At 69.6% G+C, this 51,060-nt stretch carries 66 protein-coding genes, 1 tRNA gene and 1 pseudogene (1 of these 68 only partly in view); 32 read left to right on the top strand and 36 right to left on the bottom strand.

Annotated features, from left to right (window positions below; genetic code table 11):
• The 6 genes in view from ACLD7X_RS07105 to ACLD7X_RS07080 are tightly spaced (at most 36 nt apart) and all read right to left on the bottom strand, a layout consistent with a single transcriptional unit that may run on beyond the window.
• Window positions 1–438 carry the 5' portion of a lectin-like protein gene (locus ACLD7X_RS07105; protein ID WP_411422834.1) on the bottom strand. Its footprint begins 21 nt before the window's first position, so the window shows 438 of its 459 coding nt (coding positions 1–438); the start codon lies at window positions 436–438; its stop codon lies beyond the left edge, outside the window.
• Window positions 439–474: 36 nt separating this feature from the next.
• Entirely contained in the window at window positions 475–915 is a 441-nt protein-coding gene (locus ACLD7X_RS07100; protein WP_411422833.1) for a Fur family transcriptional regulator, read from the bottom strand.
• 24 nt (window positions 916–939) lie between these two features.
• Entirely contained in the window at window positions 940–2,298 is a 1,359-nt protein-coding gene (locus ACLD7X_RS07095; protein ID WP_411422832.1) for a hypothetical protein, read from the bottom strand.
• Complete coding sequence (locus tag ACLD7X_RS07090) at window positions 2,295–2,966, bottom strand: TIGR03943 family putative permease subunit (RefSeq protein WP_412006859.1); 672 nt, start codon at window positions 2,964–2,966, stop codon at window positions 2,295–2,297. The genes ACLD7X_RS07095 and ACLD7X_RS07090 overlap by 4 nt, the downstream gene beginning before the upstream one ends.
• An 8-nt stretch (window positions 2,967–2,974) precedes the next feature.
• A complete protein-coding gene (locus ACLD7X_RS07085) occupies window positions 2,975–3,937 on the bottom strand; it encodes a permease (RefSeq protein WP_411422830.1) in 963 nt (320 codons plus the stop codon).
• Window positions 3,934–4,404, bottom strand: coding sequence for a 6-carboxytetrahydropterin synthase (locus ACLD7X_RS07080; protein WP_411422829.1), 471 nt, complete (start codon window positions 4,402–4,404; stop codon window positions 3,934–3,936). The genes ACLD7X_RS07085 and ACLD7X_RS07080 overlap by 4 nt, the downstream gene beginning before the upstream one ends.
• 33 nt (window positions 4,405–4,437) lie before the next feature.
• Between ACLD7X_RS07080 and hisIE the strand changes: the two genes are divergently transcribed.
• From hisIE to ACLD7X_RS07060, 4 genes are all read left to right on the top strand, one after another.
• Window positions 4,438–5,115, top strand: a complete 678-nt coding sequence (gene hisIE / locus ACLD7X_RS07075; RefSeq protein WP_411422828.1) for a bifunctional phosphoribosyl-AMP cyclohydrolase/phosphoribosyl-ATP diphosphatase HisIE — start codon at window positions 4,438–4,440, stop codon at window positions 5,113–5,115.
• Between the two features lie 249 nt (window positions 5,116–5,364).
• Window positions 5,365–6,225 carry a metal ABC transporter solute-binding protein, Zn/Mn family gene (locus ACLD7X_RS07070; protein WP_412006860.1) on the top strand — a complete coding sequence of 287 codons (861 nt, stop codon included), beginning with the start codon at window positions 5,365–5,367 and terminating at the stop codon, window positions 6,223–6,225.
• Window positions 6,225–7,073 carry a metal ABC transporter ATP-binding protein gene (locus tag ACLD7X_RS07065; RefSeq protein ID WP_411422826.1) on the top strand — a complete coding sequence of 283 codons (849 nt, stop codon included), beginning with the start codon at window positions 6,225–6,227 and terminating at the stop codon, window positions 7,071–7,073. Before ACLD7X_RS07070 ends, ACLD7X_RS07065 begins: the two co-directional genes overlap by 1 nt.
• A complete protein-coding gene (locus tag ACLD7X_RS07060; RefSeq protein ID WP_411422825.1) occupies window positions 7,070–7,900 on the top strand; it encodes a metal ABC transporter permease in 831 nt (276 codons plus the stop codon). Before ACLD7X_RS07065 ends, ACLD7X_RS07060 begins: the two co-directional genes overlap by 4 nt.
• Here ACLD7X_RS07060 and ACLD7X_RS07055 read toward each other — a convergent pair.
• Entirely contained in the window at window positions 7,803–8,660 is an 858-nt protein-coding gene (locus ACLD7X_RS07055) for a hypothetical protein (RefSeq protein WP_411422824.1), read from the bottom strand. The genes ACLD7X_RS07060 and ACLD7X_RS07055 overlap by 98 nt on opposite strands.
• An 11-nt stretch (window positions 8,661–8,671) precedes the next feature.
• The gene (locus ACLD7X_RS07050; protein ID WP_411422823.1) at window positions 8,672–9,172 is read right to left on the bottom strand and encodes a DUF2214 family protein; all 501 of its coding nucleotides are present in this window, start codon (window positions 9,170–9,172) and stop codon (window positions 8,672–8,674) included.
• Window positions 9,173–9,356: 184 nt separating this feature from the next.
• Between ACLD7X_RS07050 and ACLD7X_RS07045 the strand changes: the two genes are divergently transcribed.
• From ACLD7X_RS07045 to ACLD7X_RS07025, 5 genes are read left to right on the top strand one after another with little or no spacing between them, the layout of a single operon-like run.
• Window positions 9,357–10,277: a sigma-70 family RNA polymerase sigma factor gene (locus ACLD7X_RS07045; protein ID WP_411422822.1), complete on the top strand. Its 921-nt coding sequence runs from the start codon at window positions 9,357–9,359 to the stop codon at window positions 10,275–10,277.
• Window positions 10,278–10,315: 38 nt separating this feature from the next.
• Window positions 10,316–10,666, top strand: coding sequence for a YkvA family protein (locus ACLD7X_RS07040; protein ID WP_411422821.1), 351 nt, complete (start codon window positions 10,316–10,318; stop codon window positions 10,664–10,666).
• 5 nt (window positions 10,667–10,671) lie between these two features.
• Window positions 10,672–11,004: a hypothetical protein gene (locus tag ACLD7X_RS07035; RefSeq protein WP_411422820.1), complete on the top strand. Its 333-nt coding sequence runs from the start codon at window positions 10,672–10,674 to the stop codon at window positions 11,002–11,004.
• A 59-nt stretch (window positions 11,005–11,063) separates the two neighbouring features.
• Entirely contained in the window at window positions 11,064–11,360 is a 297-nt protein-coding gene (locus ACLD7X_RS07030) for a hypothetical protein (protein WP_411422819.1), read from the top strand.
• A gap of 19 nt (window positions 11,361–11,379) precedes the next feature.
• Complete coding sequence (locus ACLD7X_RS07025; protein WP_411422818.1) at window positions 11,380–11,892, top strand: phosphate-starvation-inducible PsiE family protein; 513 nt, start codon at window positions 11,380–11,382, stop codon at window positions 11,890–11,892.
• On the opposite strand, the gene ACLD7X_RS07020 is transcribed toward ACLD7X_RS07025, so the two are convergent.
• Together ACLD7X_RS07020 and ACLD7X_RS07015 are read right to left on the bottom strand one after the other, a co-directional pair.
• On the bottom strand, window positions 11,828–12,361 hold the full coding sequence (locus tag ACLD7X_RS07020) for a Nif11 domain/cupin domain-containing protein (protein ID WP_411422817.1): 534 nt from the start codon (window positions 12,359–12,361) through the stop codon (window positions 11,828–11,830). The two genes, ACLD7X_RS07025 and ACLD7X_RS07020, sit on opposite strands and share 65 nt — an antisense overlap.
• Window positions 12,354–12,863, bottom strand: coding sequence for a GNAT family protein (locus ACLD7X_RS07015; protein ID WP_411422816.1), 510 nt, complete (start codon window positions 12,861–12,863; stop codon window positions 12,354–12,356). Before ACLD7X_RS07015 ends, ACLD7X_RS07020 begins: the two co-directional genes overlap by 8 nt.
• 182 nt (window positions 12,864–13,045) lie before the next feature.
• Here ACLD7X_RS07015 and ACLD7X_RS07010 point away from each other — a divergent pair, with 182 nt between their 5' ends.
• On the top strand, window positions 13,046–13,411 hold the full coding sequence (locus ACLD7X_RS07010) for an AbrB family transcriptional regulator (RefSeq protein ID WP_411422815.1): 366 nt from the start codon (window positions 13,046–13,048) through the stop codon (window positions 13,409–13,411).
• A gap of 135 nt (window positions 13,412–13,546) precedes the next feature.
• Window positions 13,547–13,993: a c-type cytochrome gene (locus ACLD7X_RS07005; RefSeq protein WP_411422814.1), complete on the top strand. Its 447-nt coding sequence runs from the start codon at window positions 13,547–13,549 to the stop codon at window positions 13,991–13,993.
• A gap of 21 nt (window positions 13,994–14,014) precedes the next feature.
• Here ACLD7X_RS07005 and ACLD7X_RS07000 read toward each other — a convergent pair whose 3' ends face one another.
• Window positions 14,015–14,284 (bottom strand): YciI family protein, encoded by a 270-nt coding sequence (locus tag ACLD7X_RS07000; RefSeq protein WP_411422813.1) that lies wholly within the window; start codon window positions 14,282–14,284, stop codon window positions 14,015–14,017.
• A 155-nt stretch (window positions 14,285–14,439) separates the two neighbouring features.
• On the opposite strand from ACLD7X_RS07000, the gene ACLD7X_RS06995 reads away from it, so the two are divergent.
• Together ACLD7X_RS06995 and ACLD7X_RS06990 are read left to right on the top strand one after the other, a co-directional pair.
• Window positions 14,440–14,700 carry a hypothetical protein gene (locus ACLD7X_RS06995; RefSeq protein ID WP_411422812.1) on the top strand — a complete coding sequence of 87 codons (261 nt, stop codon included), beginning with the start codon at window positions 14,440–14,442 and terminating at the stop codon, window positions 14,698–14,700.
• Window positions 14,700–15,929, top strand: a pseudogene (locus tag ACLD7X_RS06990) (aminotransferase class I/II-fold pyridoxal phosphate-dependent enzyme); the annotation flags it as partial. The gene ACLD7X_RS06995 and the pseudogene ACLD7X_RS06990, both read left to right, overlap by 1 nt.
• Here ACLD7X_RS06990 and ACLD7X_RS06985 read toward each other — a convergent pair.
• The 3 genes from ACLD7X_RS06985 to ACLD7X_RS06975 are packed head-to-tail and all read right to left on the bottom strand — an operon-like array spanning window position 15,893 to window position 17,568.
• Window positions 15,893–16,084, bottom strand: a complete 192-nt coding sequence (locus tag ACLD7X_RS06985; protein ID WP_411422811.1) for a DUF2256 domain-containing protein — start codon at window positions 16,082–16,084, stop codon at window positions 15,893–15,895. The pseudogene ACLD7X_RS06990 and the gene ACLD7X_RS06985 sit on opposite strands and share 37 nt — an antisense overlap.
• Window positions 16,085–16,099: 15 nt before the next feature.
• Window positions 16,100–16,894 carry a class I SAM-dependent methyltransferase gene (locus tag ACLD7X_RS06980; protein WP_411422810.1) on the bottom strand — a complete coding sequence of 265 codons (795 nt, stop codon included), beginning with the start codon at window positions 16,892–16,894 and terminating at the stop codon, window positions 16,100–16,102.
• The gene (locus ACLD7X_RS06975) at window positions 16,891–17,568 is read right to left on the bottom strand and encodes a DUF938 domain-containing protein (RefSeq protein ID WP_425625114.1); all 678 of its coding nucleotides are present in this window, start codon (window positions 17,566–17,568) and stop codon (window positions 16,891–16,893) included. The genes ACLD7X_RS06980 and ACLD7X_RS06975 overlap by 4 nt, the downstream gene beginning before the upstream one ends.
• Here ACLD7X_RS06975 and ACLD7X_RS06970 point away from each other — a divergent pair.
• The gene (locus tag ACLD7X_RS06970) at window positions 17,561–17,770 is read left to right on the top strand and encodes a hypothetical protein (RefSeq protein ID WP_412006863.1); all 210 of its coding nucleotides are present in this window, start codon (window positions 17,561–17,563) and stop codon (window positions 17,768–17,770) included. The two genes, ACLD7X_RS06975 and ACLD7X_RS06970, sit on opposite strands and share 8 nt — an antisense overlap.
• Here the strand turns inward: ACLD7X_RS06970 and trpA are convergent.
• The 3 genes from trpA to ACLD7X_RS06955 are packed head-to-tail and all read right to left on the bottom strand — an operon-like array spanning window position 17,747 to window position 19,171.
• Complete coding sequence (gene trpA / locus ACLD7X_RS06965) at window positions 17,747–18,562, bottom strand: tryptophan synthase subunit alpha (protein WP_412006864.1); 816 nt, start codon at window positions 18,560–18,562, stop codon at window positions 17,747–17,749. The two genes, ACLD7X_RS06970 and trpA, sit on opposite strands and share 24 nt — an antisense overlap.
• 28 nt (window positions 18,563–18,590) lie before the next feature.
• On the bottom strand, window positions 18,591–18,941 hold the full coding sequence (locus ACLD7X_RS06960; protein ID WP_411422808.1) for a DUF3007 family protein: 351 nt from the start codon (window positions 18,939–18,941) through the stop codon (window positions 18,591–18,593).
• Entirely contained in the window at window positions 18,938–19,171 is a 234-nt protein-coding gene (locus tag ACLD7X_RS06955) for an NAD(P)H-quinone oxidoreductase subunit L (RefSeq protein ID WP_411422807.1), read from the bottom strand. Before ACLD7X_RS06955 ends, ACLD7X_RS06960 begins: the two co-directional genes overlap by 4 nt.
• A gap of 62 nt (window positions 19,172–19,233) precedes the next feature.
• On the opposite strand from ACLD7X_RS06955, the gene ACLD7X_RS06950 reads away from it, so the two are divergent.
• Window positions 19,234–19,317, top strand: a tRNA-Leu gene (locus ACLD7X_RS06950).
• On the opposite strand, the gene ACLD7X_RS06945 is transcribed toward ACLD7X_RS06950, so the two are convergent.
• The 4 genes from ACLD7X_RS06945 to ACLD7X_RS06930 form a co-directional block, all read right to left on the bottom strand.
• Window positions 19,299–20,033, bottom strand: coding sequence for an aquaporin (locus ACLD7X_RS06945; RefSeq protein ID WP_411422806.1), 735 nt, complete (start codon window positions 20,031–20,033; stop codon window positions 19,299–19,301). The genes ACLD7X_RS06950 and ACLD7X_RS06945 overlap by 19 nt on opposite strands.
• Window positions 20,034–20,093: 60 nt before the next feature.
• A complete protein-coding gene (locus ACLD7X_RS06940; RefSeq protein ID WP_411422805.1) occupies window positions 20,094–20,396 on the bottom strand; it encodes a hypothetical protein in 303 nt (100 codons plus the stop codon).
• Window positions 20,397–20,491: 95 nt separating this feature from the next.
• Window positions 20,492–21,199 carry a hypothetical protein gene (locus ACLD7X_RS06935; RefSeq protein WP_425625113.1) on the bottom strand — a complete coding sequence of 236 codons (708 nt, stop codon included), beginning with the start codon at window positions 21,197–21,199 and terminating at the stop codon, window positions 20,492–20,494.
• Window positions 21,200–21,505: 306 nt separating this feature from the next.
• Complete coding sequence (locus ACLD7X_RS06930) at window positions 21,506–22,849, bottom strand: glycosyltransferase family 39 protein (RefSeq protein ID WP_425625111.1); 1,344 nt, start codon at window positions 22,847–22,849, stop codon at window positions 21,506–21,508.
• A gap of 433 nt (window positions 22,850–23,282) precedes the next feature.
• Here ACLD7X_RS06930 and ACLD7X_RS06925 point away from each other — a divergent pair, with 433 nt between their 5' ends.
• A complete protein-coding gene (locus ACLD7X_RS06925; protein ID WP_411422802.1) occupies window positions 23,283–23,984 on the top strand; it encodes a dienelactone hydrolase family protein in 702 nt (233 codons plus the stop codon).
• 4 nt (window positions 23,985–23,988) lie between these two features.
• Window positions 23,989–24,681 carry a phosphoribosyltransferase gene (locus ACLD7X_RS06920; RefSeq protein WP_411422801.1) on the top strand — a complete coding sequence of 231 codons (693 nt, stop codon included), beginning with the start codon at window positions 23,989–23,991 and terminating at the stop codon, window positions 24,679–24,681.
• Here ACLD7X_RS06920 and ACLD7X_RS06915 read toward each other — a convergent pair.
• The 3 genes from ACLD7X_RS06915 to ACLD7X_RS06905 are packed head-to-tail and all read right to left on the bottom strand — an operon-like array spanning window position 24,672 to window position 27,960.
• Entirely contained in the window at window positions 24,672–25,436 is a 765-nt protein-coding gene (locus tag ACLD7X_RS06915; RefSeq protein ID WP_411422800.1) for a succinate dehydrogenase/fumarate reductase iron-sulfur subunit, read from the bottom strand. The genes ACLD7X_RS06920 and ACLD7X_RS06915 overlap by 10 nt on opposite strands.
• On the bottom strand, window positions 25,433–27,349 hold the full coding sequence (locus tag ACLD7X_RS06910) for a fumarate reductase/succinate dehydrogenase flavoprotein subunit (RefSeq protein ID WP_411422799.1): 1,917 nt from the start codon (window positions 27,347–27,349) through the stop codon (window positions 25,433–25,435). Before ACLD7X_RS06910 ends, ACLD7X_RS06915 begins: the two co-directional genes overlap by 4 nt.
• Entirely contained in the window at window positions 27,346–27,960 is a 615-nt protein-coding gene (locus tag ACLD7X_RS06905; protein ID WP_412007095.1) for a succinate dehydrogenase/fumarate reductase transmembrane subunit, read from the bottom strand. The genes ACLD7X_RS06910 and ACLD7X_RS06905 overlap by 4 nt, the downstream gene beginning before the upstream one ends.
• A 113-nt stretch (window positions 27,961–28,073) precedes the next feature.
• Here ACLD7X_RS06905 and ACLD7X_RS06900 point away from each other — a divergent pair, with 113 nt between their 5' ends.
• The gene (locus ACLD7X_RS06900) at window positions 28,074–28,466 is read left to right on the top strand and encodes a transglycosylase SLT domain-containing protein (RefSeq protein WP_411422797.1); all 393 of its coding nucleotides are present in this window, start codon (window positions 28,074–28,076) and stop codon (window positions 28,464–28,466) included.
• A 36-nt stretch (window positions 28,467–28,502) separates the two neighbouring features.
• On the opposite strand, the gene ACLD7X_RS06895 is transcribed toward ACLD7X_RS06900, so the two are convergent.
• Window positions 28,503–28,718 (bottom strand): hypothetical protein, encoded by a 216-nt coding sequence (locus ACLD7X_RS06895; protein WP_412007094.1) that lies wholly within the window; start codon window positions 28,716–28,718, stop codon window positions 28,503–28,505.
• Between the two features lie 91 nt (window positions 28,719–28,809).
• Here ACLD7X_RS06895 and ACLD7X_RS06890 point away from each other — a divergent pair, with 91 nt between their 5' ends.
• Complete coding sequence (locus ACLD7X_RS06890; RefSeq protein ID WP_411422795.1) at window positions 28,810–29,475, top strand: Fe2+-dependent dioxygenase; 666 nt, start codon at window positions 28,810–28,812, stop codon at window positions 29,473–29,475.
• A 26-nt stretch (window positions 29,476–29,501) separates the two neighbouring features.
• On the opposite strand, the gene ACLD7X_RS06885 is transcribed toward ACLD7X_RS06890, so the two are convergent.
• Window positions 29,502–31,058 (bottom strand): multicopper oxidase family protein, encoded by a 1,557-nt coding sequence (locus ACLD7X_RS06885; RefSeq protein WP_411422794.1) that lies wholly within the window; start codon window positions 31,056–31,058, stop codon window positions 29,502–29,504.
• 135 nt (window positions 31,059–31,193) lie between these two features.
• Here ACLD7X_RS06885 and ACLD7X_RS06880 point away from each other — a divergent pair, with 135 nt between their 5' ends.
• The gene (locus tag ACLD7X_RS06880; protein ID WP_411422793.1) at window positions 31,194–31,676 is read left to right on the top strand and encodes an NUDIX hydrolase; all 483 of its coding nucleotides are present in this window, start codon (window positions 31,194–31,196) and stop codon (window positions 31,674–31,676) included.
• 162 nt (window positions 31,677–31,838) lie between these two features.
• On the top strand, window positions 31,839–32,018 hold the full coding sequence (locus ACLD7X_RS06875) for a hypothetical protein (RefSeq protein ID WP_412007093.1): 180 nt from the start codon (window positions 31,839–31,841) through the stop codon (window positions 32,016–32,018).
• A gap of 32 nt (window positions 32,019–32,050) precedes the next feature.
• On the opposite strand, the gene ACLD7X_RS06870 is transcribed toward ACLD7X_RS06875, so the two are convergent.
• Window positions 32,051–32,443: an MAPEG family protein gene (locus ACLD7X_RS06870; protein WP_411422791.1), complete on the bottom strand. Its 393-nt coding sequence runs from the start codon at window positions 32,441–32,443 to the stop codon at window positions 32,051–32,053.
• A 106-nt stretch (window positions 32,444–32,549) separates the two neighbouring features.
• A complete protein-coding gene (locus ACLD7X_RS06865) occupies window positions 32,550–32,981 on the bottom strand; it encodes an RrF2 family transcriptional regulator (RefSeq protein WP_411422790.1) in 432 nt (143 codons plus the stop codon).
• Between the two features lie 182 nt (window positions 32,982–33,163).
• Here ACLD7X_RS06865 and chrA point away from each other — a divergent pair, with 182 nt between their 5' ends.
• Together chrA and ACLD7X_RS06855 are read left to right on the top strand one after the other, a co-directional pair.
• Window positions 33,164–34,507, top strand: coding sequence for a chromate efflux transporter (gene chrA, locus ACLD7X_RS06860; RefSeq protein ID WP_411422789.1), 1,344 nt, complete (start codon window positions 33,164–33,166; stop codon window positions 34,505–34,507).
• Between the two features lie 107 nt (window positions 34,508–34,614).
• On the top strand, window positions 34,615–35,682 hold the full coding sequence (locus ACLD7X_RS06855; RefSeq protein ID WP_411422788.1) for a calcium/sodium antiporter: 1,068 nt from the start codon (window positions 34,615–34,617) through the stop codon (window positions 35,680–35,682).
• Between the two features lie 45 nt (window positions 35,683–35,727).
• Here the strand turns inward: ACLD7X_RS06855 and ACLD7X_RS06850 are convergent, their stop codons facing one another.
• The 3 genes from ACLD7X_RS06850 to ACLD7X_RS06840 all read right to left on the bottom strand — a co-directional run bounded on the left by ACLD7X_RS06850 (window position 35,728) and on the right by ACLD7X_RS06840 (window position 39,939).
• Entirely contained in the window at window positions 35,728–37,530 is a 1,803-nt protein-coding gene (locus tag ACLD7X_RS06850; RefSeq protein WP_411422787.1) for an SLC13 family permease, read from the bottom strand.
• Between the two features lie 88 nt (window positions 37,531–37,618).
• Window positions 37,619–38,323, bottom strand: coding sequence for a potassium channel family protein (locus tag ACLD7X_RS06845; protein WP_411422786.1), 705 nt, complete (start codon window positions 38,321–38,323; stop codon window positions 37,619–37,621).
• Between the two features lie 173 nt (window positions 38,324–38,496).
• Window positions 38,497–39,939, bottom strand: a complete 1,443-nt coding sequence (locus ACLD7X_RS06840; protein ID WP_411422785.1) for a potassium transporter TrkG — start codon at window positions 39,937–39,939, stop codon at window positions 38,497–38,499.
• Window positions 39,940–40,013: 74 nt separating this feature from the next.
• Between ACLD7X_RS06840 and ACLD7X_RS06835 the strand changes: the two genes are divergently transcribed.
• The 5 genes from ACLD7X_RS06835 (at window position 40,014) to ACLD7X_RS06815 (ending at window position 45,972) form a co-directional block, all read left to right on the top strand.
• Entirely contained in the window at window positions 40,014–40,646 is a 633-nt protein-coding gene (locus ACLD7X_RS06835; protein WP_412007092.1) for a DedA family protein, read from the top strand.
• A gap of 100 nt (window positions 40,647–40,746) precedes the next feature.
• Window positions 40,747–42,660, top strand: coding sequence for an NAD(P)H-quinone oxidoreductase subunit F (locus ACLD7X_RS06830; RefSeq protein WP_411422783.1), 1,914 nt, complete (start codon window positions 40,747–40,749; stop codon window positions 42,658–42,660).
• Window positions 42,660–44,219 (top strand): NADH-quinone oxidoreductase subunit M, encoded by a 1,560-nt coding sequence (locus ACLD7X_RS06825; RefSeq protein ID WP_411422782.1) that lies wholly within the window; start codon window positions 42,660–42,662, stop codon window positions 44,217–44,219. Before ACLD7X_RS06830 ends, ACLD7X_RS06825 begins: the two co-directional genes overlap by 1 nt.
• Window positions 44,216–45,526 (top strand): CO2 hydration protein, encoded by a 1,311-nt coding sequence (locus tag ACLD7X_RS06820; RefSeq protein WP_411422781.1) that lies wholly within the window; start codon window positions 44,216–44,218, stop codon window positions 45,524–45,526. The genes ACLD7X_RS06825 and ACLD7X_RS06820 overlap by 4 nt, the downstream gene beginning before the upstream one ends.
• Window positions 45,527–45,570: 44 nt before the next feature.
• Window positions 45,571–45,972: a fasciclin domain-containing protein gene (locus tag ACLD7X_RS06815; protein WP_411422780.1), complete on the top strand. Its 402-nt coding sequence runs from the start codon at window positions 45,571–45,573 to the stop codon at window positions 45,970–45,972.
• Between the two features lie 96 nt (window positions 45,973–46,068).
• Here ACLD7X_RS06815 and ACLD7X_RS06810 read toward each other — a convergent pair whose 3' ends face one another.
• Together ACLD7X_RS06810 and ACLD7X_RS06805 are read right to left on the bottom strand one after the other, a co-directional pair.
• Window positions 46,069–46,347: a hypothetical protein gene (locus tag ACLD7X_RS06810; protein WP_411422779.1), complete on the bottom strand. Its 279-nt coding sequence runs from the start codon at window positions 46,345–46,347 to the stop codon at window positions 46,069–46,071.
• A gap of 46 nt (window positions 46,348–46,393) precedes the next feature.
• On the bottom strand, window positions 46,394–46,741 hold the full coding sequence (locus ACLD7X_RS06805; RefSeq protein ID WP_412007091.1) for a hypothetical protein: 348 nt from the start codon (window positions 46,739–46,741) through the stop codon (window positions 46,394–46,396).
• Window positions 46,742–46,860: 119 nt separating this feature from the next.
• Between ACLD7X_RS06805 and ACLD7X_RS06800 the strand changes: the two genes are divergently transcribed.
• The 3 genes from ACLD7X_RS06800 to sepF all read left to right on the top strand — a co-directional run bounded on the left by ACLD7X_RS06800 (window position 46,861) and on the right by sepF (window position 48,977).
• Window positions 46,861–48,084, top strand: a complete 1,224-nt coding sequence (locus ACLD7X_RS06800; protein WP_411422777.1) for an NAD(P)-binding protein — start codon at window positions 46,861–46,863, stop codon at window positions 48,082–48,084.
• Window positions 48,084–48,539 carry a hypothetical protein gene (locus ACLD7X_RS06795; RefSeq protein ID WP_411422776.1) on the top strand — a complete coding sequence of 152 codons (456 nt, stop codon included), beginning with the start codon at window positions 48,084–48,086 and terminating at the stop codon, window positions 48,537–48,539. Before ACLD7X_RS06800 ends, ACLD7X_RS06795 begins: the two co-directional genes overlap by 1 nt.
• Window positions 48,540–48,692: 153 nt before the next feature.
• Window positions 48,693–48,977, top strand: coding sequence for a cell division protein SepF (sepF, locus tag ACLD7X_RS06790; RefSeq protein WP_411422775.1), 285 nt, complete (start codon window positions 48,693–48,695; stop codon window positions 48,975–48,977).
• Here sepF and ACLD7X_RS06785 read toward each other — a convergent pair.
• Together ACLD7X_RS06785 and ACLD7X_RS06780 are read right to left on the bottom strand one after the other, a co-directional pair.
• Window positions 48,966–49,232: a hypothetical protein gene (locus ACLD7X_RS06785; RefSeq protein WP_411422774.1), complete on the bottom strand. Its 267-nt coding sequence runs from the start codon at window positions 49,230–49,232 to the stop codon at window positions 48,966–48,968. The two genes, sepF and ACLD7X_RS06785, sit on opposite strands and share 12 nt — an antisense overlap.
• Before the next feature lie 167 nt (window positions 49,233–49,399).
• On the bottom strand, window positions 49,400–50,011 hold the full coding sequence (locus ACLD7X_RS06780) for an esterase/lipase family protein (RefSeq protein ID WP_425625110.1): 612 nt from the start codon (window positions 50,009–50,011) through the stop codon (window positions 49,400–49,402).
• Window positions 50,012–50,152: 141 nt separating this feature from the next.
• Here ACLD7X_RS06780 and ACLD7X_RS06775 point away from each other — a divergent pair, with 141 nt between their 5' ends.
• Complete coding sequence (locus ACLD7X_RS06775) at window positions 50,153–50,296, top strand: chlorophyll a/b-binding protein (protein WP_411422772.1); 144 nt, start codon at window positions 50,153–50,155, stop codon at window positions 50,294–50,296.
• Between the two features lie 209 nt (window positions 50,297–50,505).
• On the opposite strand, the gene ACLD7X_RS06770 is transcribed toward ACLD7X_RS06775, so the two are convergent.
• Window positions 50,506–50,982, bottom strand: a complete 477-nt coding sequence (locus ACLD7X_RS06770; protein WP_412007089.1) for a LexA family protein — start codon at window positions 50,980–50,982, stop codon at window positions 50,506–50,508.
• Window positions 50,983–51,060: the final 78 nt, after the last annotated feature.

Below are 51,060 nucleotides of genomic sequence, written 5' to 3'. Positions count from 1 at the left end.
GCCACCGCCGAGCACCACATCGTGATAGGTGTTGTCGGAATTCTTCCAGCGCCCGAAGGCCTTGGGATTGAAGTAGATGTGCACGAATTTCTGATCCGGTTCCGGACTCGGTTCGCTGTTGCGGTAACCCGGAATGCCTCCCTGTACCCAGTTGCGGTACTTCGAACGCGACCCCGAAGACCAGCTGAAGTTGCCGGTGCGGTTGTTGCGCTTGAGCCCGATCCACAGCCCGCAGTCGTCGGCGGCGAGGGGAGAGAACTTTCTGGCCAGAAAACGATTTTCCTTGCGGTTGTTGACCGTGGCCAGCTCGCCACCCAGGTTGCGGGCCTGGCGGCGGGCCCGTTTCCAGCTGAGCGGGCCCTCCAGCAGCACGTAGGCGCTGCGTCTGCGCGTGAAGACCTTGTAACCCAGCCCGGTCAGCTTGTCGACGATGCTCATCGCTGTGGTGGAAGCGTTGGGAGGGCTGCCGGCCCGTCAACCGCTGGGGCTGGGGCGCTGGTCCGGTCCGCCTGAGCGTAGGGGTGGGCGCCCCTGGCGCCGTTGGCAGGCTTCGCAGAGCCCGAAGAACTCCAGGGTGTGGAACAGCGGCAGGAAGCCATCGGGCTCGCCGGTCGGGATGTGCAGCTCGTGCACCGGACAGTGCTCGAGCAGCTGGGTGGCGCCGCAGTCGACACAGGTGAGGTGGTGATCGTCGCGATCGGCCGGCGCGAACAGCGCCTCGCCGCTGGGGAGATGGCGGCAGCGCACCAGGCCCCACTGCTGGAGCTGCCGCAGGTGCCGGTAGACCGTGGCCAGCCCCATCGGCATGGCGCCTGCCCGCAGCTGGGCATGGAGGTCCTGGCCGGAGAGCTCCTCGCCGGCCTGGCACAGAGCCTCCAGCAACTTGGCCTGCCTGGTACTGAGCTTGGGACCCACACGGCGACGGTCGGTGGGGCTGTTCTAGCCGGAGGGCAGCCAGTGAACCTGACGGATCGGCCGCGGCAGCGGGCGCAGCGCCAGGCTCGCGGCATCGATCAGCACCGGCTGGGCTGCGGCGGGCGGATTCCCGATCGCCGCCAGGGGGCGGAGCGCAGCCAGCAGCTGCTCGCCGCTCGGGTCGAAGGACAGGCCTGTGCCGGGCTCGAGCTCCCAGCCCTTCAGGTGGCGCCGCTTCAGCAGCCGGCCCGTCCGATCCAGGGCCACCAGGGTCAGCTCCGGCTGGCCCCGCCCCTGCAGCAGCAGGGCCCAGACCCGATCCCCCCCCCGGCTGCAGGCGCTGGCCACGAGGGCTTCGCTGCCGAGCCAGAGCTGCTGTGGGGGACGACCGGGTTCCACCAGTTCCAGGGAGCGGCGGAAGTCCGGCCAGTGCCGCAGCAGCAGGGCCCGTCCGGCCTGGGGGCAGAAACTGCTCAGGTCCCGGCTGCCCGGCAGCGTCTGACGCCGCGGTTGGCGCGGGGGCAGGGTCTCCAGATGCAGTCCTTCGCTGTCCGGCACCACCACCGCGCCTCCACCCGGCAACAGCTGCATGGGTCCGGTGGCCTGCCACGGCAGCGGCGCGCGCTGGCCCTGGCGGGAGAACAGCTCGGTGGTGGTCTCCCCCGAGACCGGGTTGCCGCTCTGGATAAGCAGCTCTCCGAGGCGGTTGCTGCTGATGTGGGCGAAGGTGACCGGCGCGGCGCCGAGGGGACGGGGCTCGCGGACCCGGAGCTCCTCCAGACCCGCCGCCGCCGGGGCGAGGTTGACCTGCTCCAGGTCGATCCGCCACAGGCGCAGCAGTCCGTCGGTTCCCTGGCTGGCAGCCGCCACCCCCGCTCCGTTCCCGAGGGGCACGGCCACGGGAACCGACGGCCAGACCGGACTGATCGGCTGCCAGCGGCCATCGTGATGGCGCACCTGAAGCTGCTCGCCACCGGGTTGGCTGACCACGGCCAGCAGCCGGGGTCTGGGGTCCCAGGCGAAGCGGCGGCGGGCCAGGGGAAGACCGCGCCGATCCTTGCCTCCCAGCTCCAGGGTGAGCGGCCGGTCGAGGCGCTGGCCTTCGTCGAGGCTGAGCTGAAGGTTCTGCCCGCTGCCCAGCCAGCGGTGGCCCAGGGCTGGCTGCAGGCTGCTCAGGCGCTGCAGGCTCTCGCTGTCCATCGGCCGGCTGAACCGCACCTGCAGGGCCGCCGGGCCAGAGCTGGCCGGGGCGGTGCCGAGCTGCTCCAGTCGCGGTGGCTGTCGCACCAGCAACTGTTGCTGCACCAGGCTGAGCAGGGCGGGGGCCGCCAGGGCCGCCAGCAGGGCACGGTTCCCCAGCAATGACGGGTTGGGGCCGCTCATGGTTCCAGGGGCCGGGCAGGCCTGGGGATCGGTCGGATCCGCTCGGGCACCACCACCAGGCCATCGGCGCCGGCGGCCATGCTGCCCTCGATCGCCAGCCACTGGTCGGCGGGGGGCTCGGGCCGATCCGCCGGCCAGCGCACCGGCAGTCCCACCGGGGTGGCATCGGCGAGGCAGCACCGCACCAGCAGCCGGGCCAGCTGGGCAGGTTCGCCCGGGATCGGCAGCACGAAGCCGCTGATCCGCACAGGGTCTCCGTCGAACAGGCGGGGATCGGGCTGGCTGCGCAGCAGTCGCACCCAGTCCGTGAGGCTGCGCTGGGCCGGCGGCAGCACGAAGCTGAGCTCCGTGTCGGCCGTCTCGTCGCTCGGGCGCTGGCTGGCCAGGTCGGCAAAGGAGGGATTGGGGGGCAGCACCAGCAGGGCCAGGGCGATCGCGGCGGTGGCGAGGGCCCGCCTGGGCTGCGGGGGCGCCGCCGGATCGGGCCGACAGCACAGCTGGGCCAGCGCCAGCCCCAGCAGCAGCAGCCCGGCGATCCAGACCAGCGGATGGAAGGCTGTCCGCAGCAGCAGATCGAGCCGGCCATCCCCGCTGCTGCGCAGCAGCACCGCCGCCCAGAGCGCCAGCGGCAGGGCCTGGCCCAGGCGGGGAAGCAGGCGCGTGAGCATCCCCGCCATCACAGACGCCACAGGTTGACCCACTGCCCCATCAGCAGCACCAGCAGGCTGGCGCCGGCCGCGGTGACCACCAGCCCCCGCGGCCGGAACAGCAGACCGAGCAGACCCACCAGCTTGAGGTCGATCACCGGGCCGAGCAGCAGAAAGGCGAGCAGGGCCCCCGGGGTCACCTGGGCGGCAAAGCCCAGGGCCAGGAAGGCATCCACGCTGGAGCACACCGACACCACCAGGCTGAGCACCATCAGCGCCAGGATCGAGAGCGTCGGCGCCGACCCGACGGCCAGCAGCCACTGGCGCGGCAGCAGGCTCTGGACCAGGGCCGCGATCGTGCAGCCCATCACCAGCAGCAGGGCGAGATCGAGAAACTCCCGGCTGCCGTGGTGGAGCACCGTGGCCCAGCTCGGGCGTGCCGGCGGAGCCAGGGGCAGCTGGGGTGCCTCGAGGCCCACCAATCCGGTGCGGCGCTCCAGCAGGCTGACGCTGGAGAGCGGCTGGTTGAGGCGTCGCTCCTCCAGCAGATCGGTGCGGAACAGCTGGGTCTCCGGCAGCTGACGCAGCACCAGGGAGAGCCCCAGGGCGAGCACCACGGCGCCCAGGGGCCGGGCCAGCAGCATCCAGGGCTGGTCGGGGAACGCCGCCCAGGTGCTGGCCAGCACGATCGGATTCAGCACGGGGGCGGCGAACAGGAACCCCAGGCCTGTGCCCACCGGCGCACCACCCACCAGCAGCCGCCGTGCCACCGGCACGTTGCCGCATTCGCAGGCCGGCAGGGCGAAACCGAGGGCGGCGCCGCTGAGGGGGCCCCACACCGGGTGGGAGGGCAGCCGCCGCAGCCAGCCCCCACCGGGGGCGAAGCGGCGGGCGAGCGCGGCAATGACCACCCCGATCAACAGAAAGGGCAGGGCTTCCAGCAGAAGCCCCTGGAACAGCGCCCAGGCCGTGGCGAGCCTGGTCAGCGTCATGGCGTCGTGAACCAGTCGGGGGTGGCCTCGAAGCAGGCACCGTTCCGGTCGTTCTCTCGGGCCTCGGCCTTCCAGCAGCAGGCTCGCCCGCCCTCCCGGTCCTGCAGGAGCTCGTTGGCCCACTGCCACACCAGGGCTGCGCTGGCCTCCATTCCCACGTTGTCCATCACGCGCAGATCCAGGGCCCCCTCCGCGTGCAGGTGGCGCCACTGGTCCAGCAGCGGGTCATCGGCGTTGACCAGAAAGGTGTGATCGAACTGGGCGGCAAGTCGCGCTTCGAGCGGCCTGAGGCTGGAGAAATCCACCACGAAGCCGCAGCCGTCGAGGGCCCTGGCCCGGAACCAGAACGTGAAGCTGCGGCTGTAGCCGTGCACGAAGCGGCAGTGCCCCGGGTGGCGCCACTGGCGGTGGCAGCAGGGGTAGCCGCTGAACCGCTTGCTGCAGCTGTAGGCCGCCGAAGACGACATGGGGGAGGATCGGGGCAGCGGCGAAGCAGGGCCTTGCAAGCACCATTTCAGCGTGATCCTCGCCTGGTTGACGGGCTGCGCTTCAACGCGGATGGTCTGATTCCGGCCGTGGCCCAGGACTGGCTCGATGGGGCGGTGCTGATGGTGGCCTGGATGAACCGCGAGGCGCTGGAGCGGACCCTGGCCAGTGGGGAGGTGCACTACTGGAGCCGATCCCGCCAGGAGCTCTGGCACAAGGGGGCCACCAGCGGTCACACCCAGAGCCTGCGGGACCTGCGCTACGACTGTGATGCCGACGTGCTGCTGCTCACGGTGGAGCAGACGGGAGACGTGGCGTGCCACACCGGTGCCCGCAGCTGCTTCTTCGACGCGGGCCCCAGCCCCAGTGGTGGAGGTCCGGATGCCGCCCCGCCACCGGCGGATGTCTGCACGGAGCTGATGCGCGTCATCGAGGGGCGCCGCGACCATCCCGAGCCCGGCAGCTACACCAACAAGCTCCTGGAGGGAGGCGACAACCGCATCCTCAAGAAGATCGGCGAGGAGAGTGCCGAGTTCGTGATGGCCTGCAAGGACGGCGAGGCCGACGCCATCGCCGGAGAGGCGGCCGACATCCTGTTTCATCTGCAGGTGGCCCTGGCCCTGCACGGGGTGAGCTGGCGCCGCGTGCAGGAGGTGCTGGCCCGACGTCGGGGGGCTCCACGGCGGGACTGACCCCCTTCGGCCCATGGCACTGAGAACGGTTATCGTTCGCCTTGTCATGGGCTGAGGGCGCCGGTGTCGCGAGCGAGGGCTTCGGGTCAGGGAGGGTCGGCCGGCCCGTGGGCCGGGGCCCTCGCGACCCTGTTCGGGGCGGCCGCGTTGGTGGGATGTGCGCTGCGGCCGGTCCCCAGGACCCCCGCCCCTGAGGCCGCTGCGTCCCCTCCCGCCGCGTCCGCTCCTGCCGCATCCGGTCCCACGGTGATGACCACCATCTTTCCGATGACGGCCCTCACCCAGGCTGTCGCCGGGGACTGTGCGGCGGTCTCCCAGCTGCTGCCGCCGGGGGCAGGACCCCATGGCTACCGGCCCAGCCCCGCGGATCTGGTGCGCCTGCGGCAGGCCCGGCTGCTCGTGGTGAATGGGCTGGGGATGGAGACCTTCCTCGAGCGGCTGATCGCCGCCGGGGCCCAGGGGCGGCTGGAGGTCGTCGAGGCCAGCCAGGGCATCGCCCCGATCCCGGCGGGGATGGAGCCGGGCTCCGCCGGGGGCCATGCCGGCCACAGCCATGGCCCGGACAATCCCCACGTCTGGCTGGACCCCCGCCTGGCGATCCAGCAGGTCGCGACCATCCGCGAGGCCCTGGTGCGTCTCGACCCGTCCTGCGCCAAGGGCTATCGCGCCCGTGCCGCGGCGTTCTCCGCGCGTCTGGCCCGGCTCGACAGCCGCCTGGCCCGTGACCTGGGGCCCTACCGCGGTCGCACGCTGGTCACCCAGCACGATGTCGCGCCCTATCTGGCTCGCCGCTACGGACTGCACACCGTGTTCCTGGTGCCGGAGCCGGAGGTGCCGGCCTCGCCGGCGGATCTGCGCCGGGTGGATGCGGTGGTGCGCGCCCAGCGCCTGGGTGGGGTTCTGGTGGATCCCGGCGCGCCGGCTGGCGCCCTGACGGCGCTGGCCCGGGACCGGGGCCTCACGCTGATCACCCTCGATCCCCTCGAGTCGGCCGCCGTGGCAGGGGGCCAGGCTCCGGAGCACTTCCTGGCGGTGATGGAACGCAACGGTGAGGCGCTGGTCCGGGCCTTGCAGGGGGCAGGGGGCGGGGCTGCGGCTAGCGTGAACTGATGATGGAAACGGTTCTCGAAGTCAGCGGCCTGACCGTCCGCCGCGATGGTCCTGGAGCCCGACCCGGACGGGCCCCTGCCGCCGTTGAGAACGTCAGCTTTGACCTGCCCGCGGAGTCCGACACGGCCCTGGTGGGCCCCAATGGCGCCGGCAAGAGCACCCTGGTCCAGGCCCTGCTCGGGGTGCTGCCCCGGGACGCTGGCGAGGTGCGGGTGCTGGGCGCCCCGCTCACCCAGGCCGGTCGTTTGCCTGCCGCCGTGCGGGCCCAGCTGGCCTACCTCCCCCAGCAGGTGGCGATCCGCGGCCGCTTTCCCCTGAGCGTCCGCGAGTTCGTGGCCCTGGGCTGGGATCCCTCCGGCCTTCAGTTTCCCTGGGCCCGCAGGAGGGGCCGATCGGCTGCCGTGCAGCAGGCCCTGGCCAAGGTCGGCTGCAGCGATCTGGCCGACCGCCTGATCAGCGAGCTCTCCACCGGCCAGTGGAAGCGGGTCCTGCTGGCCTTCTGCGTCGTGCGGCCGCGCCGGCTGCTGGTGCTCGACGAGGCCCAGGCCGGCCTCGATCCCCAGGCCACCGAGCAGTTTCACAACCTGCTCTTCGATCTGCGGCGCAGTGAGGGGTGGACCGTGCTGCAGGTCTCCCACGATCTCGCCATGGTGCGCCGCACCTGTGATCGGGTGCTCTGCCTCAACCGCAGCCTGCGCTGTTCCGGTGCGCCGGACCATGCCCTGAGCCCTGGCCAGCTCGAGGCCCTCTACGGACCGGGCTACGTGCCCTACCACCACCACCATGCCCCGGAGCCCTCCCTGGCTCCTGCGCCGACGCCACCGGTTTCGCCCCTGCCCCGGGCATGACCCCCCCCGGCCTGGCCGAGCTGCTGACCTTGCCCTTCATGCAGCGGGCCCTGCTCGCGGGGCTGCTCAGCGGGGCCCTGGGCGGCCTGCTCGGCAGTTTTGCCGTGCTGCGCCAGCTCTCCTTCTTCAGTGACGCGCTGGGGCACTCCGCCCTGCTGGGCATCAGCCTGGGGCTGCTGCTGGGGCTCAATCCCACGATCGTGCTGATCCCCTTCGCGGTGCTGTTCGCCCTGGTGGTGGGACAGCTGGTCGAGCGAAGCCGGCTGCCCTCCGATGCCCTGCTCAACATCATCTATTCCTCGGCTCTGGCCATCGCCGTGGTGGTGCTGAGCCTGGTGCCGGGCCAGCGCAGCAGCATCGAGCAGTTGCTCTTCGGCGACATCCTGGCGGTGGGCTGGGGCGATCTCGCCCTGATCGGGCTGCTGCTGGTGGTCGTCGCCACCTACCTCGTTCTGACCCGTCGCAGCCAGATCCTCCTGACCCTCGACCCCGCCCTGGCCACGGCCCAGGGGGTCGCGGTGGGCTGGCAGCGGTTGCTGTTCGTGGTGGTGCTGGCGGTGGTCGTGGCCCTGTCGATCAAGGCGGTGGGGGTGCTGCTGATCAGCGCGTTTCTGGTCATCCCTGCCTGCTCCTCCCGGCTGCTCAGCCCCAACTTCACGCTCTACATGCTGCTGGCCTGCCTGCTGGGAGCCAGCTGCGGCGTGCTCGGGCTGCTCTTCTCCGGCTTGCTCAATCTGCCGTCGGGTCCCTGTGTGGTGATCCTTCAACTGCTGGCGTTCCTGACAGCCCTTGTGGTGTCTCCCCGTCGGGCGGGTGCTCTGGGCTGAGCTCCGGCTGCCGCTGCAGCCAGCGCAGGGTGGTCCGGTCCCGTTCGCTGAGTCGCAGCACCGGCACGGGGCCGGGCACGCCGGCCATCGCATCCCCAGGATCGTCGCTGTGCCCCCAGAGGCCGAAGGCGTGCCCCAGCTCGTGCAGAGCGGTCGCCTGGGTGGCCTCCTGCCGCTGATCAGGGCTGACGTGGACGACCACCAGGGGTTCCAGCCTCCACAGCCCGCCTCGCTGCACCTGCCGCAGCGCCAGCTCCGCCCTGCCATGGCTGGCGCGGCCGCCGCGCAGGGGGGGGCGTCGCCGCAGCACCCGCACCTGGGCCCGCTCTGGTTCGTCCACCTGGGTGAGGGGCAGCAGGCCTGACCACTCGGCCAGGGCGGCCTGGACGGCATCGCTCCAGCGCCGGTCCCAGCGGGCTGCGGGGCCTTCGCTGCTGCCGGGTTCCACCCACACGCACCAGTGGTCCCGCCTCGCCCAGCCGTGGGGGGTGGACCGGAGCCTGTGCCGGTAGCTGTCCGGCGCTGTCCCCGTGCCGGCAGGCGAGCCCGGGGCAGGGGAGGTCCCCTCAGGCAGGGGGGGCGGGAGGGGATGGGCCGCCTGCTCAGGGGGGCAGGGATCCGGGAGCGGGCTGGACTGAACGGGGGCTGGTGGCTGGATCGGCAGCTGGAGCAGCAGGGCCGATAGCAGAAGCAGCAGCCTCGGGGCAGGGGAGAGCTGGTGGCGGGGCCGGCCGCCGCACCGCCGATCGATCCGCTTCACGGCCCCCCGGCTCAGACCAGTGGCGAGGAGGGCAGGCCCACGCCCCGGGCCATCAGGGTGGCGAGCAGGGGGATCAGGGCGAAGCCCACCAGTTCGATGTTCAGGATCCAGGCGAGACGGCTGGCCAGGGCTTCGCTCACCTGGGGAAGTTCGCCTTTCCGCAGCGGGATCGCCCAGAGGATGTAGGTGACGGTGGGGTAGAGGGAAAGGGCGCCTACGGAGAGGTAGAGACCCACCTTCCACCAGAACAGGGGGTTCTCGGTGTAGAAGCTGCTGCCCTGGCCGAAGTGGAGCACCCGCAGGATGCCGCTGCCGAGCAGGGCCAGGGCTGCCAGGCCGTACACGATGTCGGTGATCACCATCAGGGTGGCGTCCTGACGGCTGGGGTTGGGGGCGATCAGCCGCCGCTCCAGGACCAGGGCCCCGAAACAGACCATGAAGCTGAGGTAGTGCACGTAGGCCACGCCGGCGCGCGGCAGGACGTCGGCAGGGAGTGCAGCCAGCAGCGCCATGCAGCGGGGACAATGGGAGGGCGCACGGTAGCGGGGGGCAGGGGGGAAATGTGAAATGTTTGCGGAAGAACGAATCTGAAGTGTTTCTGAGATTGGAAAGGAAGTTGGAAAGTTGGAAGCTTTTCCGCTGGTTCTTTGTTCCGCTCGAAAACTCCGTAGGTTCAATTCAGTGCACAGGCGAACCATGGCGAGCTCCTTGAGCGCCTATCTCGGCGAAATCGGCCGTCACCAGCTGCTCACGCCCGAGCAGGAGCTGACCCTCGGCCGGAAGGTGCAGGCGATGGCCGTTCTGCAGGAGCGTTGCCGCGAAGCCGGTGGCCAGGGGCCGGCCTGTGAGTACAACGATGTGGAGAAGCGCACCCTGCGGGTGGGTGAGCGGGCCAAGAACCAGATGATCACCGCGAACCTGCGGCTGGTGGTCAACCTGGCCAAGCGTTACCAGAACAAGGGGCTGGACCTGCTCGATCTGATCCAGGAGGGCACCCTCGGCCTGACCCGGGCGGTCGAGAAGTACGACCCCACCCGTGGTCACCGTTTCAGCACCTATGCCTACTGGTGGATCCGCCAGGGGCTCAACCGGGCGCTCTCCACCCAGAGCCGCACGATCCGGATTCCCGTCAACGTGAACGAGAAGCTCACCCGCTTGCGCGCCGCCAAGGCCCGCTACCTCCAGTCCCATGGCGTTGCCCCCTCGCCAGCGGCGTTGGCCCGCATGCTCGAGCTCTCGGTCGGCGAAGTGGAGGAACTGCTCGGCTGTGAGCTCCGCAGTGTCACCGTGAGCCTCCAGGGTGTGGTGAAGTCGAAGTCCGATCCCTCCGAGCTCGTGGATGTGCTCCCCAGCCCGGATCTGGCGCCAATGGAGCGGGCTGAGCTGGCCGAGCGCAGCGCCTCGGTCTGGACCCTGCTGGACCGTTCCAACCTCACCCCCAAGGAGCGCACGGTGTTGATGTTGCGCTTCGGGCTGGATGGGAGCCACGAGTGGCGCACCCTCGCCGAAGTGGCGCGCCAACTGGAGTGCAGCCGGGAATATTGCCGGCAGGTGGTGCAGCGAGCCCTGCGCAAATTGCGGAAAACCGGCATCGAGAGCGGTCTGGTCGAGGCCTGAAACGCCCAACAATGGCGAAGTAGGCCGCTGAGCTGACCGTGACCCAACCCGTCGATGCCGAGGTGCTGGAAAGCACGGTGGTGGACGAGGCCCTGTTGCTGAAGTTGCTGCGTCGTGCCGGGCGGGGCCTGGCGCGACCGGCCCTCGAATGCCTCGAGTTGCTCCTGGACTCGGAAACCCCGGCGCCAGCCAAGCTCACCGTGCTGGCCGCCCTCACCTACCTCCTGGTGCCCCTGGATCTGATTCCGGATTTCATTCCGGTGGCCGGATTCAGTGACGATCTGGTGGCGGTCACGGCCCTGCTGGGCATCTGTGGTCGGCACCGCACCGAGGCCATCCGCTTGCGGGCCCAGCGCAGACTGGATCGCTGGTTCCCCCTCGGTCGCTGATCGCGATGGATTCCCTCACCGCAGAGCAGCTGGACGATCTCCAGGCGTTTGTGAAGGACTGGCTGCGCCACACCGGCCGCACCCAGGCCGACCTGCGCCGGGCCCTTCAGGCCAGTTCGATCCGGATGCCGGTGCTGCTGGAGTCCCTGCAGCGCACCTATGCCGGTGAGGGCCTCACCGGCCTGGCCCACCAGCTCTGTGGCATCGAGGACCGCTGGCAGCGGGAGGACAGTGCCCCCCCCTCCGGGGCGGATGGCGACCGCGATGCAGGGGAGTCCTCACTCGGCCAGCTCGACCTGCTGCTCCAGGAGATCCTCAGTGAGGATCTGAAGGGCTGAAGAGCTGCAGGGCTGGGGCGCTGAAGGCAGAGTGGGGTGACACAGCCCCAGCAGAAGCCATGCCCGAATCGCCCCGGCCGCTGCGACCCCTGATCCCCCTGCTCGGCGCCATGGCCTCCCGAGGTGCGCGCCTGGCCCTCGGCATCACCGCCGGCCTGGTCGCCCTCGCCCAACCCACCCTGGCCCAGAGGGAGAGTTATCTGCTCGGCCCGGGCAGTACGGTCGGACCCGCCACCAAGGTCAAGCCGAAGAACTGCGTCACGTCCCCGGATGGGACGATCACCTGCGACACCGAGCTGGAGAACTCACCCAGCGACACCAAGGCCAGGCCCCAGTACGAGATGTTCAACAATTGAGCGTCCAGAACCTTCTCCCATGCCCTCTCGACGGTTGAGCCGTGGCCGCCTGCACCGGCTCCTCGACGACGTGAATTACCTCCACGTGATCGACCGTGCCGAGCAGCAGCTCGCCAAGCTGCTCGGGCTCATCCTCATGGTGGTCATGCTGGCCGCCACAGCCCAGCTGGTCTGGCAGGTGGGCTGGGCCCTGACGGTCCCGAGCACCCCCTGGCTCGGTGAGAAGCTCAACCGGGTGCTCGGGGACCTGCTCAACCTGCTGATCGCCCTGGAGGTGCTGCAGAACATCACCTCCTACCTGCGCCGCCATGTGGTGCAGATCGAGCTGGTGCTGCTCACGGCCATGACCGCCGTGGCACGGAAGGTGATCGTGCTGCCCGCCGGGGCGGAGAGCAAGCCCCAGCTCCTGGCCGGCCTCGGGGTCGCCGTGCTGGCCCTGGCGGCGGCTTACTGGTTGGTGCGTTCCCTCACCCTGCGCAAGCCCCCTGCCAGAACAGGGCCAGCCATACGGATCCGGGAGCCGCGTCGGTAGCCACGACGCGATGGCGGCGATGGGCCGGAATCTGCACACTGTCACCGCGACAGAGTTCCCTCACCGTCGGTTCGTCGGCGAACTGAATCCGAGCGCTGCCCTGCAACAGGGTCACCCACTCGTGCTCGCTCTGGTCATACCAGAAGTCCGGAGGACTCGACGCCGCGCAGGAGTGGATCAGCTCGAGCCGCCAGCTGTCGCCACGCTCGAGCACCCGGGTGAACTCCTGGCCTGCCGGTGGACAGGGGCCGGCCAGAAGATGCTCGCCCCCTGCCGCTGAGGGCACGTCCTGCTCCCCCCAGCGTCGCCCGATCTCGAAGCCATGGCGTCGGGCCAGGGCGACCACCTGATGGTGGTGGTCGCAGTCGCGCAGAGCGCTGCGCAGATCGGGGTTGGCCTCGCTGAGCGCCACGAAGGCATTCAGCTGACGCACCTTCTCAAGGAACAGCTGCAGATGGGCTTCAGCCATGGCTGGATCCGGCGGACATGGGCTGTGGGTGCAGGGGCCTGATCATCCGCCAGCGCAGGAACCCTTGGTTGCCCAGTTGCACCGTTTCCTCCGCTTCCACGCTCCAGCCCCTTCGCAGCAAGAGTGGCCTGGAGAGCTGGCTGGCTTCGGTGCGCAATTGCTGCACCCCCTGCTGCCGGGCGTGGTCAGTGAGCCGCTCCAGAATCGCTGAGGCACGGCCCTGCCGGCAGGCCTGCCCGCGGCAGTAGAGCAGGGCGAGGCGATCGCCGGGATCCAGAATGCCGAACGCTTCGATTCGTGTCGGATCGTCGAGCGCGCAGCTGGCCACTCCATGGCCGTACCGAAGGCTGTCCCGCAGGACATTGCTCTGCGCAGCCTGCTGTGACCAGGCCGCAATCTGGGCAGGGGTGTAGAGGCCAACGGCCTGGCTGATCACCGCATCGCGATAGACGCCGATGAGCTGATCGAGATCGTCGGGCTGGAGCACACGCAGGGAGATCATCCACCCCATCGCTTCTGGCCGAGTTCTACCACTGGCCTGCGGGTCGGCGGGGTTGGGCCTCCTGAGTGGGCAACATCCCGGGCGGATATCCACTCGTAAGCGGATCGCTTGTCAACAGCATGCGCTGGTGTACATTTCGGATGTAAACAGAGGGAACATTCCCCCTACTACCTTTCTGATCGATGCTCACCGGATCTGAACTGCTGGCCAAGGTCAAAGAGCTTGGTGACGTGGGCAAGTCGGAGATCGTCCGTGCCTGCGGCTACGTGTCCACGAAGAAGGACGGTGGCGAGCGCCTCAACTTCACCGCCTTCTATGAGGCCCTGCTGGAGGCCAAGGGCGTGGAGCTTGGTGGTTCTGGCAAGGTCGGCAAAGGTGGGCGCAAGCTCAGCTATGTCGCCACCGTTCAGGGCAATGGCAACCTGCTCATTGGCAAGGCCTACACCGCGCTGCTCGACCTCAAGCCGGGCGACGAATTCGAAATCAAGCTGGGTCGTAAGCAGATCCGCCTGATTCCGGCCGGCTCCACTGACGAAGACGAGGACTGATCGCTCGGCCCTGAGCCCTCAGACCCTCGGGACGGCTGTCGCCATGCGGCAGCCGTCCTTTTGTTGTGTGCGGCTGGTGGCGCCGGCCAGCCTGCTGCCCATTCAGAATTGTGGGCCCCCTGTGCTCTCCGCCCGATGGCTGTGTTGCCCGTGATCCCCTGCGGAGCGCTCGCGCCGATGCTGTTTCAGGGCCAGGGTGAGCCCAGTGCCGGACGCTCGCGTGCGTCCTGGCTGAGGAGGGTGGTGCCGCTCCTGGTCATGCTGCTGGTCATGCTGCTGTTGGTGGTGCTCCCCGCCCGGCCCGGATTTGCCCTGGCGGAGCATCAAGGGGGAGCCGTGCTGTTCGAGAATCACTGCGCCGGTTGTCACCTCAACGGTGGCAACATCATCCGCCGGGGCAAGACGCTCAAACTGGCTGCCCTGGAACGCCAGGGTGTGAACTCGGAGCAGGCGATCGCGGCAATTGCCGCCGCTGGCATCGGACAGATGGGCGGCTATGAAAGCGTGCTGGGCGAAGAGGGAGTCGGTGCCGTCGCGGCCTGGGTCTGGCAGCAGGCCCAGGCCGGTTGGCCCCGGGGCTGACAGCCACGGCGATCAGCCCGTTCAGAACGCCTGGATCCAGGGGTGAATCTCCACGGCCGTCCAGATGCCGTGGCGCCAGTAGGTGTCGTTCTTGACCCACTCCTCGACCTGTTCCCGCGATTCGGCCTCATAGATGCCGAACACATGGGTGCTTCCTTCGGTGGGCCCCAGGGTGATCAGGGTGCCGGCATCCTTCTGACGCTGCAGCCCGGCCAGGTGGTCTTCACGGTAGGGGGCACGCTTGTCCAGGGCGTTGTCGCAGTAGGTGCCCCAGAGGACGAATCGGGCCATGGTTGTATCGCTCCAGATCCCGACCCTATCGGCCGGTCTTTCCCCGTCCCGGCGGAGCTTCGTCTCGAAAGCGGAATCGTTGTCTGCGGGGCCTTGGTCAAGCCCCGCCGGGTGGTGATAGGAAGGGGCCCCCGATCCCCCCTTTCTCACCCGCGATGCTGATCCGCTCCGCTGCTCTGGCTGTCCTTGCCATCGGAGCAGCCCTGCCTTCCCAGGCCAACATGATGGATTTCATGATCCGCAAGTACTGCCTCGCTGCGGTGAATGACGAAGTCAAGGCTTCCGGCAAACCGGCCCCCGCCGGGATGGCCGACTACACCTGCGATTGTGTGGTGCAGGAGATGAAGAACCGCAAGTCGCAGGAGCAGGCCAAGGCCACCTGCAAGGCCCGTACGGCCGAGAAGTACAACCTCTGATGATCCTGGCTGCCGGGCGCGGCTGCGGCCCCCCCGGCGCCCACCCCAGAACCTTCGCCATGGCGCCTTCCCTTCCAGGTCCCTCTGCGAGGCTGGCGGGGGTGCTCAGCCCGGTCATTCCCGAACTGGCCGCCCTGGTCGCCCGCTCCCCGGGCACCCTGTCCCTCGCCCAGGGCATGGTCGCCTGGGGGCCGCCCGCCACGGTGCAGGAGGCGATCCACCAGGCGTTGGCCGAGAACGACGGGTCGCTTGACCGCTATGGCGGCGTCGGCGGCGATCCGGCGTTGCTGGCGGCGGTGGCGGAGACCCTCGGCACGGTCCACGGCCTCGACCTGGAGGGGAGCAACCTGCTGGCGACCGCCGGCAGCAACATGGCCTTCAACGCCATCGCCCAGGTTCTGTGTGACGGTCCGGCCGCCGAGCCCGGCGAGGTCCTCCTGCCGCTGCCCAACTACTTCAACCATGTGATGGCGATCCAGCTGGCCGGGGGGCGTCCTGTGGCGGTGGATGCCGGGCTGGTTCCCGATCCGGACCGCTTGGCGGCCGTGATCACCCCCCGCACCCGGGCGATCGTGACGGTCTCCCCCAACAACCCCAGCGGGGTGGTGATGCCCCCGGAGGTCCTGGCCGCCATCAACACCCTCTGCGCCCGCCAGGGCCTGCTGCACATCAGCGATGAGGCCTATGCCCTGTTCACCCATGGCCAGCGGCCCCACTGGAGCCCGGGGGCCCAGCCCGGCAGCGGCGCCCACACCGTGACGCTCCAGACCCTCTCGAAGGCCTACGGCATGGCGGGCTGGCGGGTCGGTTACATGGCGGCGCCCCGCGCCTTCACCAGTGCCCTGGCCAAGGTGCAGGACACCGTGATGATCTGTCCCCCGCGGCTGATCCAGCGGGCCGCCGTGGCGGCCCTCGCGGCGGGCCCCGCCTGGTGCGCGCCGCGGATCAGCGCCCTGGATCAGCGGCGACGGCAGCTGCTGGAGGCGGTGGAGCAGGAGCGCCGGCGGGGGCTGCCGGTGCGGCTGCTCGGCGAACCGGAGGGGGCGTTCTATGCCCTGCTGGCGGTGGACTCTGCTGGCCTCAGCGGTGACGGGTTGATGCGACGGCTCGTGCTGGAGCATCGGGTCGCCGCCATCAGCGGCGAGAGCTTCGGGCTGGATCCCGAGGTGCACGGACCCACCCTGAGGCTGAGTTACGGCCTGTTGTCGGAGCCGGAGCTCGCCGAGGCGCTCCGTCGCCTGTTCGACGGGCTGCGGGCTGTCCTGCGGCAGCGCTCGGAGCAGTAGCGCACCTCCTGCCAGACGCGTGTCCACTTGCGCCGCCACTGAAAGGGGCGCCCACAGAAGGCGCAGATCTTGGTGGGTCGGTCGGCGTGGTGGGGCACAGGGAGACGGGAGGGTCAACGCATCGGGCCAGGGCCACCCGCACCATCGCCAGCCGGATCAACCCTGCCCCAGCGTCCCATGAACGGCCAGCGCAGCGGCAGGGGCGTGCTGCCCTGCCCCGGCCACTGGCGGCCCAGGGCGGCCTCCAGGGGCTCGAGCAGCTCCAGGCCCTGGTGGCGGCTCCGCTGCAGCGCCGACCAGGTGCCGATGTGCCCGAGCAGATCGCTGAGCCGCCAGTGGCGCTCGATCCAGAGACCCTGGAGAAACGGTTCCTCGAGGCCGGGGAAGGCAAGACCGGCGTAGCGCTGCTCCACCCAGTCGCATTCCGGTGCCCACCAGGGCCGCAGCACCACGGTGCGGAACTGCTCCAGGGTCGACTGCAGGCGTGCGTCCGGGATCTGGAGCGGCAGGTAACCGATCCAGGCCAGCAGAGCCCCGGGGCGCGCCACCCGGCGAACCTCGGCGTTGAAGGCCTCCGCGTCGAACCAGTGCACGGCCGCGGCGACCAGCACCCCGTCCACACTGGCGCTCTCCAGTCCGCTGGCTTCCGCCGGGGCCAGGCGGTACTCGATCAGGGGGTGCGGCCGGCCTGCGGCCAGCTGGGCGGCACTGGCATCGGTGGCGATCACCTGCAGCCCGCGCTCCGCCAGGTCCAGGGCGGCCTGGCCACTGCCGCAGCCACAGTCCCACACCCGGGCCCCGTGCCCGAGACGCGCGGTGAAGGCCTCGAAAAAGGGGGCGGGATAGGTGAGGCGGTGACGGGCATAGGCGGTGGCCACGGCTCCGAACAGATCGCTGGCCTCGCTCATGGAGCTCCCGCCCGACGGCGCCAGATGAGGGTCCGGTTCTCGGCCGGCATCGCCACATCCGCCACCGACTCCAGTCCGAGGTTGCCGGCCTGATGCTTCAGCTGCTCCGCATCCCGCACCCCCATGGCCGGATCGAGCTCGCGCAGATGGGCGTCGAAGGCAGCGTTGCTGGCCGCCGTGTGCACCCCCCCATCGCAGAAGGGGCCATAGAGCAGCAGCAGCCCGCCTGGACCCAGCACCCGGCTGCTGCCCGCCAGGAAGGCGGCCACGGCTCCGGTGTCCATGATGTGGGCGGTGTTGGCGCTGAACACGGCGTCGTAGGGCCCCACCGGCCAGTCCTGGGGTTGGGTCACATCGAGGACCAGGGGGAGGTGGAGCCCGGACCCTGCAGCGAGCTGGCTGGAGCCCTCCAGGCTGATGCGCTCGGCGAGTGGCGCCATGGCCTCGGCCCGCTCGCTCGGCTGCCAGACAAGGCCCTCCAGCTGCTGGGTGAAGAACACGGCGTGCTGGCCGCTGCCTGAGCCCACCTCCAGCACCCGGGCTGCCGGGGGCAGCCAGCGGCGCAGCACCGCGAGCAGGGGGACGCGGTTGCGTTCACAGGCGGCGGAGAACAGCAACGGCGGAGCCTGGGGGCTGGGGCCATCATGGGGCAGTTGCGATCGGTCGATGGCCACGCCACCACGCCGCTTCAACGCAGGCCCGACCCAGGTTTCGCGCGATCCGCTCCTGGTGTTGTTGAGACCGCTGCTGCTGAGCCTGGCCCTGCTCAGCAGCCTGGGGGCCTGCGGACCGGCCTGGCGTGCCGGGGCCTCTGCCGGGACCCCGAGTTCCGCCGGGATGCTCGGCGCAGGTTCACTGGTCCAGGCCGGCCCGTAGTTCGGCGCAGAACCGCCCGGCGGCGGCGGCCACATCGGCGTGTTGGGCGCCGGCTTCCGCCATCGCCTTCACCAGGGCACTGCCGACGATCGCGCCGTCGGCGCCCCAGTCGCGCACCTGGCGTGCCTGCTGGGCTCCGGAGATGCCGAACCCCACCGCCACCGGGGTCTCCCCCTGCGTCTTGAGCTGGCTTACCAGGGAGCCGACACGGGCCTCCAGGTTGGTGCGCACCCCCGTCACGCCCGTGACGCTCACCAGATAGGTGAAACCGCGGCTGGCTGTGTGAATCCGCGCCATCCGCCCGGGCGGGGTGGTGGGGGCCACCAGCAGCACCAGATCCAGGCCTTCCGCCGCGGCGATCGGGGAGAGCTTCTCGGCTTCCTCCAGGGGCAGGTCCGGCACCACCAGGCCGGCCGCCCCGGCCTGGGCCGCCGCCTGGCAGAAGGCCTCCATGCCCCGGTTGAGCAGGGGGTTGCTGTAGGTGAACAGCACCACCGGGATGGTGAGTTCTCCCTGCAGGCCGGCCAGCATCGCCAGCACCCGGTCAGGCGTGGTGCCGGCCGCCAGGGCGCGGCCGGCCGCCGCCTGAATCACAGGGCCATCGGCCAGGGGATCGCTGTAGGGGATGCCGAGCTCCACCAGATCCGCACCGGCGCCCTGGAGGGCCAGCAGCGTGGCCGCGGTGGTGGCCAGATCGGGATCTCCCGCCATCAGAAAGGGCATCAGGGCACAGCGGCCCCCGGCGCGGAGATCGTTGAAGCGCTGCTGGATCGGGGTCGGGGCAGAGAGCACAGCGGCGCAACGGGTCCTGGAGGTGAGCCTATGCCTCGCCCCGCACGGGATCGGCTTCGGGATCGAGCTGGCCGGTCTCCCGCAGCAGCTGCAGCTGTTCCTCCGGGCTGAGGGCGGCGAACTTGCGCTCCAGTTCCTCGGTGGTGGCCGCGTCGTAGGCCTCGCGGTAGGTGCGGCGCTGCTGCATGTAGGTCATGTTGCCGCTGATGGCCCGCAGCAGGTAGGTGGCGGTCCAGCCCACCACCAGCACCATCAGGAGGGCGGAGGCGGCGATGCCGGCGGAGAAGCCCTGGAAGCCATTGGCCTGGAACAGGGCATAGCCTCCACCGCCCACCGCGAAGACCAGCAGCCCGACCAGCAGGGATTGCCCCTTGGTCATCGGGCGCCCTGGCCTGCCATGCGCAGATTGATGAAGGGTGCAAAGAGAATCAGACCTGGGAAGAACAGGAACACCAGGCCGTAGACCCCGAAACGCTCCAGCTTGCCCATGACGGTCCAGCGCTTCGCCATCCAGGCGTAGAGAGCCAGGGGGATCGCCACCAGGTAGGCGCCGGCCAGCACCCCATAGAGGCCGAGAACCAGCAGGGTATCGGATGAAATCGCGCTCATGAACCCAGGCAGCGGCACGGCGATGGTGGGGCAGGTTGGGGCAAATCTAAAGTGCCCGGGCCGGGGGCATGGCGGAATCGGTAGACGCAGCGGACTTAAAATCCGCAGACGGCGACGTTGTGGGGGTTCAAGTCCCCCTGCCCCCATGGCTGGCGCCTGAAGCGACCGAACGCCAGGACCAGAGTCGGGATCGCAGCCAGCTGGCGAAGCTGCGGTCCTGCTCGGGACTCCCCAGGCCGACCAGCACCAGCCCGGCGGCCAGCCCCTGGGCCAGCAGCTGGTCCAGGAGCGGCGACGGCAGGGATCCGGCCCCCTGCCGCAGGGCCAGGGCCACCGACAGGGCAGGGTTCAGCACCCCGCTGCCCAGCAGGCCGGCGAGGGCCGCGAACACCGTGAGGCCGGCCCCGATCACCATCCCGCTGAGGGGCTGGGAGAAGGGGCAGAGCTTCCCTTCCCGGGCCCAGCTCACGATCAGCACCAGCAGGGCCGTCGTGAACACCAGTTCGGGGCCGAACGGAGTGGCACTCGCGCTGGTGTGCGCCGGAGGCAGGGTGGATCCGAGACCCAGGATGACGGCCATGGCGCCGGCCAGTTGGGCCAGCCAGTAGGCGAGCAGCTCCCGTCGACGGTCGCCCCGCCGGAGCATCAGCACCAGGCTCACGGCTGGATTGAAGTGGGCTCCGCTGATCCGGCCGAAGACGTGGATCAAGGTCGCCACGGTGAGGCCCACAAACAGGGCCTGGCCGAGGGGTTCGCTGGCCAGTTGCGGAGCGCAGATGGCGGCGTAGGCGATGGCGGCGGTGCCGCTGGCCTCACAGCCCAGGCGCAACGGCAGGGAAGCGCCCACCAGCAGGTCAGCCACAGGTCAGCCAGACCTTAGGGATGGGCTCGCCAAGCCGCCAGCCCAGGACCCACCGGACCCTCAGTGGAGCAGCAGCACCAGATACAGCGTTCCCAGCGCCGCCACCCAGGGCCACCAGGCCGAGCGCCGCGGTCGGGCGGTGAGCTGTTGGAGTCGCCGGTCGATCGCGCTCAGCAGCTGGCTGGTGCGGCTGGCATCGACCACGTTGCCCGCCCGGCGGTGGTCATCCCACAGCAGGACGTGGCGTTCCCGCAGATCCAGCAGGGCATCCACCAGCGCCTCGCGTCGGTAGGGGCTCGCCGGGGATTTCGCCTGGCCCGATGGCCGGGCTCGCCAGGAGGCAGACCGGGGGGGGAGGGACATGGCTCCCCGTGGATGGGGGTGCTTCCATCCTGTCCATGGGGGGGCGATCGGGCAACACGCCCGGGGTCTGACGCCACACCGCTTCACAGGCGGCCTCACGGCTGATCACCCCGGCTGAGCCGTCCCGGGCGGGGAACATTCATTTCCGGCCACAGGAACGTGTTGAACCGTCGGCTCCCCAGGGTCGGCTGGTGTCTGAGCGTGTTCTTCTCAGACAGACTCACCACGGCACCCAGCCGGTCGGCGAGTTTGACGCACTGCTGGAACCCCTGATTCGTGTAGCACTGCACATCCAGCTGATTGCAGCCACTCGGTGGCCTCAGGCCAGCCTGGAACGGCTGAATGCTGCAGAAGATCGGTTTGGTGTAGAGGTGGCGAAGTCTGTAGAAATCAGCCAGGGAGTAGTTCGCGAAAAAATGGTCATCCACCTGGATTCCATCGCCGTGGCGCGCTTCATGGACCAGCTCCGGGATGCTCATGGAGCGGTACTGAGGCGATTGCACCCAGACCACCGGGATCAGCCCCTGGCGGCGGGCTTCCTGGGCAACCTCCTGTTGCACAGGGTCCGAGACTTTCCGGTAATCGAGAAACACCACCCTGTAGGCGCTGGCACGGATTTGCGCCATCACCTGGGGGAGGTTCCCATGGGTGGTGTGAAACCAGATCTGGGGCTGGGACAGCCAGGTTCCGTTGGGCGCTGCGGCGATGGCCGCTCCCGGCACCAGGGCCAGCCCCGCCGCGGCCAGCAGGGAGCCCAGGGCTTGCCATCCGCCGGAATTGATCATCACCATCGCAACCAGCACTCTGGAATGACTGGACCTCAGCAGGCCGGCGAAGCTCCTGCCCCGGGCTGGGGCCACGCTGGGCCCTGGCCCCTGAAGTCGTTATAGGTGGCCGTTGTGGCGGCCACCACGACGGGGCATGGGTCAGCCCGGTGAGGGGCGTGGCCGCAGCTGCCGCGATCCCCTCACCGGCACGCCGATGGTTCCGGTTGCCCTTCAGGCACGGATGGCAGGCCTCGCGGCTCCGACGGGCACTGGGCCGGCTTCCGCGGAAGTGGCAGGGTTGTTCGGCGGCTCCAGGCGCTCGAGGATGGTTGCGACGGCGCTTCAGGAGGTGGGCGCTGCCAGGACCACCTGGCCCAGTTGGTTCCTGTACACGATGGCGCCACTGCCTGGATGGGAGTACGACTCCGTGAACTGGAGCCTGGTGTGCGGAGCCAGCCTCTGGGCCAGAGAGATGGCCTCTCCGAAACTCGTCGGCGAGTTCACAATCTCCATGGCGCTGCCTGGGTAGGCATCCAGAAAGTAGGCGAGCACAGCGGGCTGGTGGATCGCATAGCGGCTCCACCACGTCTCGGCCGTGAGGATGGCCCTGCAGGAGAGGGCACCGCCAAGCAGGCAGGCCACCAGCAGGCCAACCCCCAGCACACGGCCGTGGCTGGATCTGAGCAGTGCCCAGAAGTTGGCGGCCACCAGGATCTGAAAGCCAAGGAGGCCTGGCAGCAGATAGCGCGTGACCAGGGCGTGTTGTCCCCCGGTCAGGCGATCCCCCAGCTCCAGCACCAGCACGTTGGCCAGCAGCAGCAGCAGCAGCGCTGACCAGCCACCTGAGGGGCTGCGACGGGCCAGGAGGACAGCCCCGCTCAGGCTGAGGCCAACGACCAGGGGGAGTGCGCCGAGGGCCCATCCCTGCGGCAGCGGATGGCCCAGGTCGAGGAAGGGGGAGCTCCAGTGCAGGCTGCGGAGCGTGCCGAAGGGCAGGGATGGGGGAGGCTCCCGCAGCCAGGCGGTGTGCTGGATCAGCGCCTCCCGCCTGGAGACCATGATTCCGGCCCACGGCAGGAAACCCAGCAGGGCCAGGCCGGTTGCCGAGGCCCAGCGGCGCCGATGGCCGGTGGGATTGCGGCGCAGCAGGGCATGGAGGCCATGGCTGAGCGGAATCAGCAGAAACAGCAGGCTGGTGTAGAGGCCAGCCAGCAGCAGCAGGCCATAGAGGCCCCAGGTCAGCCGGTCTGGAGCCCGCCGCAGGCGGAGGTAGGCGGCACTGGCCAGGGCCGTCAGCAGCACCAGCAGGCTGTAGGGACGCGCCTCCTGGGCGTAGAGCAGCTGCAGCGGTGACACGGCCATGGTTCCTGCGGCCGTGGTGGCGAGGCCGATCGAGCCCGAGACCTCCATGGCGAGCCAGAACATGGCCGGCAGGGCGAAAAGGCTGAACAGGGCTGAGAGTTGACGAACATGTTCCATCGATGCGCCGAGCCCTTCACGCACCAGACGCGCCAGCAGGAAGTAGAGCGGAGGATGTTCGGGGTGGCGAACCAACTCCCGCAGGGTGTCTCTCCAGCCATGCGCTTCGGAGAGATTCAGATAGCGCTGCAGATCCTCGGCCCTCAGATCAGCCGAAGGGGAGATCAGCAACTCCCGCTCGGCGGATGGAAAGCCAGCGCTGCGCAACGCCGTGTAGACCTCATCGTGAGAGAGCCAGTGGTGGCCTGGATCGTGAAACCGCAGTGCTGCGCCCAGGCCGATCAGCGCAGGCAGGAGCCAGAACGTCCAGCCGATCGAGAGTCCAGGGAGTCGCCAGGATCGCTCCGGAATGTTCTGGTTGGGCGCACTGTCAGAACGGTTGTGAGAGCTTGTGTGAGAGCTTGATGGTGGGCCATCCATCGCTTCATCGAGCTCTTGAAAGATCCTAGGAAGCTCGGTTCAGCTGTCAGCCGATCCCGGCATGGCTCATGGCTGCTCATCTGAAGCCCATGGATCAGCCGGATCGGATGGCCGCCAGTGGTTCCACCCCCAGGGCGTCCGCGCGCCGGTTGTGGCCAACAGCCCGGTCGTGACGCACAGCCCGGTTGTGGCTAACACCAGGGAAGCCTCCAGGGGCCCCGTGAGCCGGACGACGACCCCAGCGCGTGACGTCAGCCTCGTGTCGGCCGGGGCCACCCTCGCGGGCGTGCTGACCCTGCCGGAGCCGGCAGCGGGGCTGGTGCTGTTCGCCCATGGCAGCGGCAGCAGCCGCTTCAGCCAGCGCAACCGGTTTGTGGCCGATGTGCTGGTGCAGGCGGGACTGGGCACGCTGCTGTTCGATCTCCTCACTCCGGCCGAGGAGCGGATCGACCGGCTCGATCGCTCCCTGCGCTTCGCGATTCCCCTGCTCAGCGGCCGTCTGGTCGGGGCGATCGACTGGGGCAGCAACTGCCCGGAGCTGCGCCACCTGCCCCTGGGGTTGTTCGGTGCCAGCACCGGTGCCGCCGCTGCCCTGGTTGCGGCCGCGGAGCGCCCGGCTGTGGTCGCGGCGGTGGTCTCCCGGGGCGGACGCCCCGACCTGGCTGCCGATGCCCTGGCTCAGGTCGGATGCCCCACCCGGCTGATCGTCGGTGGCCGGGACACGACGGTGCTGGAGCTCAACCGCCAGGCCGCCGCCCGGCTTCGCAGCCCTCACGACCTCCTGATCGTGCCCGGTGCCACCCATCTGTTCGAGGAGCCCGGCGCCCTCGAGCAGGTGGCCCAGCTGGCCCGCGACTGGTTTCGCCGGCATCTGGTCGGAGCACCCCCCGCCCAGGAGGCCCGATCCCCCATGCCCCCCTGACGTCATGGCCCATCACCCACCGCTGTGGACCAACCGCCACCAGGCCGGCCTCGAACTGGCGGCGGTGCTGGCCAGGGGCCAGGAGCTCGACCCCCGCACCCTTCTGCTCGGCCTTCCCCGCGGGGGCGTGCCGGTGGCGGCCGCGATGGCCGCCCGGCTCGGGTTGCCCCTGGCCACCTGGTCGGTGCGCAAGGTCGCCGATCCCACCTGGCCGGAGCTGGCGATCGGGGCGGTGGCCGCCGGTGGGGTGGTGGTGTGGCGCAACGGGGACGGGGCGATCCGCCGGGCCACCACGGCCAGGATGCATGGCTGGCTGCGGGAGCAGGAGGAGGAACTGAGGCGCCGCCAGGAGGTCTTCGGTGATCCGCCGGGGGAGCAGCTGCGCGGCCGGCCGCTGATCGTGGTGGACGACGGCATCGCCACCGGCATGACCGTGAAGGCGGCCCTGCTCTCGCTCCGCAGGCTCGCCCCGGCCTCGCTGGTGCTCGCCGTGCCGGTGGTCGACCGCGCCATCGCCTCCGAGCTGGCGCAGCTGGTGGATCGCTTCGAGGCCCTGGCCGTCGTCGACGATCTCCGCGCCGTCGGCCTCTGGTACGAGCACTTCGAGCAGCTACGGGACGATCAGGTGCTGGCGCTGCTGAACCAGCCGCGCGCTGGTTCGGCCCCGGCACCTGCGGGACTCCTCGATCAACCCTGAGCGGCCTTGCCCAGGGGGGGCCTGCCCTCCCGGTGCATCCAGCTGATCCAGTCAGCGGAGATCTGTTTGGGGCAGACGGCCTCGCATTCCAGGTTGCTGCTGCAGCTCCCGAAGCCCTCCGCCGCCATCTGGGCCTGCATCGAGCTGGCCCGCCTGGCCCGCTCGGGCTGTCCCTGGGGCAGCTGGCCCAGGTGGGCCAGCTTCGCGGCCACGAACAGGCTGGCTGAGGCATTGCGGCAACTGGCCACGCAGGCCCCGCAGCCGATGCAGGCGGCGGTCGCGAAGGCCGAGGCCGCCTGGTCGCGGCCCACCAGGAGGGCGTTGCCATCGCTGGCCTGTCCGGTGTTGACCGAGCAGTAGCCCCCCGCTGCGATCAGGCGGTCCAGGGCGCTGCGGTCCACCACCAGATCCTGAATCGGCGGGAACGCCCGGGCCCGCCATGGCTCCAGGGTGAGGCAGTCCCCATCCCGGAACTGGCGCAGGTAGAGCTGGCAGACGGTGGTCGCGGCCTGGGGACCATGGGCCTGGCCGTTCACCAGGAAGCCGCAGCTGCCGCAGATGCCCTCCCGGCAGTCATGGTCGAAGTGCACCGGCCGCTCACCGGCGGCGATCAGCTGTTCGTTGAGGTGATCGAGCGCTTCCAGCAGCGAGAGGTCCACGCACAGCCCCACCAGCTCGTACGCGCGGAAGGCCCCGGGGCCCTCGGGGGTTTCCTGGCGCCAGATGCGCAGCTTCAGGTTGAGGGTGCGGCTCATCGGTAGCTGCGGGTGCTGGGTTGCAATGCCGTGAACGTCAACGGCTCGCTGTGGCGGATGGGATCCGTCGCCTCTCGGTACTCCCATGCGGCGATGTGGGCGAAGTGCTCGTCATCCCGGCGTGCCTCGCCTTCCGGTGTCTGGTGCTCCGAGCGGAAGTGCGCACCGCAGGATTCCTCCCGTGCCAGGGCATCCAACAGCATCAGCTGGGCCAGCCCGAGGAAATCCGCCACCCGCAGGGCCTTCTCCAGTTCAGGGTTCGGGCCTTCGGCACTGCCGGGGATGCTCACCTCGGCATGGAAGCGGCGCTCGAGCGCCGCAACCTCCGCCAGGCCGGCCGTCAGAGCCTCCGCTTCGCGGTTGATGCCACAGCGTTCGATCATCACGCTCCCCAGTGCACGGTGGAACACATCCACCGGCGTCGATCCCCGCACCTGCAGCATCCCTGCGATGCGCTCCTGAGCCCGGGCCAGAGCGTCACGGCAGGCGGGGTGGTCGGCCGCCACCCCGGACGTGCCATGCCCCGCCAGCCAGGCGGTGACCGTGGCGGGGGCGATGAAGTAACCGTCCGCCAGGCCCTGCATCAGGGCGCTGGCTCCCAGGCGGTTCGCACCGTGTTCGGAGAAATTCGCCTCACCCAGCACGAACAGTCCGGGGATGGAGCTCATCAGGTTGTAGTCGACCCACAGGCCCCCCATCGTGTAGTGGGGCGCCGGGTAGATGCGCATCGGGGTGGTGCAGGGGTCGTCACCGGTGATGCGCTCGTACATCTCGAGGAGGTTGCCGTAGCGGGAAGTGATCACCGCCTCCCCCTGATCGCTGATCGCATCGCGCAGATCCAGGTAGACCGAGCGTCCTCCCGGACCCACGCCATACCCGGCGTTGCAGAGCTCCCGGGCGCGGCGGGAGGCGACATCCCGCGGAACCATGTTGCCGTAGGCCGGATACTGGCGCTCCAGGAAATAATCCCGTTCGGTCTCGGGAATCTCTGCCGGCGGACGGGTGTCCTCCTTCTGCCAGGGCAGCCAGACGCGGCCGTCGTTGCGCAGGCTTTCACTCATCAATGTGAGCTTGCTCTGGTACGCATCGCCGCTGGGAATGCAGGTGGGGTGGATCTGGGTGAAACAGGGATTGGCGAACAGGGCTCCCTGGCGATACGCCCTCCAGATCGCACTGGCGTTGGATTTGAGGGCATTGGTGGAGAGGAAATAGACGTTGCTGTAGCCGCCGGTGGCGAGCACCACCGCCTGGGCGGTGTGCACCTCCAGCGCGCCGGTCAGCAGATGGCGGCAGACCACCCCGCGCGCCACGCCCTCCACCGTGACCAGATCGAGCACATCGCGGCGGGGCAGCAGTTCGACCCGCCCAGCCGCCACCTGGCGCATCAGGGCCTGGTAGGCCCCGTACAGCAACTGCTGGCCGGTCTGCCCGCGGGCATAGAAGGTGCGACTGACCAGGGCGCCGCCGAAGCTGCGGGTGGCCAGGGTGCCGCCGTATTCCCGCGCGAAGGGCACCCCCTGGGCCACGCACTGGTCGATGATGGAGCTGCTGATCTCCGCCAGCCGGTGACAGCCGGCCTCCCGGGCCCGGAAGTCGCCGCCCCGCAGGGTGTCGGCGAACAGGCGGCTGACACTGTCCCCATCGACGGCCAGAGGGCGGGCGGCGTTGATGCCTCCCTGGGCGGCAACGGAGTGCGCCCGGCGCGGGCTGTCGTGGAAGGTGAGCACCTTCACCCGATAGCCCTGTTCCGCCAGGGTGGCCGCTGCCGAGGCGCCGGCCAGGCCGGTGCCCACCACCAGCACGTCCAGCCCGCGCTTGCGCAGGGGACTGATCAGCGGCAGCGATTCCCGGGTTCGTCGCCAGGCCTCCGCCAGCGGTCCGGCCGGCAGGCGGGGATCGGGAAGTCCGCTCATGGCTGGACACCGACCCACGCCGGGATTCCGAGCATCAGAGCCACCAGCGCAAAGCCGCCGCCGACGAGCACGGCCAGGCTCCGTCCGCTCAGGCGGATGGCGAGGGCATTCGACGGGCTCAGCAACCCCAGACTCCGCTGGGCGGCCTCGCCGCCATGGAAGAGGTGCAGGCCGGCGGCCAGTGCGCCGCAGACGTACAGCAGCAGCAGCGCCGGCTGCCGCAGCACCTCCTGCAGGGCGGCCAGCTCCAGGCCGGCGGAGGGACGCGGCCAGCGCAGCTGGACGAGATGCACCACCAGGAACCCGAGCAGCACGGCCCCTCCCCCCGCCTGGAACCGGGCTGCCCAGGCGGCCAGCGGGTCCCGCCGACGGCTGCTCAGGCGCGCGCGGTTGCCGGCCCTGGCGTTGCCCCAGGCCTTGTGCAGGCTCAGGCCGATGTGGGCCAGGGCCACCGCCAGCAGGGCGAGCTCCGCGGCCGGCAGCCAGGGGGCCTGGTGGAGGTGGGCCGCGTAGCGCTCGAAGGGGGCCGGGGCGACCACCGCCAGGGCAACACCGCCCAGGTGCAGCACCAGGAACAGCACCAGCAGCAGGCCCGTCCAGGAGAGGACCATCCTCGACCAATCCGCCACTTGCAGGGCACCCGGTTCTGGCGGCTCGATCGTAGGCAGCCCCTGGCCTGAACCCATGGGGCCCGGTACGTTCCGGTCCATCGCTCCTGCTGGAGATGGCCCTGCTGCTCCGGCCCTTAGGCCGCCCTCTGACCCTGCTGCTGCTCACGGGCCTGGGCCTTCTCGGGGCCGCGATCCCGTCCCGGGTTCTGGCCAACGAGACTCCCCGCGCCAATGCCCTCGCGGCGATCCGCCAGGTCTGGCCGGAGGAGCACATCGACAGCGCCATCCGCTTGGCCCATCTCGAGAGTGGCCTCTCGCCAACAGCCCGTGGCTGTGCCGGCGACTGTTTCGGCCTGTTCCAGATCCACTACATCGCCAACCGCCGGCTGATGGCGGCCATGGGGATCCACAGCCCCGAGCAGCTCCTGGATCCCATCGTCAATTCAACGGTGGCGTATCGGATCTTCCGCGAATCGGGCTGGGGACCCTGGGGCGTCGAGCCCTGAGCCGCCTGGCGGGCTCTCCGCGATGCTCAGGCCGTCTCAGCTCTCACCACCTTCGCCGCCTTCCCCACCTTCGCCGCCCTCGTTGTCCTTTTCGGCGTTCTGCTCGGCCGGTGAGCTGCCGGGAACGACCGTCTCCATCTGCTTGCCCCCCTGTTCACCGCCCTCCATGGGTTCCGGTGCCTTGCCGCAGCCCACGGTGGCGGCCACCAGACCAGCGGTGGCGAGGAAGAGGGCAAGGCTGGGGCGGGCCATGGCATGACACTGAGGCTGGTCCATTGTTGGAGGTGCTGCGCCAGGGGAGCTGCGCTTTTGCGACACCCCTGGGTGCCTTTCGTCACATCCGATGCGTTTCACGCTTGAGCCGCTGCTGGAGGCCCGTCAGCTGGAGGACCTCCGCAGCGCCCTGCTGGCCGATTCCGACGCCTGGCGTCCCGGTGCCGAGACCGCCGGCTGGCATGCGCGCACCGTCAAGCACAACCGCCAGCTCGACCGCACCTCTGCGCTCCAGGCCCGGCTGGCTCCGCGGGTGCTCGAGCCCTTGCTGCACCACCCCCTCATCCAGTCGGCCGCCCTGCCCCTGAGGGTGCACGGGTTGCTGTTCAGCCGCTCAGGGCCTGGGGAGGGCTACGGACGTCACGTGGACAATGCCTTCATGGCGGAGGGCCGCAGTGACCTCTCCTTCACCCTGTTCCTCAGTGATCCGGCCGCCTACGCGGGGGGAGCGCTAGTGCTGGAGTCGCCATCCGGGGAGGAGGCCCTGCGGTTGCCGGCGGGGCATGCCCTGGTGTACCCCAGCACCCTGCTGCACCGGGTCGAGCCCGTGACCCGGGGAGAGCGCCTGGTGGCGGTGGGTTGGATTCAGAGCCGCGTGCGCCATGCGGATCAGCGCGAGCTGCTGTTCGAACTCGACACAGCCCGCCGGGCGCTCTTCCGGCAGGAGGGCAAGAGCGAGGTGTTCGATCTGATCAGCCGCAGCTACACCAACCTGCTGCGCCGCTGGGGGGAGTGAGCCCCGTAGCCAGGGGGAGGGCGACCTCAGGCGATCTCCAGGATCCCCATCATCCCGCGCTCCTCGTGGTCGAAGATGTGGCAGTGGTACAGGGTGCGACCGGCAAAGTCCCGGAAGCGGATCCGCAGCCGCACGGTTTCGCCGGGACGCACCAGCACCACGTCCTTCCAGGCGCAGTGGGCACTGGGGATGTCCTGGCGGCTGATCACCTGGAAGGGGTTGATGTGCACGTGGAAGGGGTGATCCATCACCCCGTCGTTGGTGATCACCCAGTCTTCGGTCTCCCCCAGCCGCACCGTGGTGTCGACCCGGTCATGGGCGTAGGCGCGGTCATTGATCAGAAACGCCATCCCCAGCCCTGGTGCCATGGCGTGGCTGAGCCTGAAGTGTCGGGTGCGTGAGGGGGCCGGCAGGGGCTCGACCGCCAGCAGCTTCCGTGGCAGGGCCATCGGGGCCACCGATCCCTCGTAGCGCAGGGTGGCCAGGACCGCCGGGTTCTGCGCGGAGTCCCCGCGGCCCGGCCCCCTCCGCCCCATGCCGCCGTGATGGCCCCAGCCCCAGGGCCCCCCACCCATGCCGCCCCCACCCATGCCGCGCCCTCCCATCCCCTGCAGGCGGTCGTAGGGAAGGTCCAGCAGCCGGAAGCGGCCCCCCTCCCGATCGCCCCGCACCAGCACCTCGGCCCGCTCCCCTGGAGCCAGCAGCAGCTCCTCGAGCTCCACGGGGGCCTCGAGGGCGCCGCCATCGGTGGCGATCAGATGGAAGGGGTGGCCCTCCAGGGCGAGGCGCCAGATGCGGGCATTGGAGCCGTTCACCAGGCGCAGCCGCAGCAGGCCGCCGCGGGCGATCGCCAGGTCCGGCGCGAGGCTCCCGTTGACCGTGAGCACCGACCCTTCGCGGCCGAGCATGGTGTTCATGCCGGGACCCATACCACGACCCATACCGGGCCCCATGCCGGGCCCCATGCCGAAGCCCCCGCCGCTTGCCGCCGTGAGGCCGTCGGCGGGAAGGTCCTTGAGGAAGAGCACCTCGTCGGGAACGGCGCCCAGCTCCGGCAGGTCGTCGAGGCCCCCCCGCACCAGCAGCACCCCCCCGAGACCACCGAAGACCTGATCGGCCACGTGGCCGTGGCGATGGGGGTGGTAGTAGAAGGTGCCGGCCGGATGGTCGGGCGGAATCGTGAAGCTGTAGGTCTGGGATCCCCCGGGCGGCACGCTGAGGAAGACGTTGTCGGCCTGGCCATCGGGCGGAATGTGCAGCCCGTGGTAGTGCAGGTTGGTGGGCTGGCCCAGACGGTTGTGCAGCTGGAGGCGCACCCGATCCCCGGGTCTCACCTCCAGCAGCGGACCGGGCAGCAGGCCGTTGTAGGTGAGCACGGGCCCTGTCACCCCCGGAATGGGCAGGTTCCGCACCTCAGCGACCAGATCGAGCTCCAGGCGGCCGTCCACGGAGCGCAGCCGTGCGGGCAACCTGGCCGGGGGAGCCGTGCCGGGACGGCTCAGGCCCGAGCGGCCGATCAGCACCATCCCGGTGGCGGCAGCCGCCAGGGTGAGGAAGGAGCGGCGGGGCAGGGCAGGGAGCATGGATCGCGTGCCTCCCTTGGGATGGCCTCAACCTAGGAACGCCGCCGCGTCCCGGCCGCTGGCCCTCCAGGCCTTCGCTGCCTGAGGATCTCCCCGTGCCCTGTCTGCCATCAGCTGCGTGCCAGCGCGAGAACCATGACCGTGGAAGTGGCCCTGGCCGTGCTGGAGCGTCAGGAGCGTTGGCTGCTCCAGCTCCGCGACGACATCCCCGGCATCGTGGCCCCGGGAGCCTGGGGGTTGTTCGGGGGCCATCTCGACCCGGGAGAGACCGCTGCCCAGGCGGTGCGCCGGGAATTGCTGGAGGAGATCAACTGGTGGGCTCCATCCCCCCTGCCCTTCTGGTTCTGGCACCACAACAGCCAGCGCATCGCCCACGTCTTCCGTGCCTCCCTGCCCGTGCCGCTGGCGTCGCTGACGCTCCTGGAGGGCCAGGACATGGTGCTGGCCAGCCTCGAGGAGCTGCGCAGCGGCCGCCTCTGGAGTCCGCGGTTGCGGCAGCACCGGCCGCTGGCTCCCTCGCTCCAGTGCGCCCTCGCCGCCCTCGACCTGTGCCGACCCCATGGCCACGGGGCAGATGGGGGTTATGGTGAAGTGTCCGGCAGAAGCCGGCAAGCTTGAAACGCTTGCGCAGGCCGGATCCAGCACCAGACGCTCCCTGCGCTTCCTGGGGGCAGATCCACAGGTCGTGTCTCGACCTGATGTGGCTTCACGGAACCACCGCTGCTGCGGTCAGGGTCCCGGTTGTCCCGGTGCGCAATCCATATCCGATCGTCCACGTCCATGGCCAACCGTTTCTTCTCCAACCCCTCGCTTCAGCGCTCGTTGCTCGCCCCAGGGCGGGCCGGCAAGCCGACCTATCCCAGCTGCCCGATTCAGCTCGGTTCCCGTGGCGGTGCCGCGGCCCAGGGCGGCTCGGGGCACAATCCGCTCACCTGGGAAGAGCTGCTGGGCCAGCGCTGATTCCCTGCGCCGGGCACCCCCCCGGGCCGGTTTCAGCCGAGCGCCCCGAGCGCCCCGACCAGGGCCATCACCAGCAGGGCCGCGCTGCTGAGAAAGGCAATGCCGAAGCCCGGGCCCCGCTTCTCGGGAGCCTGGATGTACCCCACGGCATAGGCAATGCGGCCGGCGACCCAGAGAATCCCCAGCACGTCGGCCACGCTGCCCCTGCCCAGCAGGCTGGCCAGCCAGTAGCTGGGCAGGAAGAAGACCAGCTGCTCCAGGGTGTTCTGCTGAACCCGCACCACCCGTTCGAACTCGGCTGGCCCCGTCATGGCAGGGGGCTTGACCTTGTACTGAACCCGGGCCCGGCCCACGGCCAGGGCGGCCACCTGGTAGACGAGCAGCGCGGCAATCGTCACCAGCGCTGGAATCGCCAGGTTGGTCATGGGGGCAGAGCAAGGCCTCCCCATCCTCGCCAATGTCCCCGCCCCTGGGCGGAAAGCCCCGAACCGGCTGTGCCGGGGAGGACTCCAGTCAGATGGAGAACGCCAGTCAGATGTAGAACATCGCCGAAGCCTGCAGCTGGCTGTCCCGTTCTTCCACCAGCTTGGCCAGGGTGACGGTGCTGAGCACCTGATGCCGTGCCTGTTCCACCTTCCTCTCCAGCGAGGCCAGCACGCGGAACACCAGCCCCTCCCGATCCGGGGCCGGACTGCCCTGCCGATCGCCATCCAGGCAGGCGATCACCTCGGCGACGCTGATCGTGTCCGGTGCGCGGTTGAGCTGGAACCCTCCCCGTGGTCCGCGCACACTCCGCAGAATCCCGGCCTTGCGCAGGCTGGTCAGCATCTGCTCCAGGTAGCGCTCCGGGATGCCATGGCGGCGGCAGATCTCGGCGGTCTGGAGCAGGCCTCCGCTGCCATGGACCCCGGCCAGCTCGATCAGGGCCACCAGGCCGTACTCGGTTTTGGCGCTGAAAGCCATCGGCAGGGTCGGTACCACCCCATTCTGGCAGTCAAACAACGGCGTGCTGGTGGGGAATGTGGAAGTCGCTAGGGCAGCACTTCCCTCGTTCTCCGATCCTGGTGGCGTACTTTTTCCGGCAGACGGCAGCCTCAGGGGTTTCCTCCAGGATGGAGCCCTGACCCGATCGTGGTGCGATCCCGATGGCCCCGGCCGATGGCGTGACCCTGGCCGCAGCGTCCCGCGTCTGGTTCCGGCTCGGCCTGGTCAGCTTCGGTGGCCCCGCCGGCCAGATCGCCCTGCTGCACCGGGAGGTGGTGGAGGACCAGCGCTGGCTCTCCGAGCGGCGTTTCCTGCACGCTCTGAATTACTGCATGGTGCTGCCCGGGCCCGAGGCCACCCAGCTGGTCACCTACCTCGGGTTCCTCATGCATGGGGTGATGGGGGGGCTGGTGGCCGGGGGTCTGTTCCTGCTGCCCGCCCTGGGGCTGCTGATCGGCCTGGCCACCGTCTATGCCCTCTGGGGAACGCTTCCCCTGCTGGCCTCGGTGTTCTGGGCGCTCAAGCCCGCCGTGCTGGCGATCGTGCTGCAGGCCGCCTGGCGGCTGGGTCGGCGCACCCTGCATCACCCCTTTCTGGCCCTGCTGGCCCTGGGGTCGTTTCTCGGCCTCACGGTGGTGGGGATGGCCTACCCCCTGGTGGTCGTCCTGGCGGCCCTGGCCGGCTGGCTGGCCGGTCGCTGGCGGCCGCGCTGGGTCGTGCTTCCCGATCCGCCGGCCCCGGGGCTGGCGGAGGCCCCGATCTCTCCGGTGGAGGCTGCGCCCGCCCTGCATGACGACGCCACCGCCACGCCACCCCATGCCCGGGCAAGCGGAGCTTCCCTGGCTGCCGTGATGCTGCTCTGGGGGCTGGCCTTCGGCGTCCCCCTGGCGGGGCTCAGCCTGATCGGGGGCTGGAACGGCCTCCTGGCCGTCATGGCCCGTTTCTTCACCCAGGTGGCTCTGGTGTGCTTCGGCGGGGCCTACGCGGTGTTGCCCTACGTGGCCCAGGCGGCGGTGGAGCAGTTCGGCTGGCTCTCCGCCGCCCAGATGGTCGATGGCCTGGCGCTCGGGGAGACCACCCCGGGGCCGCTGATCATGGTGGTGGCCTTCGTGGGCTTCATGGGGGGGTGGAGCAGCGGGCTGTTCGCTCCGGCCTCGCCGTGGCTGGGGGCGGTCGCCGCCACCCTGGTGGTGGTGTGGTTCACCTTTCTGCCGTCCTTCGGCTTCATCCTGGCGGGGGCCCCGCTGGTGGAGGCCAGCCGGGGCGACCTGCGGCTGGACGCCCCCCTCACGGCCATCACGGCGGCCGTGGTGGGGGTGATCGCCAGCCTCGCGGTGCTGTTCGCCGGGCCGGTGCTGTGGCCCGAAGGCACCTTGCAGCCGGCAGGGCTGGGGCTCGCGCTGGCGGCCCTGGCGCTGCTGCTGCGGGGGGGCTGGGGGGTGACGGGGCTGATCGCCCTGGCGGCCGTCCTGGGGATGGCGCGTGCCCTGGTCAGAGGCGGCTGAGGCAGGGCGTTTCGGTTGGAAACGCTGGCCTTGGTTTGCTCAGCACCGTTCCGGGGCCTCCTGGCCTGCAGAATCTGGCGCAACGCCTTTCGCTCCCCAGAGCCCCCATGGCCCTCCTGCCGAGCTTGCTGCTGATCGTGGTGGGCATTCTGCTGCTGTTCGGCGGCGGCGAATTCTTTGTGGCCGGTGCCACGGCCCTGGCCCTGTTGCTGGGCATCCCCCAGATCGTGATCGGCCTGACCGTGGTCTCGCTGGGCACCAGCGCCCCTGAACTCTTCGTGAGCATCATCTCCACCCTGCGAGGGGACGATGCCATTGCCGTGAGCAATGTCGTCGGCAGCAACATCTTCAATGTGCTGGTGGTGCTGGGCCTCAGTGCCGTGGTGGTGCCGCTGCGGGTGAAGAGCCGGCTGGTGCGCCGCGATGTGCCCTTGCTCCTGGCCCTGTCGATGTCGGTGTGGGGGATGGCCTCGGGCAACCGCCTCTCCTGGCAGGCGGGTCTGGCGCTGCTGGTGGGCCTGGTGATCAATCTGGTGTGGGAAGCCCGCACGGCAGGCGAAAACCCCGAGGAGGTCGGTGAGTTCGACGCCAGTGAGTCGGGCAGTCCCCTGGGGGCATCGCTCCGTCTCGGTGGCGGACTGGTGCTGCTGGTGCTGGGATCGCAGTTGCTCGTCAAGGGGGCGGTCGACGCGGCCGTGGCGCTCGGCGTCAGCCAGACGGTGATCGGTCTGACGATCGTCTCGGCGGGCACCTCCATGCCCGAGCTGGTCACCTCCGTGGTGGCCGCCTACCGCGGCAAGGCCGATCTGGCGATCGGCAACGTGGTGGGGAGCAATCTGCTCAACCAGTTCCTGATCCTGGGGTCCTGCGCCCTGCTCTCGGGGGGACGGGGCCTGGCGGTGGACCCCGTGATGGTGAGCCGCGATCTGCCGATCATGGTGGCCACGACCCTGGCCTGTCTGCCGATCTTCTGGACCCGGGGGGTGATCACCCGGCTCGAGGGTGGGATTCTCGTGCTCCTCTACGGCCTCTACCTGGCCGAGCAGGTGCTCAGCAGCATCACCAGTCCGCTGAGTGATGAATTCCGGCTGGTCTCCCTGGTCGCCGTGGTGCCCGTCGTGCTGGTGTTCCTCGTCTGGCAGACCCTGCGCTGGCTGCCGCAGCGCCGGGTCTGAAGCGCGGGTCTGAGACGCGGGGCTGCGTGGATCGAGGCCCACCAGTCACAGGCCGAACTGCAGCAGCACCAGCCAGGGCACCAGCAGGCTCATCATCAGGGTGAGGGGAAAGCCATAGCGGGCCACATCGAGAAACCTGTAGCGCCCGGGTCCGAACACCATCAGGTTCGTCTGGTAACCAACCGGGCTGAGGAAGCTCTGGCTGGCCCCGAACAGCACCGTGAAGATGCCGGCCATGGGCGGGATGCCCAGGCCGACGGCGAGCTTGGCGGCCACCGGGATGAGCATGGCCACCGTGGCGGCGTTGCTCATCACCTCCGTGAGCAGGGTGGTGAACAGGAACACCGCCACCAGGGCCCAGTACAGGGGCCAGTTCCGCAGGGAGCCGAGCAGGGAGGCCGCCAGAATCTCCGCCAGGCCGGTCTTCTCCAGCGCCACGCTGAAGCTGGCCAGGGAGCCCAGCAGCAGGATCACATCCAGACGGATGGCACGCTGCAGCTCGCCGGGCCGCAGGCAGCCCGTGGCCACCATCGCCACCGTGCCCAGCAGCACGGCCGCCACGAGGGGCAGCAGCTTCAGGCCCGGCAGCAGGATCGCCAGCACGGCGATCGCGATTGCCACCCGCTTGCGGCTCACCGTCGGCAGGTCATCCTCCAGCTGTTCGAGCACCACCAGGTCGTTGTTGGCCTGCAGGCCGCGGATGGCATCCTTCGGGCCCTGCAGCAGCAGCACGTCCCCCTCTCGCAGCACGGCCTGACCCAGCCGTTCCCGCAGCACGGCGTTGCCGCGCCGCAGGGCCAGCACCGTGGCGTTGTACCGCTGGCGGAAGCGCAGATCCCGCAGACAGTCGCCCGTCAGGGTCGAGCCGGCCGGCAGGAGCACCTCCACCATCCGCTGGCCGTTCTGGGGGTCTGCGGGGTCCAGGGCGGGCTCCTCCTCGGGGGTGGGGGCCAGCACCACGGTGTGTTCCTGCTGCAGCCGCAGCAGATCGTCGCGGGTGCAGCGCAGCACCAGCCGGTCTCCCAGCATCAGGCGCCGGTCGGCCAGCGGCGGCAGGAACCGCTCCTGGCCGCGGTGCAGCTCCAGCACGTCCACATCAAAGCGCCGCTGCAGCCGGCTGCCGTGCAGCGACTGGCCCACCAGTTCGGAGCCGCGTGGAATCTGGACCTCGGTGAGGTAGCCGCTCCTCGAGAAGCTGCCCACCAGGTCGTCGTCATTGCTGCCGCGATCCGGCAGGAAGCGATCGGCCAGCAGCACCATCCCGAGGCTGCCGCCGAGCCACACCCCCAGGCCGATGCCGGTGAAGCTGAACAGGCCGAAGGCGCCGTAGCCCAGCTTGTTGCTCACTTCGCTGGCCAGCAGGTTCACCGAACTGCCCAGCAGGGTCAGGGTGCCCCCCAGCACCGTGGCGAAGGAGAGGGGCAGCAGCACCTTGGAGGGGGAGATCCGGCGCCGGTGACACCAGCCCTCGACCACCGGGAGCAGGGAGGCCACGATCGGCGTGTTCGGCACGAAGGCGGAGACCGGCGCCACCACGGCCGAGAGCAGCAGGATCATCCGGCGGGGACTGCGCACGGCATCCGAGCCGATCAGGCCGCGCAGCCGGTCCAGTCCTCCGGACCGGAACAGCCCTGCCGCCAGGGCGAACAGGCCGATCAGGGTCAGCAGGGCCGGACTGCCGAACCCCTCGAGAGCCTCGGCGGGTTTGAGCACCCCGGTGGCCATCAGCAGCCCCACGGCCAGCAGGCCGGTGACCTCGGGAGCCAGCCAGCCGCTGATGAACAGCACCACCGAGAGGGCCAGCACCGCCAGGGTGATCAGGGCCCCCGGCGTGAGCAGGGACGGCATCAGAGGCATCGGGGCCGGGGCCGCAGGCGCGGCCAATCTACGGTTTGTCGATCGGGCTTACGACTCGGCGAGTCCCGGGGCGGCCGGCCTAGCTGCCCGGCAGCTCCGCCAGGTCGTCGGTGGCCCCCATCACCACCAGCAGCTCGCCCTTCTGCAGCACATGGGAGGCCGGCGGATTCACCGTGAGCTGGTTGTCCGGACCGGCGGCCAGCACGCTCACGTTGTAGTTCTTGCGGAGGTTGAGATCCCGCAGGGAATGGCCGATGAAGGGGCCCGGCACCCGGATCTCCTCGATGCTGTTGCGGTCGTCGAGCCGCAGCCGGTCGAGCAGGTTGGGCCGCACCAGCTCCAGCCCCAGCCGCTGTCCCTGCATCTTGGAGGGGAAGATCACCCGGTCCGCCCCCACCCGCTGCAGCATCTTCATGTGAAGGTCGTTGGTGGCCCGCGCGATCACCTGCTGCACCCGGCTGCCTTCGCTGTCCTTGGCGATCAGGGTGGCGGTGATGCTCACCTCGATCGGTTCGCTCATCGCCACCACCACGGTGGTCACATCGAGCACCCCGGCCGCCCGCAGGGCCTCCTCATCGGTGCTCTCCAGCACCCGCGCCGTGATCGAAGGATCGATCTTGTTCAGCTCGTCGATCGCCCGCTGGGAATTGTCGATCGCCAGCACATCGGCCCCGGCCCTGCTCAGCTCGATGCAGACCGCCGAGCCGAAACGCCCGACGCCGATCACCGCGAAGCTGCCCTTGACGCGGCTCTCAGCGGGATTCCAGTGCCACCAGTTGCTCATGGTTCAGGGGGGTGGGTCCAAGCATGGGCCATCACGGCGAAGCGGATGGGCAGGGGGTTGAGGCGGCCGGACGTGACGCGACCGGGTTGAGGGGGGCGGGCCTGACCCGACCGATCTTGGAGCAGGGGCGAGCGATTCAGGAGCAAGCGACAGGGGCCACATCCAGGAGCCATCTAGATGAACAGCTCCTCGCGGGGATAGCCCACCCGGGAGTGGCGACGGCTGCCATACAACGCCGTGAGCAGAAGCAGGATCCCAAGTCTGCCCACGAACATGCCCACCATCAGCACCAGCTGACCCCAGCGGTTCAGCTCGGCGGTGACCCCCACATCGAGCCCGACGGTGGCAAAGGCCGACATGCAGGTGAAGAGCTTCTCCAGAAAGCTGAAGCTCGTGCCGTTGGGCACCCCCGCGGCCGTGGGACCCAGCCCGAGCAGCAGCGCCATCAGCAGCACGAAGATCAGCGAGGCGATGGTGACCCCGATGGCGCGCAGCACCACGCTGTCGGGAATCTGACGGCGATGGATCACCACCTCCTGGCGCCCCTGCAGGGTGGAGCGCGTCGCGGCCATCAGGGTGGCGAAGGTGGTCGTCTTGATCCCGCCGCCGGTCCCCCCGGGGCTGGCGCCGATGAACATCAGCACGATCACCAGCAGCAGCCCGGCATCGGAAAAGGTGGCGGCCGAGATGGGCACGCTGTTGAAGCCGGCCGTGCGGGAGGTGATCGACTGGAACAGGGTCACCTGGATTCGCTGTGCCCAGCTCAGGGGTTCCATCACCCCGCCGGTGGCGAAGTGTTCCGTGAAGAGGAGACCGAGCGCCCCGAACACCACCAGCAGCAGGGTGGAGCGCAGCACCAGGCGAGAGTGGAGGCTCAGGCGCTTCAGGCCCCGCAGCCGCTGACGGTTGGCCCACAGATCGTTGATCACCCGCCAGCCGATGCCCCCGATCACGATCATCGTGGCGATCACCCCATTCACCACCGCACTGTCGCGGTAGCGCTCGAGGCTGTCACTCCAGAGCCCGAAGCCCGCATTGTTGTAGGCGCTGATCGCGTGGAACAGGGAGGCCCAGAAGCGCTCCAGGGGGTTGGCGATGTCGGTGAACCCGAAGCTGTAGAGGACCACCGTGCCGAGCCCCATCACGCAGCTGCCGGTCAGCAGGATGCTGTTGAAGGTGGGGCCGATTCCCCCCACGCCGAACTGATCGAGGCACTGCCCCTTGTCCAGGCGGTTGCGCAGTCCGCCATGGCCCTGCACGAAGCCCTGCAGAAAGGTGGTGATGGCCATCAGCCCCAGGCCGCCGGTGATGATCAGGCCGGCCAGGGTCACCTGGCCGAAGGGGGTGAGATCGCGGCTGATGTCGATCACCGACAGCCCCGTCACCGTGATCGCCGAGGTCACCGTGAACAGCGCTTCCCAGAGGCCCACGTCCTCGGTGGAGCAGAGGGGACTGGAGAGCACCACCGTGCCGGCCGCGATCACCAGTGCCCCGGTGACGACCGTGAACTGCGGCACGGTGAGGTGGTGACGCCAGCGCTGGAAGGCGTTCCACGCGGAGGTGGCGGGCTGCAGCCGCATGGGCTGGAGGGTCTGCGGGATGTCAGGAGGCGGCATCGCCGCAGCGGCCGGGCCAGGGGTTCTTAACCTAAACCCTTTGCTCCCAAGGGATCTTGCCTGTGCCGGCAGCCTTGCCCACGGATCTGACCGGCCTGATCAGCGGTGCCGTGGAGGCCAATCCCCTGCTCGGCTACGGCGTCATCGCCCTGGTGATGCTGCTGGAGAACGTGATTCCGCCGATCCCATCGGAGGTGGTGCTGCCCCTGGCGGGCTACCTCGTCTCGCGGGGCCAGCTGGCCCTGCTGCCCACCGTGCTGGCGGCCCTGGCCGGCACGGTGCTCGGCGCCTGTTTCTGGTACGGCATCGGTCGGCTGGTGCCCGAAGAGCGGATCGAGCGCTGGCTGGCCCGCCACGGGTCGCGGCTTGGCCTGGTCTCCGAGGATCTCGCCCGCAGCCGCCGCTGGTTCGCCGCCCACGGGTCGGCCCTGGTGTTCTGGGGCCGGATGGTGCCGGGCGTGCGCACGCTGATTTCCGTGCCTGCCGGTCTGGAACGCATGCCCCAGCTGGCCTTCCTGGCCTGGACGACCGCCGGCAGCCTGATCTGGACGGTGGCCCTCACCCTGGCCGGCCGCGCCATGGGCCAGGGTTACGCCCAGGTCGCCCGCTGGCTTGGGCCCCTGGCCCAGACCGTTGAAATCGGCCTCATCGTGGCCCTCGTGGTGGGGGTGGTTGCCCTGGTCATCCGGGCGACTCGGCAGCGATAACGAACGCTTCTGGCAGGCATAGGACTTTTGTTTTCCTGCGGCGCTCAAAAGAGCCCACTGCCGCTTAGGTTTCACGCCCCACCTGGAATCCTTTGACTCCATGACCGTCGCGCTGCTGGAGACGGCCTGGCTGGTTCCGCTCTATCCCCTTCTGGCGGCCCTGCTGTCGCTGGCCTGGTCGCCGGGCCTCATTTCCCGCACCGGGCCGCGCCCCTGCGGCTACCTCAACCTGCTGATGGTGAGCGCGGCCTTCGTGCACAGCGTCGTGGCCCTCACCGCCCTCCACACCAACGCCCGTGCCGGGGCCGAGGCCCTCTACCGGCCGATCACCTTCGGCTGGACCTGGCTGGACACCGCCGGGCTACGGATCGGTTTCGACGGCCTGATCACCGAACCGGCCCTGGTGGCGATGACCGTGATCACCGGCCTGCACGTGCTGGTGCAGCTCTATTCGATCGCCTACCTGGAGATGGACTGGGGATGGCCGCGGTTCTTCGGTTCGCTGAGCTTCTTCGAGGCGGGCCTGTGCGCCCTGGTGCTCACCGATTCGCTGTTCTTCAGCTACGTGATTCTCGAGCTGCTCACCTTCGGCACCTACCTGATTGTGGGCACCTGGTACAACCAGCCCCTGGTGGTGAAGGGCGCCCGCGACGCCTTCCTCACCAAGCGCATCGGCGACCTCATCCTCCTGGCCGGGGTGATCGCCCTGCTGCCGCTCACCGGCACCTGGAATTTCCACGGCCTGCAGGGCTGGGCTGCCGATCAGATCAACAACCACAACACCCTGCCGCCGGCGATCACCCTGATCCTGCTGGCCCTGATCGCCGGCCCGATGGGGAAGTGCGCCCAGATCCCCCTTCACCTCTGGCTCGATGAGGCCATGGAGAGTCCGCTGCCCTCCACCGTGCTGCGCAACTCCGTGGTGGTGGTGGGCGGTGCCTGGGTGCTGCTGCGGCTCGAGCCCCTGATCGAGCTCAGCCCCCTGGTGCAGACCGTGCTGGTGATCGTGGGCGGCACCAGCGCCCTGGTGGGTTCCCTGATCGCCTTGGCCCAGATCGACGTCAAGCGGGCCCTCTCGTTCCTCGTGAGCAGCTGGCTGGGCCTGCTGTTCGTGGCGGTGGGCCTGGGGGGGATCGACGTGGCCGATCACCTGATGCTCGTGTACCCCCTGGCGATGGCCCTGATGCTGATGGCGGTCGGCGCGATCGTGCTGACCAACATCACCCAGGACCTCACCCAGCTGGGTGGTCTCTGGAGCAAGCGCCCCCTGATGGGCCTGGCCTTCCTCACCGGCGCGGCCGGTCTGATGGCCCTGCCCCCGTTCGGCGGTTTCGCCGCCCTGCGGGAGCTCCTGGAGCTCACGGCGGCCAGTTCCAGTCCGGCGGTGCTGGGCGGCGTGGTGCTGATCACCAATGCCCTGATCAGTGCCGGGCTGATCCGGGTGTTCGGCCTGATCTGGGCAGGCCGTCCGTCGGTGTTCACGACGCGCTCCCCGGAGGTGTTGTGGCTGATGGCCCTGCCCACGTTCGTGCTGATGGGTCTGATGCTGCATCTGCCCCAGCTGCTGGTGATCAACGGCGTGTTCTCGCTCTCGCCGCTGCCGGGATGGGGACCGCAGGCGCTGCCGCTGCTGCTCTCCACCCTGGTGGGAGGCGGTCTCTCGGCCGTCTTCTACCTGCGCCCCCACCCCCTGGCCCACCTGCCGGCCGCCCTCGGAGGTCTGCAGGACTGGCTGGCCCACGACATGCAGACGGAGCGCTTCTACCACCGCACCGTGGTCTGGCTTGTGGTCTCCCTGGCCCGTCTGAGCGCCTGGTCGGATGACCGGCTGATCGACGGCTTCAGCGGCGCCTCAGGCAGCGCGGCCATGGCCGGGGCCCGTCGCCTCAGCCTCACCACCTCGGGCCGCTCCCAGCTCTATGCCCTCACCCTCGTGCTGGGGGTGGTGTTGATGGCCATCTGGCTGCTCGCCACACCCGCCGCCGCCCCTGAACTCGTCCGCCCTTTCAGCTGATGGGACCCACTCCGCTACTGCTGCTGCTGGCCCTCCCCCTGGCCGGCACCCTGCTGCTCCCCCTCCTGCCGGCTGGCCTCGCCTCCTGCCGCGTGCGCACGCTCGCCGCCCTGCCACCTGCCCTGCAGCTGCTCCTGGCTCTGGTCTGCTGGCGTCACCCCCCAGCCGACCTGCAGCTCCCCTGGCTGCCGAAGATCGGGCTCACCCTGGGCCTCGGCCTCGATGGGCTCTCCCTGCCCCTGGTGCTGCTGAGCGCCCTGCTCACCACACTCGCCGTCCTGTCGGCCCCGGCCGACCAGGGTCGCCCACGCCTCTTCTTCGCCCTGATGCTGGCCACCAACCTCGGCGTGGTGGGTGCCTTCCTGGCGCGCAACGCCCTGCTGTTCCTGCTGGCCTTCGAACTGGTGCTGATCCCGATCACCCTGCTGGTGGCGATCTGGGGCGGTGAGCGCCGGGCCGGGGCCGCGGTGCGGTTCCTGCTCTACAGCGCCGTGTCCGGCCTGGCCCTGCTGATCGCCGTTTTCGCCTTCGCCTGGTTCAACCCGGCCGGGCCGTCGTTCGGGTTCGACGAGCTCCGCAATGCCCAGCTCCCCCCTGCGGCCCAGCGCTGGATCCTGGCGCTGCTGCTGCTCGCCTTCGGCCTGAAGCTTCCGGTGGTTCCCCTGCACGGCTGGCAGCCGTTCACCTACGGCCAGGCGTCCATCCCCGTGGTGATGCTCCTGGCCGGTTCGGTTTCCAAGCTGGGGGCCTACGGGCTGCTGCGCTTCGGTGTCGGTTTCCTGCCCGACGCCTGGGCCGCCTGGTCCCCCTGGATCGCGGCCGTCGGTGCGATCACCACGGTCTACGGCGCCCTCAACGCCCTCGCCCAGAGCGACATCCGCCGCCTGATGGCGTTCAGCTCACTGGGGCACATGGGTCTGCTGGTGTTGGCGCTCTCGGCCGCCACGCCCCTCAGCCTGCAGGGGGCGATTGCCCAGATGCTGGCCCACGGGATGATCGCCGCGCTGCTGTTCGCCTGTGTGGGGCTGATCGAGCGCAAGACCGGCACCAGCCAGATTCCGGAGCTCTCGGGCCTGATGAATCCGCTCCGGGGACTGCCGTTCACCATGGGCATGCTGCTGCTGGCGCTGATGGCGGCAGCGGGCATTCCCGGCCTGGCCGGCTTCCCTGCCGAGCTGATGGTCTTCGAGGGCAGCTGGACCGCCTTCCCCCGGGCGACCCTCGTGAGCCTGATCGCCTCAGGCATCACCGCGGTGTACGCCATCCGCCTGTTCAACCGGGTGGGCTTCGGCCGGCTCGACAACGAGCGTGCCGACTGGGCCCACACCCGCTGGGGCGAGCGGGCCCCCGCCATGGCCCTCACCCTGCTGGTGATCGCGGCAGGCCTCTGGCCCGGCTCCCTCACCGGCTGGAGCGAGGCCGAATCGGCCGGCCTGGCCCTGCGGGCCCAGCCATTCCTGGTGGATCCGGCAGCCGTCGCGTTCGCCGCTGCCCAGAGGTCACCCGTCGCGATCGCCTCCGCCACAACTCTGACCGCATCGCCCCTGCTGTCGTCATGACCCCCCCCACCGCCACGGCCCCCGAGACCGTCACCCAGCCCCTCATCCCCCCCTCCACCCATCGCTATGCCGATGTGATCCACCGGCTCGAGGCCGGCGGCTCGATGCTGCCGGACACCCCGGAGAACCTGATGCAGATCATCGGCATCTACAAGGCCTATGCCGTGCCGATGGACTTCTACTGGCGCGACCTGCTCTACATCGCCGAGCAGGTGTTCCTGGACCCGCTGCCGGCGTTCAAGTACTTCATCAGCCAGGAGTATCTGGACAGGCCCAACTCTTATCAGGGGGATCAGTCGAAGCTGCGCATCTGGCGCGGTGGCGAAAAGGCCCACCCTGAACTTCTGGAGTTCATGGCCAAGGGGGAGACCGGCAAGATGCCGAAGCTGCTCCATCACCTCTGGCACGACCGGATCAACATGGAGTTCGCCGAAGCGTGCATGGAGGCCATGCTCTGGCACCAGGGCATGGGCGGGCGCTTCTACGACTATCTCGACAGCGACACCTACCGGGCCAATGCGGATCGGGCCATCAAGGCCTACTTCCGCGGCAACCCGCTGATGCTGGGGCTGTATCGCCTGTTCCCCGAGATGTTCATGGAGCAGGTCAAGAAGATGAGCTACTACGCCAACCTGGGCTTGTTCTGGGAGGTGATGGCGCCCGTCTTCTTCGAGATGAGCGACATTTACGACGAGGGCGGTTTCAAGGGCGTCCCCGATGCCATGAACTTCCTGGTGAACGGCATCTTCGCCGTGGCGGGGCGGCCGATCTACCACCACGTGTACATCAGAGGGGAGTGCTTCGAGATCATCCCCAAGAGCGAGGGTTTCACCTGGCTCTACGAAGCGGCGCTGCCGTACGTGGAGGCCGTGTTCTACCGCACGGCACCGTTCCGCGGCACCAAGAGCTACAACGCCCAGGCCTACCAGGTGCCGGGCGATCAGGCCGACTTCCACTACGGGATTCTCTACGCCGATGTGTTCCCGGTGGGCTCCGCCGGCATCCCGCCGACCCTGCTGATGCAGGACATGCTCCATTTCCTGCCCCCCTATCTGCAGGACATGTACAGGCAGCACAGACGCGGCGAGGCCGATCAGCTGATCCAGCTGGGCATCACCTTCCAGCGCTCGATGTACAACGTGACCTCGGCGGTGATCCAGGCCCTGCGCTGCGCCCTGCTCTATCCGCTCGACGACACCGATCCGGAGCACCTGATGGCGAACCGGCGCTTCTTCGAGGCCCAGATGGACCGCTTCCTGCGGCCGGAGGCCCGGCTGCCGCAGATCCAGACCCAGGACTACCGCTGAGGGCCCCCGTCGGCTCGCTCTGTCCCACCCTGCCGTTCCCTGTCATGGCCACGATCCTCGAGACCGCCGCCGCAGCGGGCTGTTTCCAGACCCTGCTCGCCGCGGTGGATGCCGCCGGGCTGCGCGCGGCCCTGGAATCCGCCGGGCCCTTCACCGTGTTTGCGCCCGTGGATGCCGCCTTTGACGCGCTTCCCCCGGGCACCGTTCAGACCCTGGTGGACAACCCCCCCCAGTTGGCGCGCATTCTCAAGTTCCATGTCCTGGCGGGAAGCCATCGCCGCTCCGATCTGGTGCTCAAGCCGGAGTGGAGCAGCCTGGAGGGTGCCCCGGTGCCGATTCGGCGCAGCGAGCCCTTTGAGGTGAAGAACGCCACCGTGGTGACCGCCGATGTGGTCTGTGACAACGGTGTGGTTCACGTGATCGATCGGGTGATCCTTCCGGGCTGATCCCCGCCGCAGGACCGTCGCCTCCTTGGGCAGGAGTGTTCCCGGCAGGGGGGCAGGAGTGTTCCCCGCAGGGGCTTCGCCGAAGCCGAGATGCGCTCAGGATTCGTCGCGGGAGCCGGTCCGGGAGGTTCTGGACTCGATCCGGATCGCCTCCGCTTCGGTGCCGGCTTCTCCTTGGGGGGTGGCCTGCCGCAGCACCAGGTCGGCGATCACGGTGAGGAGCACGGCGGTGGCGGCGAAGCTCGCGATCAGCACCACACTGCCGAGATCCTTCCAGCTCCATGGCGGTCGTTCCCTGCGCAGCAGGGCATCCATCGGCTGGCTGCATTGGCTGCAGACCAGTCCGCCGCCCGGCTCAGCTGATTTGCTGAGCATCCGACAGCCGCATCTGGGGCAGGCCATCGGCGCCAAACAACATCCATTATGGCCGCCCGGCTCCGGAGCGCTCGCCGGCAGGAAGGGGGCCATCGCGGTCCGAGCGGAACTGCAACCGCATCCCCCCCAGGTGCCGCTCCACCAGCTCCACCAGCTTCTCGAAGGTCTGGTGGGTCTGGGGGGCACGCAGTCCCATGGCTTCGCGACTCAGCAGCACCAGCTCCAGCACCTTCCCGTCCGCCTTCGACTGCACATCGGCGAACAGCTGCATCCGCTGGCTCTCGCCACCGTGCTTCACCATGGCGCCGAGATGGGCGGAGGTGCGGTGGTCGACCTCGGCGTTCAACCCGCCGAGCACAGGGGTGAGGGCCTCCAGGATCGCGGCCGATTCCATCTGCGCTTCAGGTTTGAGAACCAGCAGAAACCGCGCCATAGGGTCCGTCGTTGATCCCGACGCTACAGCGGCTGGGGGGCTGCCATCCTGTGGGGAAGGAGCCGGGGGAAACTTCTTCGATGCCCCGATCCCGCGCCGCTTCCGTTGCCGTGATCGGGGCTGGTGTCGGTGGCTGCGCCCTGGTCGCCCAGCTGCGCCGGCGCGGCTTCCGGGGCCCGCTCAGCCTCTGGGAGACGGGCCGCGGGCCCGGCGGCAGGGCCAGCACCCGCCGCTCCCGCTCGGATCCTGCCCTGGCCATCGATCACGGCTCGCCGCTGCTCAACATCACGGCGGAGGCTGGGCCTGAGCTGCTCGCACCGCTGCTGGCGGGTGAGTGGATCACCCCTTGGTCCGGACTGATGGCCCTGCTGGAAGGGGAGTCGAAGCTGCACATCGGCCGTCCCGACGCCCTCGGTCTCGGCGCCCTCTATGCCGGCCGTGGCGGCATGGACCACCTCTGCCGGGGCCTGCTCACCCTGGCGGAGGCGGCCGGTCCGTCCGTCCAGGCCCACTACGGCACCCTGATCCGCCATCTGGAGGTCGGCCCCTCCGGCGCCTGGCGGCTGCTCGATCGGGACGGGGTCCTGCTCGCAGAGGCGGACTGGCTCGTGCTCGGCAGCACGCTGCTGGCCCATCCCCGCAGCTGCCTGCTCTTCGACTGGCCGGAGGTCCCGATGGCGCGCGCCGCCGCCGCTCTGGGGGACCTGCAGCTCGACCACGCCCTGACCACCATTGCCGGCATCCGCTGGGAGGCGCGCAGCAATCTGCTGCTGGTGTTCGATGCGGAGCGGGCCATCCCCTGGCGCTCCCTGCCCTTTGCGCTGGTGAACTTCGATGCCGCGGCCCAGCAGCGCTGGGGGCTGCGGCGGATCAGCATTCAACCGTTGCCCGATGGCCGCTGCGTGGTGGTGGCCCACTCGAGCGATTCCTTCGCCGCCGATCACCTGGATGTCTACGGTTCCCGCTCGGCCGCCGCGCGGATGCTGGCCCTCCCTCCCGATGAAGGGCGCGAGGAGACCGTGATCGAGGCCCTCTCCCAGGCCGTGGTGCAGTGCCTGGCTCCCTGGATCGACGGGGTGGAGGTCAGCAGCGCCGACTCCCAGTTGATGCGCTGGGGCGCCGCCTTCCCGGTGCCCCCCGGTCTGCCCTCGGAGCTGATGCTCTGTTCCGGCAGTCGCGTCGGCTTCTGTGGGGACTACCTCACAGGGGTCGGCTTCGGACGCATCGAGGGAGCCCTGCGCAGCGGCGAACGGCTGGCGGATGGTCTGCTGCAGGCTGGTGGCGTGGAAGGGAGGCGGAGCTGATGCCACGGCACGAGGACCGCGGCCCGGGAGCATCCCGCCGGCGTCTGCCGGGACTGCTGCCGGTCCTTGTGGGCTGGCTGATCGCCATCCTGGCTCTGGTGTCCGGCCCCGCCGTCGCCCCGGCCTGGTCGGCTGCCGCGGCGGAGAGCCGCTACCGCTGCGACGGTGACGTGCTGGTGGCGCGGATGGAGAACGGCGCGGTGGATGCCATCGGCATTCCCAACACCCTGGCCGGCACGCTGCCGGGGGCCTACGTGGTGATCGACTGGCGCGGCGAGCACCTCCAGTTGCCCCGCAGCAACCAGGCCGGCGCACCGCGCTACAGCGATGGCCGCTGGTGGTGGAGTCTGGAGGATCCGCTCAGACCGGATTTCCGCCAGCTGCGCGCCTCCGAGACCCGTTTCCACTGTGTCCCGGAGACGGGGACCACTACGCTCCCCCCTCCAGCCCGGTAGCTTGCCTGGGTCGAGGTGGACGATGCCCCCATCCCCTGGGGGTGTTTTCCGAGATGGGGCCCCCCGGGGCCCCTTTTGCTGTGTTGCGATGGCCGTACCGCCGTCGGGCATCCTCCTCCCCACCCGACTAGCGTTGAGTCACACGCAGTGGTCATGCAGAGTCCGTTCGGCGACTGGCTGCCTGAAGTGGTGGTGTTCAACCCCATGCGCTTCGAAGAGGCTCAGGCGATCGTGCTGGCCGTGCGGGAGCTCAAGACCGTGCTGGTCAACGCCGGGGCCATGGAGCGTGGGGAGGCCCAGCGTCTGATCGACTTCGTGGCCGGTGGCGTGAGTGCCATGGACGGCCAGGCGGAATGCCTCGACGAGGTCACCTTCGTCTTTGCGCCGGAAGTGATCCGCCTGCGACGGGACCGCGGTCCAGAAGCCTCAGGCGACTGAGGCCACCATGCTGAGCTGAAGCCAGCACCCCCCGGGTGCCAGCTTCTCGACCACCACGCTCTGGTGCCGCTCCAGCGCCACCTGCCGGGCAAAGGTCTCCGCGTCGTCGCGGTTCAGGAACCGTGGGGCCAGCACCTGCTGCGGCACGGTCTGTTCACGCTCGATCCGTGGACGGACCCGATAGCGCCCCAGTTCGGAAGGGCCGTCGCTTTCCTTCTGGCCCGTGCTGTCCTGCAGGCCGATGGTCGGCGCCATGCCGGCTTCTGGTCCGGCGCAACCGTCTTCCCGTGAACGCCTCGGCCCCAGGAAGCAACCGCCTTCGGAAACTGGCTTTTGCATGAAGCCATTGTGAAGCAGTCCTGGAGTCGGGGTCCTTCCCTTCAGAGTTTTGCCGGAATTGGGTCCACGGGCTCAGCCTGGGCTCAGCCTTTCAACAGCTCGGCGCTCAGACGCTCCAGGGCGATCGGCGAGCAGATCAGCTGCCGGTGGGTCCAGACGGGCAGGCATTCCCGGCGTCCCAGCGGCAGCACGGCGCGCCAGCCCGGGACCACCATCAGGTCGGCCGGCGAATAGAAGCTGCAGCAGTCCACGTCCTGCAACGGTGTGGGATCGCTGTTGAGCTCCTGGAGCAGTCGGCTGCCGAGCTTCATGTCGGCGATGCCGGCCAGCATCCAGCGGGGCCAGGGCTGGGCCACCAGGGATCCCTGCTGGGGACTGCCCACGCCGATGAAGCGGCGGGTGCGGCGGTGCCCCCCCATGCGCTGGATCCAGACGCGGCCGATCAGCCCCCCCATGGAGAACCCGAACAGATCGATCGGTTGATCCCGCCCGAAGCTGGCTTCGATCCGCACGGCCAGCTGCTCCGCCAGGGTTGCCACCGGAACCTGCCCCAGACCATGCGGAAGATGGGGGATCAGCAGGGGCTGGCGCCGATCGGCCAGCCGGCGCCTGAGCGGCTCGAACAGACGGGGCGTGTCCCAGAGCCCGTGAACCATCACCAGGGGCGTCCGGTCATGCAGGTTTGGCGCTCCCATCACGCCGGTGCCCGCTCCGGGGTCCACGGCACGGCCACCCCCCGGGGCCGCCCGCGGCAGAGGGCGGATCCCCTCACCTTCACCATGCTCCACAAACCTTCATATCCCGTTACACTGTGCCCATCCACCGCCACCTCACCCATGGCTGACACCACCAACCGCTTCGGCTTCGTCGCTTTCGCTGAAACCTGGAATGGCCGCCTCGCCATGATGGGCTTCGTGATCGGCCTGGCCACCGAAATCCTCACCGGCCAGGGCATTCTCGCCCAGATCGGCCTCGGCTGAGCCCCCCGCCAGCCCGTCCCCCTGACCCCCTGACCCCCCTGGCATCGTCAGGGGGGGTTTGCTGTCGCCATCCATGCCCGCTCCCCAGCCGTCCTCCTCCCTGGTGGTGAGGCTGCAGATCGCTGCCGCCGTGTTCCTGCCGATGGCCCTGCTGGGGCTGTGGCTCCGCTCCCAGGGATTCTGGTGATCCGGGCCGGGTCTGCCCCGCTTCAGCGCGCCCGGGGCAGCAGGTGGTGCACCGCGTGGATCACCACGCCCCAGATCAGCAGGTCGGGATCACCCTCCGCCACCGGGATGGGCGGGATGGTCGGATCACTCGCCACCAGGAGCCAGGACGGCGGGCGACCGCCCAGGCGGCGCAGCACGAAGCGGCCTTCGTGAACAGCCACCACCAGGCACCCGGGCATGGCATCCACGCTGCGGTCGATCACCAGCAGGTCCCCGTGGTGAATGCCGGCGTCGCGCATGGCCTCTCCCTCCACCCGCATCAGAAAGGTGGAGGTGGGCCTGGGAATGAGGGCCGCGTTCAGGTCGATCGTGGCCTCGATGTAGTCGTCGGCGGGGCTGGGGAACCCGGCGGCCACGGTTTCGGTGGCCAGCGGCAGCATCCCGGTGGAGGCCTCGCCGTCGATCGATCCGAGCCACACCAGGTCGGCGCCGCTGCCGCCGGCTGGAGTGGGCGCCACCTTGACCACAAGACCGCCCGCAGTACACCTGTACCATAGGCGGTTTCGTGGGCCGCGGCGTGCTCAGCCGCCGCAGCC

Source organism: Aphanothece microscopica RSMan92 (genome assembly GCF_046613545.2).
In the GTDB taxonomy this organism is placed as follows: Bacteria; Cyanobacteriota; Cyanobacteriia; order PCC-6307; family Cyanobiaceae; genus NIES-981.
This window is presented reverse-complemented; position numbering and strand designations above follow the sequence as displayed.

Coding starts and splice junctions, on each gene's coding strand:
- ACLD7X_RS07095 (WP_411422832.1), bottom strand. CDS start 2,298: ATGAGCGGCCCCAACCCGTCATTGCTGGGGAACCGTGCCCTGCTGGCG.
- ACLD7X_RS07090 (WP_412006859.1), bottom strand. CDS start 2,966: ATGCTCACGCGCCTGCTTCCCCGCCTGGGCCAGGCCCTGCCGCTGGCG.
- ACLD7X_RS07085 (WP_411422830.1), bottom strand. CDS start 3,937: ATGACGCTGACCAGGCTCGCCACGGCCTGGGCGCTGTTCCAGGGGCTT.
- ACLD7X_RS07080 (WP_411422829.1), bottom strand. CDS start 4,404: ATGTCGTCTTCGGCGGCCTACAGCTGCAGCAAGCGGTTCAGCGGCTAC.
- ACLD7X_RS07070 (WP_412006860.1), top strand. CDS start 5,365: ATGACCACCATCTTTCCGATGACGGCCCTCACCCAGGCTGTCGCCGGG.
- ACLD7X_RS07065 (WP_411422826.1), top strand. CDS start 6,225: ATGATGGAAACGGTTCTCGAAGTCAGCGGCCTGACCGTCCGCCGCGAT.
- ACLD7X_RS07060 (WP_411422825.1), top strand. CDS start 7,070: ATGACCCCCCCCGGCCTGGCCGAGCTGCTGACCTTGCCCTTCATGCAG.
- ACLD7X_RS07050 (WP_411422823.1), bottom strand. CDS start 9,172: ATGGCGCTGCTGGCTGCACTCCCTGCCGACGTCCTGCCGCGCGCCGGC.
- ACLD7X_RS07045 (WP_411422822.1), top strand. CDS start 9,357: ATGGCGAGCTCCTTGAGCGCCTATCTCGGCGAAATCGGCCGTCACCAG.
- ACLD7X_RS07035 (WP_411422820.1), top strand. CDS start 10,672: ATGGATTCCCTCACCGCAGAGCAGCTGGACGATCTCCAGGCGTTTGTG.
- ACLD7X_RS07030 (WP_411422819.1), top strand. CDS start 11,064: ATGCCCGAATCGCCCCGGCCGCTGCGACCCCTGATCCCCCTGCTCGGC.
- ACLD7X_RS07025 (WP_411422818.1), top strand. CDS start 11,380: ATGCCCTCTCGACGGTTGAGCCGTGGCCGCCTGCACCGGCTCCTCGAC.
- ACLD7X_RS07020 (WP_411422817.1), bottom strand. CDS start 12,361: ATGGCTGAAGCCCATCTGCAGCTGTTCCTTGAGAAGGTGCGTCAGCTG.
- ACLD7X_RS07015 (WP_411422816.1), bottom strand. CDS start 12,863: ATGATCTCCCTGCGTGTGCTCCAGCCCGACGATCTCGATCAGCTCATC.
- ACLD7X_RS07010 (WP_411422815.1), top strand. CDS start 13,046: ATGCTCACCGGATCTGAACTGCTGGCCAAGGTCAAAGAGCTTGGTGAC.
- ACLD7X_RS07005 (WP_411422814.1), top strand. CDS start 13,547: ATGGCTGTGTTGCCCGTGATCCCCTGCGGAGCGCTCGCGCCGATGCTG.
- ACLD7X_RS07000 (WP_411422813.1), bottom strand. CDS start 14,284: ATGGCCCGATTCGTCCTCTGGGGCACCTACTGCGACAACGCCCTGGAC.
- ACLD7X_RS06995 (WP_411422812.1), top strand. CDS start 14,440: ATGCTGATCCGCTCCGCTGCTCTGGCTGTCCTTGCCATCGGAGCAGCC.
- ACLD7X_RS06980 (WP_411422810.1), bottom strand. CDS start 16,894: ATGAGCGAGGCCAGCGATCTGTTCGGAGCCGTGGCCACCGCCTATGCC.
- ACLD7X_RS06970 (WP_412006863.1), top strand. CDS start 17,561: ATGGCCACGCCACCACGCCGCTTCAACGCAGGCCCGACCCAGGTTTCG.
- ACLD7X_RS06960 (WP_411422808.1), bottom strand. CDS start 18,941: ATGACCAAGGGGCAATCCCTGCTGGTCGGGCTGCTGGTCTTCGCGGTG.
- ACLD7X_RS06955 (WP_411422807.1), bottom strand. CDS start 19,171: ATGAGCGCGATTTCATCCGATACCCTGCTGGTTCTCGGCCTCTATGGG.
- ACLD7X_RS06940 (WP_411422805.1), bottom strand. CDS start 20,396: ATGTCCCTCCCCCCCCGGTCTGCCTCCTGGCGAGCCCGGCCATCGGGC.
- ACLD7X_RS06920 (WP_411422801.1), top strand. CDS start 23,989: ATGGCCCATCACCCACCGCTGTGGACCAACCGCCACCAGGCCGGCCTC.
- ACLD7X_RS06915 (WP_411422800.1), bottom strand. CDS start 25,436: ATGAGCCGCACCCTCAACCTGAAGCTGCGCATCTGGCGCCAGGAAACC.
- ACLD7X_RS06910 (WP_411422799.1), bottom strand. CDS start 27,349: ATGAGCGGACTTCCCGATCCCCGCCTGCCGGCCGGACCGCTGGCGGAG.
- ACLD7X_RS06905 (WP_412007095.1), bottom strand. CDS start 27,960: ATGGTCCTCTCCTGGACGGGCCTGCTGCTGGTGCTGTTCCTGGTGCTG.
- ACLD7X_RS06900 (WP_411422797.1), top strand. CDS start 28,074: ATGGCCCTGCTGCTCCGGCCCTTAGGCCGCCCTCTGACCCTGCTGCTG.
- ACLD7X_RS06895 (WP_412007094.1), bottom strand. CDS start 28,718: ATGGCCCGCCCCAGCCTTGCCCTCTTCCTCGCCACCGCTGGTCTGGTG.
- ACLD7X_RS06890 (WP_411422795.1), top strand. CDS start 28,810: ATGCGTTTCACGCTTGAGCCGCTGCTGGAGGCCCGTCAGCTGGAGGAC.
- ACLD7X_RS06885 (WP_411422794.1), bottom strand. CDS start 31,058: ATGCTCCCTGCCCTGCCCCGCCGCTCCTTCCTCACCCTGGCGGCTGCC.
- ACLD7X_RS06880 (WP_411422793.1), top strand. CDS start 31,194: ATGACCGTGGAAGTGGCCCTGGCCGTGCTGGAGCGTCAGGAGCGTTGG.
- ACLD7X_RS06875 (WP_412007093.1), top strand. CDS start 31,839: ATGGCCAACCGTTTCTTCTCCAACCCCTCGCTTCAGCGCTCGTTGCTC.
- ACLD7X_RS06870 (WP_411422791.1), bottom strand. CDS start 32,443: ATGACCAACCTGGCGATTCCAGCGCTGGTGACGATTGCCGCGCTGCTC.
- ACLD7X_RS06865 (WP_411422790.1), bottom strand. CDS start 32,981: ATGGCTTTCAGCGCCAAAACCGAGTACGGCCTGGTGGCCCTGATCGAG.
- chrA (WP_411422789.1), top strand. CDS start 33,164: ATGGCCCCGGCCGATGGCGTGACCCTGGCCGCAGCGTCCCGCGTCTGG.
- ACLD7X_RS06855 (WP_411422788.1), top strand. CDS start 34,615: ATGGCCCTCCTGCCGAGCTTGCTGCTGATCGTGGTGGGCATTCTGCTG.
- ACLD7X_RS06850 (WP_411422787.1), bottom strand. CDS start 37,530: ATGCCGTCCCTGCTCACGCCGGGGGCCCTGATCACCCTGGCGGTGCTG.
- ACLD7X_RS06845 (WP_411422786.1), bottom strand. CDS start 38,323: ATGAGCAACTGGTGGCACTGGAATCCCGCTGAGAGCCGCGTCAAGGGC.
- ACLD7X_RS06840 (WP_411422785.1), bottom strand. CDS start 39,939: ATGCCGCCTCCTGACATCCCGCAGACCCTCCAGCCCATGCGGCTGCAG.
- ACLD7X_RS06830 (WP_411422783.1), top strand. CDS start 40,747: ATGACCGTCGCGCTGCTGGAGACGGCCTGGCTGGTTCCGCTCTATCCC.
- ACLD7X_RS06825 (WP_411422782.1), top strand. CDS start 42,660: ATGGGACCCACTCCGCTACTGCTGCTGCTGGCCCTCCCCCTGGCCGGC.
- ACLD7X_RS06820 (WP_411422781.1), top strand. CDS start 44,216: ATGACCCCCCCCACCGCCACGGCCCCCGAGACCGTCACCCAGCCCCTC.
- ACLD7X_RS06815 (WP_411422780.1), top strand. CDS start 45,571: ATGGCCACGATCCTCGAGACCGCCGCCGCAGCGGGCTGTTTCCAGACC.
- ACLD7X_RS06810 (WP_411422779.1), bottom strand. CDS start 46,347: ATGCTCAGCAAATCAGCTGAGCCGGGCGGCGGACTGGTCTGCAGCCAA.
- ACLD7X_RS06805 (WP_412007091.1), bottom strand. CDS start 46,741: ATGGAATCGGCCGCGATCCTGGAGGCCCTCACCCCTGTGCTCGGCGGG.
- ACLD7X_RS06800 (WP_411422777.1), top strand. CDS start 46,861: ATGCCCCGATCCCGCGCCGCTTCCGTTGCCGTGATCGGGGCTGGTGTC.
- ACLD7X_RS06795 (WP_411422776.1), top strand. CDS start 48,084: ATGCCACGGCACGAGGACCGCGGCCCGGGAGCATCCCGCCGGCGTCTG.
- sepF (WP_411422775.1), top strand. CDS start 48,693: ATGCAGAGTCCGTTCGGCGACTGGCTGCCTGAAGTGGTGGTGTTCAAC.
- ACLD7X_RS06785 (WP_411422774.1), bottom strand. CDS start 49,232: ATGGCGCCGACCATCGGCCTGCAGGACAGCACGGGCCAGAAGGAAAGC.
- ACLD7X_RS06780 (WP_425625110.1), bottom strand. CDS start 50,011: ATGGGAGCGCCAAACCTGCATGACCGGACGCCCCTGGTGATGGTTCAC.
- ACLD7X_RS06775 (WP_411422772.1), top strand. CDS start 50,153: ATGGCTGACACCACCAACCGCTTCGGCTTCGTCGCTTTCGCTGAAACC.